The organism is Streptococcus halichoeri, from assembly GCF_009870755.1.
In the GTDB taxonomy this organism is placed as follows: Bacteria; Bacillota; Bacilli; order Lactobacillales; family Streptococcaceae; genus Streptococcus; species Streptococcus halichoeri.
The window spans coordinates 1-57,671 of record NZ_WLZU01000008.1; the positions used below are offsets into that span (position 1 = coordinate 1).

Consider the following 57,671-nt stretch of genomic DNA (forward strand, 5'->3'; position numbering starts at 1 on the left):
AATGCCATAACTATAGTATAGCATACATTGCCGTTCACAACAATAAATAGAGATAAAAAATCAAAAGAAATACCGCTGTTATCGCAAAAACAACCCCTGCGAAGTCAATTAACTGATAAACTCGGGAAATAGGATGGCAGTGCCTTTTTTAACATTTTTTAGGTTTTCTAAAAATCAACCAGCTTCTTTTTGGCTGAGCGTTAGCTTTAGCAGGATAAGCATTGCATTTTATATGATAAAATGAGTATAATGAATAGGAAGCTATTATGGCAATGACATCCATTGTCCTAAGGACTGATGTCATAAAATGAATAATTAAAGAGGTTATATGGTAACGATTAAAGATGTCGCAAAGGAAGCGGGTGTTAATCCCTCTACGGTTAGCCGCGTTTTAAAAGATAATCATTCTATTTCTCAAAAAACAAAAGATAAAGTTAAAAAGGCAATGCGTGATTTAGGCTATGTCCCTAATGTGGCTGCACAAATGCTTGCCAGTGGTTTAACGCATAATATTGGATTGGTATTTCCTCCTATTACACTTAATGATCGTCTGAGCGAGCCCTTTTTCATGCAGATTCTAACGACCATTACCAATGAAGCCAAGCAGCACCACTTTACTGTTTCTACGGCAACGGCCATGACAGTTGAAGATTTGTTAGCTCAGGTTACCTTGATGCACATGCAAAAAAGAGCCGATGGTTTTATCGTTTTGTACTCTGAAGAGCATGATCCGATTCGACGGTATCTGATGGATAATCATATTCCCTTTGTGATAGTTGGGGCGCCAGAGGGTGATGAAAATCAAATGACCTATATTGATAATGATAATCAGCTAATGGCCAAAACTGCTGTGAATTACCTATATGACAAGGGTCATCGCAATATTTTATTTATTACAGATGAGCTAGATTCTGAAGTGGCTTCTGAACGTTATTTTGGTTACTTAAAAGGCTGTCTCAAAAAAGGCGTGCCTTCGCATGAGATGCTTTTGTTTGACCGCAAGGATCCTTTACGAATCGAGGCCTTGATGCAAACGATTCGGGATCAAAAAGCAACGGCTTTGGTGGTGATTGGGGATATTTTATGTGTCCGTTTAATCCAACTACTATCTTTTTATGCTATTAAAGTTCCAGATGATATGTCCATTATTACCTTTAACAACTCGATCTACTCTAAATTAATTCATCCTTATCTGACAACATTTGATATTAATGTGGAAAACATTGGCCAAACCAGCTTCAAGCAATTGCTAGAATTGATTAATGCCAAAGACGGGCAGCTCAGCCAAAAAATCGTCGTTCCCTTCACCCTCATCCCCCGCGAAAGTGTCCGAGACATCCGTGATCAGAACCAGACAGAACCAGACCGCCTTAGTGCGCACTAAGCAGGCGCAATCTTTAGATGTAGCCAATAGAAAAAGCAGCAGCTGAAAAGGGAGTGCTTTCAACCCTGGCTGCTTTTTTGCTGTCTAGCTCAGGAATGGTTGAAATCCTTTTATAAAGGGGGCATTTGATTAGCAAAACGCACAGCACGGCGCGCCTAGGCTCCTATGGCCCAGAGCTTAAAAGCAGTAAGAGGCCAAATATAACCTCCGACATGACTGCTCACGGGAACTGCCTACGCAGCGCAATTATCTAAGAATGACAAACGAATGATTGATGTTTTGAAAAAGAACAGTTATCACGTCATTCGTTTTTTTAGGTGAGGCGTTTTTGGAAGATAATTACTAAAAGTCTATTTTTAGATTCTCGCTATTTTTGAGCCAGCTAGTTCTTTATACCAAGGGCTAGTTTAAAGCGAGCGGAACATTTTGGCAGTCTTTTTTTTAATATGCCTTGACTTACGCAACCGCTTGCGCTATAATTTGCTCATAACCTAAATGTCAAGGAGAAACGTATGAGTAAACGAGCAAGCGGAGTTTTGATGCATATCAGCTCCCTACCGGGAAAATTTGGGATAGGTTCCTTTGGCCAGTCTGCCTATGATTTTGTGGATTTTTTAGTTGCTGCCAAACAAACCTATTGGCAAATTTTGCCTTTAACCACAACGAGTTTTGGTGACTCTCCTTATCAATCCTTTTCGGCGGTTGCTGGCAATCCCCATTTTATTGACCTGGATCTGCTAGCTGAGCAAGGCTTATTAGAACCAGCTGACTATGCGGATGTTGATTTTGGCCAGGACTTAGAGGCGGTTGACTATGCTTTGATCTACCAACAGCGTCGTCCCCTCTTACAAAAAGCTGTCACTACTTTTTTGGCGTCTATGCAAAATCGCCGAGCATTGCAGCAGTTTGAGCAAGAGGCATCATGGGTCAATGATTATGCCGAGTTCATGGCGATCAAGGAACATTTTGGCAACAAGGCCCTGCAAGCATGGGACGATATGGCCATTATTAAGCGGGAGGAGGCTGCGCTAGCCCATTATCGAAAAGAACTGACAGATGGTATTGCTTACCATAAAGTTTGCCAATATTTCTTCTTTAACCAATGGTTGGCCTTGAAGGCTTATGCTAATGAGCATGGTATTGAGATTATTGGGGATATGCCGATTTATGTTTCAGCAGATAGTGTCGAAGTTTGGACCATGCCTGAGCTCTTTAAGGTAGATCAGGAGAAAAAACCGCTATATATTGCCGGTGTTCCGGCAGATGACTTTAGTGACGATGGGCAATTATGGGGCAATCCGATCTATAACTGGTTAGAGCATCAAAACACACATTTTGCCTGGTGGGTCTACCGCATTCAAGAAAGCTGCAAGATTTACGACAAGGTTCGCATTGATCATTTCAAGGGCTTTTCTGATTTTTGGGAAATTCCTGCCGGGGACCAAACTGCAAAAAATGGTCATTGGGAGGCAGCGCCTGGTTTGGAATTATTTAAGACTGTGCGTGAACAACTAGGTCAGTTGCCTATTATTGCAGAGAATCTGGGTTATATTGACGAAAAAGCCGAACACTTATTGGCCTCAACGGGCTTTCCCGGGATGAAAATTCTGGAGTTTGGTTTGTATGATGAAACTAGCCAAAGCATGGAATTACCTCATCACCATGAGCGTAACTGCATCGTCTACACGGGGACGCATGATAATGAGGTCGTCAATGGCTGGTATGAAAATCTAACCGTTAAACAAGCCCGATTTGTGCGCCGCTACCTTCACATGCATGAGGGTGAGCCGATTACCAAAGCGATGCTACGGACCATTTTTGCATCGGTTGGCGATACAGCCATCTTTTGCATGCAAGATTTGCTAGATAAGGATGCATCCAGCCGGATGAATAGGCCAAACACCGTTGGTGGAAACTGGCAATGGCGGATGCGGGCTTGTGAGCTGACCCAGGACCATATTGATTACCTGGTGGAACTAACCGAATTGTATGGACGTGCTTAAGCACACTAAAATTTTGAATTGAGGAAAAGAGAATCTAATGAACACATTTACAGTATTTGCCGAAAAACGTACAGGGCATACCCTGAGTCAATTGTCTAATAAAGAACTCTATCTGAGTCTATTAGAGTATGTCAAAGAACAAGCAGCTAAGAAGCCTAAAAATACGACTAAGCGTAAAGTTTACTATATTTCGGCTGAATTTTTAATTGGTAAGCTATTATCCAATAACCTGATTAATTTAGGACTCTATCAAACCATCAAAGAAGAGCTCGCACAAGCTGGTAAATCCATTGCAGAGATTGAAGATGTGGAACTAGAGCCGTCATTAGGAAATGGTGGCTTAGGGCGTCTTGCTTCATGTTTTATTGATTCCATGGCAACACTTGGAATTAACGGTGAAGGTGTTGGCTTGAACTACCATTGTGGCCTATTTAAACAGGTTTTTCGTCACAATCAGCAAGAAGCAGAACCTAATTATTGGATTGAAGACCAGTCTTGGTTAGTTCCTACAGAGGTTTCGTATGATGTGCCATTTCGTCATTTCACCTTGAAATCACGTCTTGATCGCATTGATGTTTTAGGTTACCAACGTGACACTAAAAATTATTTGAACCTATTTGACATTGAGGCTGTGGATTATGGCTTGATTAAACAAGGCATCAGTTTTGATAAAACGGAAATCAAAAAGAACCTAACCCTCTTTTTATACCCTGATGATTCAGATAAAAATGGTGAATTGCTGCGCATTTACCAACAATACTTCATGGTCTCTAATGCCGCTCAGCTCTTGATTGATGAGGCCCTAGAACGTGGCTCTAATTTGTACGATCTTCCTGACTATGCTTATGTCCAAATCAACGATACCCACCCATCAATGGTCATTCCTGAGTTGGTTCGTTTATTAACACAAAAGCATGGCATGACTTTTGAAGAAGCGGTAGCTATTGTTAGACAAATGGTAGGGTATACCAACCATACGATTTTATCAGAAGCCTTAGAAAAATGGCCAATCGATTACTTGCGTGAAGTTGTGCCTCACTTGGTTACCATTATTGAGCAACTAGACCAATTGATTGCGACAGAAGTTGACAATCCTGCTTTACAAATTATTGATAAAGATGGACGAGTTCATATGGCGCACATGGATATTCATTTTGCTACCAGCGTCAATGGGGTTGCTGCCCTTCATACGGAAATTCTTAAGACTAGCGAATTAAAAGAATTTTATCAACTTTATCCTGAAAAATTCAATAATAAAACCAATGGTATTACCTTCCGTCGCTGGTTAGAGTTTGCTAACCAAGATTTAGCTGCTTATTTGAAAGAATTAATCGGTGATGACTATCTTACAGATGGCACCAAATTAGAAAAATTATTGGCCTTTGTAGATGACCCTGCTGTGCATCAACGCTTAGCAGATATTAAGGCTAACAACAAGCTGGCCTTGAAGCGTTACCTCAAAGAGAACAAAGGCATTGATTTGGATGAAAACTCGATTATTGATACACAAATCAAGCGCTTCCATGAATACAAACGCCAACAAATGAATGCGCTATATGTCATCCACAAATACTTAGAAATCAAAAATGGCAAGTTACCTAAACGCAAACTGACAGTGATTTTTGGCGGCAAAGCAGCACCAGCCTACGTGATTGCTCAAGACATTATTCACTTGATCCTTTGCCTGTCCGAATTAATCAATAATGACCCAGAGGTAAGCCCATACCTCAACGTTCACTTGGTGGAAAACTATAATGTCACAGTAGCTGAACACTTGATCCCAGCATCTGATATTTCTGAACAAATTTCCTTAGCTTCAAAAGAGGCCTCAGGCACAGGTAATATGAAATTTATGCTCAACGGGGCCTTGACCTTAGGGACTATGGACGGTGCTAATGTAGAAATTGCAGAGCTGGCAGGTATGGACAATATCTATACTTTTGGTCAAGATTCTGATACCATTATTCGTTTGTATGCTGAAGGTGGCTATGTATCTAAACATTACTATGATAGCCATCCAGCAATCAAAGCAGCGGTTAATTTTATCATTAGCCCTGACATGTTGAAAATTGGTAATGAGCAACGTTTAGAGCGGCTTTACTTGGAATTAATCAACAAAGACTGGTTTATGACTTTGATTGATTTGGAAGATTATATCCAGACAAAAGAACGGATGTTGGCTGATTATGAAGACCAAGATCTTTGGATGACAAAGGTTGTGCATAATATTGCCAAAGCAGGTTTCTTCTCATCTGATCGCACTATCGAACAATACAATCAAGACATTTGGCAATCTTATTAAGCAATAATCAAAAATAGCCAGCTTAGGGTGACCTGTGAGAGGTCTACCTTGGCTGGTTTTTGCGAGTTGGTATTGTGATAAAATGTACAAGCTAATTTGTTGCTTGTCTGGCTTTTGGCAGGTTATAATAAAAGATAAAGCAAAAGAATAAAAGAATTGGAGATAACTTAACTGTGTCTGAAAACATTCGTGTTTTACTCTATTACAAATACGTTCCTATTGAAAATGCTAAAGAATATGCTGCGCAGCACTTGGAATTTTGTAAATCCATTGGTCTTAAGGGCCGGATTTTAATTGCTGACGAAGGCATTAACGGTACCGTCTCTGGTGATTATGAAACCACCCAAAAATACATGGATTGGGTGCACAGTGATGAGCGTTTTGCTGATCTTTGGTTCAAAATTGACGAAGAAAAAGAACAAGCTTTTCGGAAAATGTTTGTGCGTTACAAAAAAGAAATTGTTCATCTAGGCTTAGAAGACAATGACTTTGATCAGGATATTAACCCTCTAGAAACCACGGGAGCCTATTTAAATCCCCAAGAGTTCAAAGAAGCCTTGCTAGATGAAAATACTGTTGTCCTTGATACGCGCAATGACTATGAATATGATTTAGGTCATTTCCGTGGGGCTATTCGTCCTGATATTCGTAATTTCCGTGAATTACCCCAATGGGTACGTGATCATAAAGAACAATTTATGGAAAAACGGGTAGTTGTTTATTGTACCGGTGGTGTGCGGTGTGAAAAATTCTCAGGTTGGATGGTTCGTGAGGGCTTCAAGGATGTTGGGCAATTACACGGCGGCATCGCTACCTACGGTAAGGATCCAAAGGTGCAAGGAGAACTATGGGACGGTGCTATGTATGTCTTTGATGAGCGCATTTCGGTGCCTATTAACCATGTTGACCCTACCATTATCGGTAAGGACCATTTTGATGGTTCGCCTTGTGAACGCTATGTGAATTGTGCCAACCCATTTTGCAATAAGCAAATTTTTGCTTCTGAAGCAAATGAAGCCAAATACTTGCGCGGCTGCTCACCAGAATGCCGAGCTCATGAACGTAATCGCTACGTGCAAGAACATGGCTTAACGCGCACGCAATGGGCTGAGCGCTTAGCTGTTCTTGGGGAAGTCTTGCCTGAGGCAGTAACCGCCTAAGCTTGGCTACCTAACAGATAGGTTTTAACCTCAACTATCAGCGTAAAGAAAAACCTTTTGGTTCATTGGCAATGATAGCGAGTGACTGATACGATAACTAAGTAGGAGAGCAGCTAAAAAGCAGCTTTCCTTTTGTGCTTCTATAAGACCTGCGGTGCTATTATCTGCGACAAAATTGCTAGCGCTTTTTGCAAGCCAATAAAAAAAGAAACTGGGGAAGTCTCCAGTTCTTTTGTTGCTGCTTAACGGGATACACGACGACGTGCTGCCTTTTTGCGGTTTTCTTCGATGAATGCTTCTTTTTCTTCTTCGGGTTCAATAATCGTTTTTTTGATGGTCAAGAGCGCGCCAGCTACTGTAGCAGTAGTGGCAAGGACACCTGTAATGAGACCTTTGGCAAATGGGTATTTTTTCATAACGCTATTCTCCTGTAACATTTATTCTAACCTTTAGAGTGGTAACATCTATGGTATAATATATGTTAGCGAAAAAAGACCGAAATAGCAAGTGAAAGGGTATGCTTTGAAGATTTGACATGACAATAAAAGAACCAAGAAAAAAACTAATTGCAGTGGTCGGACCAACTGCCGTGGGAAAGACAGCTCTAGGGATTGAGTTGGCTAAGATGTTTAATGGCGAGATCATCTCTGGTGATAGCCAACAAGTCTATAAGGGGCTAGATATTGGTACCGCCAAAGCCAGTGCTAGGGAGCAAGCGCTGGTGAAACACCATTTAATAGATATTCGAGAGCCCTGGGAAAATTATTCTGTTTATGATTTCGTCCAGGATGCGACCAGGGCGCTAGATGACATTATGGCCGCTGGTAAGTTGCCGATTATTGTTGGGGGAACGGGCCTTTACATCCAAAGTTTGATTGAAGGTTATCACCTTGGTGGAGAGGTTGATCAGGCGGCTCTCTTAGCCTACCGCGCAGCCTTATCGAAACTGACAAACCAGCAACTCTATCAGCAAGTCAAAAAGGCCAGGCTTGCCATTAATGAGCCCAATCGCCGCCGAGCTATCCGGGCTTTGGAGCGCCATCGTTTTGCCACTAAGCAGCAAAATAAGCCTTTTCCCTATGAGGTCTTGCTCCTTGGGCTGACTGATGAAAGAGCCTCCTTATATGAGCGTATCAATCAGCGTGTTGATGGGATGGTGGAGCAAGGACTGTTAGCAGAAGCTGAGGACCTCTTCACGCATTTTCCTCATGCCCAAGCCAGCCGGGCGATTGGTTATAAAGAATTATTCCCTTATTTTGCCGGCGAAGCTAGTCTAGATGCGGCCCTAGCTCAGCTCAAACAAAATTCCAGACGATTTGCAAAGCGGCAATTGACCTGGTTTAGAAATAGGATGGCAGTGCCTTTTTACCAGATTTCTGAGCCGACCTACCCAGCTGAACTGGTGGCGGACGCGCAAGCCTTCTTGACTAAGAATCCAGCCGATTAGCTGGTAATACCTAAGCTTTGCTTAGATTTATGGTATAATAAATGTTACGGTATTTGGAGGTTTGGACATGAGCTTAATTGAGACACAAAACGCACAAGAACGCGTTGTTCTGGTTGGTGTGGCCTTACCAGATACACAACAATTTGAAATGTCAATGATTGAACTTGCTAGCCTTGCCCAAACAGCTGGCGCAGAAGTGGTTGCTAGCTATGAGCAAAAACGTAAAAAGTATGACAGCAAGACCTTAGTGGGCGCTGGAAAATTAAGCGAGATAAGCGCCCGAGTGGCAGCTGATGCAATTGACATGGTTATTGTCAATAACCGGCTCACGCCACGTCAAAATAGCCATTTAGAAGCTGAGCTTGGCGTAAAAGTGATTGATCGCATGCAATTAATTTTAGATATTTTTGCCATGCGGGCGCATAGCCATGAAGGCAAATTGCAAGTGCATCTGGCTCAATTGAAATACCTCTTGCCCCGCTTGATGGGGCAAGGAATTCTGCTTAGCCGTCAAGCTGGTGGTATTGGTAGCCGAGGACCTGGTGAGAGTCAGCTAGAGCTAAATCGCCGCTCAATTCGGCAGCAGATCGCAGATATTGAGCACAAGCTCAAGCAAGTCGAACAGAATCGCCAAATTACTCGTGAAAAGCGTTTGACTTCAGAGCCTTTTCGGATTGGTCTCATTGGTTATACCAATGCTGGCAAGTCAACGATCATGAATCTCATGACCGATCATGACCACTATGAGGCTGATGAATTGTTTGCGACTCTGGATGCTACGACCAAACAGTTATATCTACGAGACCACTTTCAGGCGACTCTAACTGATACAGTTGGTTTTATCCAAGATTTGCCAACAGAGCTTGTTGCTGCCTTTAAATCAACCTTGGAAGAAAGCCGTCATCTGGATTTGCTCTTACATGTCATTGATGCCAGTGACCCGCACCAGCTAGAGCAAGAGCAGGTCGTGTTAGAGATTCTTCGTGATTTAGGGATGCAACACATTCCTCGCTTGACCATTTATAATAAAATGGATTTAGCTCAAGCCTTTACAGTGTCAGCTTTTCCCAATATACAATTGAGCGCGCATGATCACTCTAGTCGAAAACGCTTACGTACATGGCTAGTTGAGCAGATTTGTGAATTGTTTATACCTTTTTCCATAAGTGTCGATCAGGCTGATTTTTATAAGCTATATGAGCTGCAAAAGGTTGCCTTCTTAGATGACTATCACTTCGAACAAAGAAAAGAAAACATCAAAGGCTATATCGCCTCAAAGAATAAATGGAGATTAGAAGGATTTTATGACTGATTATATTTCTTTGGCAATGCAATATGGGGGCTATACCTCAATGGATCAACAATACTTAACCACCATTATGCAGGGGGTGTCAGATCAAGAAAAGAAGCGGCTGATTACCCCTCCACCTAGTGTTTTAAATGCTTATTTTGCAGAAATATATCAAAAGCAGTCCCCTAAGGCAGCTACAGATTACTATTATCAGATGTCAAAAGCTTTGGGGCTATGCCAAGCTAATCCTAGTTTTTTTAAAGAATCTCTTCCTTTTGTACGTTTAAATGTCTCAGGCAAAGCTTATGGATATGTCTACCAAGAAGCAGAACAAGAAGAAGCCTTGGTTTTTTCTGAGGTGAGTGAGCCAGTGACTGAGGCACTCTTATTTGAACTGGCGATGATTTTTCCGCATTATCTGGTTTATCAAGAAGCAAACCAGATTAAAATGTGTCTCAATGGCTTTACTGAGCAAAAGCGGCATAAAGAAGCGTTAGCCGATCACCTTTTGTCGCAAAAGTATCTCTTTGAGGATGGGACAGTTTTGCTGACTTCCTATAATCAAGAGGAGCTAATAGCTCTGGCTAAGTCCTACTCTGGTCAAAGATGCTATGGCTTTCACCAGCGGCAATACCAATTCTATATCAGCAATTAGAAAGTATAAGTTAATTTAATAATGGAAATACAGTTTTTAGGGACAGGTGCTGGCCAGCCGGCTAAGCAGCGAAATGTTTCGAGTCTAGTTTTAAAATTGCTAGATGAAATCAATGAAGTGTGGATGTTTGATTGTGGTGAAGGAACCCAGCGCCAAATTTTAGAGACGCACATTAAGCCTCGTAAAATTAAAAAAATCTTTATCACACATTTACATGGGGACCATATTTTTGGCCTGCCGGGTTTTTTAGCCAGCCGGGCTTTTCAAGCAAGTGAAGAGCAAACCGACATTGAGATTTATGGACCTGTTGGCATCAAGTCCTTTGTGATGACCAGCCTCAAGGTTTCTGGTTCAAGACTACCTTATCGCATCCATTTCAAAGAATTCACCGAAAATGATCTAGGTCTATTGATGGAGACTGATAAATTTTTGGTTTATGGAGAACAATTAGCGCATACGATTTTTTGTATTGGTTACCGTATTGTCCAAAAAGACTTAGAGGGAACCTTAAATGCTGAAGCTTTAAAAGCAGCTGGCGTGCCCTTTGGTCCTTTGTTTGGCCAGGTAAAAAATGGCCAAGATGTCGTCTTAGAAGATGGTAGGCTAATTAGAGCTAGTGATTTTATCTCTGCTCCGAAAAAAGGGAAAATCATTACGATTATCGGTGATACCCGCAAAACCCCAGCCAGCGTTCGGCTGGCCAGAGATGCGGATGTTTTAGTTCATGAATCAACCTATGGTAGAGGTGATGACCGGATGGCTCGTAACCATGGCCATTCTACCAATATGCAGGCCGCTGAGATTGCCAAAGAAGCAAAAGCTAAACGTCTCTTGTTAAATCACGTTTCTGCTCGGTTTTTGGGCCGCGCTTGTCGTCAACTGGAAAAAGATGCCGCAACGATTTTTGAACCCGTTAAGGTTGTCAAAGATTTAGAGGAAGTGAGTATTTAATGGCAAAACGAACTTTTTTGATTACAGGAGCTAGTGGTGGCTTAGCGCAAGCTATTATTCATCAATTGTCCACTGATGATTTCATTATTTTAGTTGGCCGAGATGCCCAAAAGCTGGCAACCTTATATGCTGAGATTCCTCATAAGGCCATTTATGCGATTGATATTAAAGATAGTCAGGCTATTGCTCTTTTAGTGGAAGAGATTGCGCAAAAGCATGGCCAAGTTGATGTATTGATTAACAATGCAGGCTTTGGTGCTTTTAAAAGCTATGATGCCTTTGACAGTGCAGAAATTGCCGAAATGTTTGCCGTCAATACTCTGGCAAGCATTACTTTTGCGCGTTTGATTGGCCATCAGATGGCTAGCAGAGGTCGGGGGCACATTATCAATATTGTGTCCATGGCTGGCCTGATTGCTTCTAGCAAATCAACAGTCTATTCTGCGACCAAATTTGCCATGATTGGCTATTCAAATGCCCTACGTTTAGAACTAGCTGATCAGGGTGTCTTTGTGACTACGGTCAATCCAGGGCCAATTGCGACAGGCTTTTTTGATCAGGCTGATCCGTCTGGTCAGTACTTGGCTAGCGTGAGCCGTTTTACCTTACAGCCCCAGCAAGTTGCAAAGCGGATTGTCGCGGTTCTTGATCGGCCTAAGCGCGAACTCAATCTTCCCTTCTTATTGGCAGCGGCCAACACCTTTTATGCCCTCTTTCCACGGCTCTCAGATTTTTTTGCACGAAAGGTCTTTAATTATAAATGATCACAGCTACTTATCAATGGGCCCTAGCTAAGGAAAAGCCAGATGCTGGCTTTTTTAAGCTTGCTAAGAACCAGGGACTTAGCCAGGCAGCGGCCCAGTTAGTTTATCAAAGGGGCATCCGCACAGCAGAAGATTTAACAGCTTTTTTGACCGCTGATTTAGCTGATTTGCATGATCCCTATTTACTTCATGATATGGCAAAAGCAGTGCCGCGCATTCGCCGGGCGATTGAGCAGGCAGAAACGATTTTAGTGTACGGCGATTACGATGCCGATGGAATGACGTCTGCCTCAATTGTTCAAGAAACACTAGAGATGCTAGGAGCCCAAGTGCGGACTTATTTGCCTAATCGTTTTAGTGATGGCTACGGGCCAAATCAAAGTGTCTACAAATATTTCATAGAACAAGAAGACGTCTCCTTGATTATCACTGTTGATAATGGCGTGGCTGGCCATGAGGCGATTGCTTACGCGCAAGCCCAGGGAGTTGATGTCATTGTCACCGACCACCATAGTTTACCTGAGGCTTTGCCAAAAGCTTTCGCGATTATCCATCCAGAACATCCAGATGCCGATTACCCTTTTCACTATTTAGCGGGCTGTGGCGTTGCTTTCAAATTGGCTTGTGCCCTTTTAGAGAGTATTCCCACAGAGTTTTTAGATTTGGTAGCCATTGGCACCATTGCTGATATGGTGAGCTTGACCGGTGAGAATCGCATTTTGGTTAAAAATGGACTAGCCGTCTTACGCCAAACCGAGCGAATTGGTCTGCAAGAGTTGATGCAGCTCGCTGATGTTAAGCCTGGTGACTGTGACGAGGAAACCATCGGCTTTCAAATTGCGCCTGCCTTAAATGCACTTGGCCGACTGGATGATCCAAATCCTGCTTTGGAATTACTGACAGGTTTTGATGAGGAAGAAACCCATCAAATAGCCCTGATGATTCATGCCAAAAATCAAGAGCGTAAGGAGCTTGTCCAAGCTATTTATCAGGAAGCTTTAGAGATGGTGGACTTGGCCCAGCCTATTCAGGTTTTAGCCAAAAAAGGCTGGCATCCAGGCGTACTAGGGATTGTTGCTGGCCGCATCATGGAAGAAATCGGTCGTCCAGTTATTGTTTTGGGAATTTCTGATGATGAGCTGGCTAAGGGCTCAGCACGCAGTCCAGAAAGGATTAATATTTACCAGGCTCTAGCTGCGGCCAAAGAACATCTGCTCGCCTTTGGTGGACATGCTGGAGCTGCTGGTATGACCATTGATGCGGCTGAATTGCCCCTCTTGCGTCAGGCCTTGGCTGATTATGTGGCCAACAAGCACTTAGCGATTGATCAAAAGAGTCAACTCAGCTTAGATGACGAATTAGACCTCAAGCAGCTCAGTTTAGCAACCCTTAAGGAATTGAGTGTTCTAGCGCCTTTTGGGATGGATAATAAAAAGCCTCTTTTTTGGTTACGGGATTTTCAGGTCTTACAAGCTCGCAGCATGGGGCAAAATAATCGCCATTTGAAATTAAAAATTGCCAAAGATGGTGTCGAAATTGACGTGGTTGCCTTTCAAAAAGGTTCCTTTTGGCAAGAATTTCAGCAGGCTCGCGGTCTGGAGTTGGCTGTGACCCTCAGTGTGAACCAATGGAATGGTCACACTAGTATCCAATTATTTTTGGTTGATGCACGAGTATCTGGGATTCAATTGATCGATGTCCGTAAGCGTAATGCGGTAATTCCTAAGCATTTGCCTAGCTTAGCTGAAGCTAAAGATGGGCAAGCTGCCTTACTTGAACTTATCCCTGATGAGCCCAATCAGCTGCGCCAGCAATTTGCCCAAAAACACCTAACGGCTATTTACTTTAAAAATAAGATTGAGCAACCTCTATACTTGTCTGGTTATGGCAGTAAGGAGCAGTTTGCTAAACTATATAAAACTCTCTACCAATTTCCAGAGTTTGACATCCGCTATAAATTGCTTGATTTGGCCAGCTATTTGAACCTTGATCAGCAGCTTTTAACAAAAATGATTCAAATTTTTGAAGAGCTTGGTTTTGTAAACATTGCCGATGGAGTAATGACGGTGATTAAGGATGCACCAAAGAAGGATTTAACTGAGAGTTTGATTTATCAAAACTTAAAAGCCAAGGTGGCTTATCAAGAATTAATGGCTCTAGGCAGCCCGCAGGCTATTTATGATTGGCTAAGAGCAGCAGATGAGCCAAATAGTAGGTTTGGGGATAAATAAGTTTTACGAAACAAGGCTTTCATGGTATAATGAAGAGTATTTTATGTTGACCGAAAGTCGCTAGAAAGAAAGTATTATGGATTTAACAAATTATATTGCAACCATTGAAAATTATCCCAAAGAAGGCATCACTTTTCGAGACATCTCTCCTTTGATGGCAGATGGCAAAGCTTATAGTTATGCGATTCGGGAAATTGCCCAATACGCTTGCGATAAGGACATTGATATGATTGTCGGCCCAGAAGCACGGGGCTTTATCATTGGCTGTCCGGTCGCTGTTGAATTGGGAATTGGTTTTGCACCTGTTCGTAAACCAGGGAAATTACCACGTGAGGTGGTTTCAGCTGATTATGAAAAAGAATATGGTTTAGACACCTTAACCATGCATGCCGATGCTATTAAACCTGGACAACGTGTCTTGATTGTTGATGACTTATTAGCAACCGGTGGAACCGTTAAAGCAACGATCGAAATGGTTCAGCAATTAGGTGGTGTTGTTGCAGGATGTGCCTTTCTTATCGAACTCGATGGCTTAAATGGCCGCCATGCTATTGGTGATATTGATGTTAAAGTTTTGATGAACTTCCCAGGCTAAGGTCAGTTGCTTGACTGACTCAATACCTAACTACTAATGACTAGTGAGAATGGGGGATTATGAGTTATTTAGAGCACTATAAATCAGGCAACTTGGTTTTTCCAAGTGCCTTGCTTTTTCATTATAAGGATCTTTTTAATAATCCAGATGATTTTTTGGTGTGGCAGTTTTTTTACCTGCAAAATACCACAAGCAAAGAGGAGATTGTTCCCAGTCAAATTGCTAAGGCGCTGGGAAAAACAGTAGCTGACATCAATAAAGCCATTGCTAGTTTAAGCCAGCAGCAGCTTTTAGATATGAAAACCATTGAGTTGGCCGGCGAGATTGAAACCATTTTTGATGCAACCCCTGCCTTGGCTAAATTAGATGAAGTCATTGCAAAGGCTAAACAACCCCATGCAACTGATACCGACGTTGCTACACCAATCAATCCCCTGCGCAGCCTGGTGACCGATTTTGAACAAGAATTAGGGCGTTTACTTAGTCCCTTTGAGTTAGAAGACTTGCAAAAAACTGTCAGTGAGGATAAGGTTGACCCTGATTTGATCCGCGAAGCCCTTCGCGAAGCTGTTTTTAATGGCAAAACCAATTGGAAATACATCCAAGCAATCCTGCGCAATTGGCGCAAGGAGGGCATTACTAATTTGCGGCAAGTCAAAGAAAAGCAGCAAGAACGTGAGACAAAAAACCAGCAGGTGGCCGTTTCAGATGACTTTTTAGCGGCGATGAATTTATGGAGTGATGATGAGTAATGCGCATCGGTAAAGAACGGTTACGTAAAGTTTTAGCAATTATTGCGGAGATGTTTCCAGAGGCAAAGGGCGAACTAACTTGGCAACCTGATCGCCCCTATCAGTTATTGATTGCTGTCATCTTGTCAGCCCAAACAACGGATAAGGCCGTAAATAAGGTAACACCAGTTTTATGGGCTAAATATCCAGATTTGGCTGATTTGGCGGCAGCTGAGCTTTCTGATGTTGAAACCTGTCTGCGTACCATTGGCCTTTACAAAAACAAGGCCAAAAACATTATCAGAACAGCGCAATTACTACTAGAGGAGTTTGACGGGCAAGTCCCTAAAACGTACGCCCAACTCGAAAGCCTGCCAGGAGTTGGTCGCAAAACAGCAAATGTGGTACTAGGTGAAGTTTATAATATTCCAGGGATAGCTGTTGATACTCATGTCGCGCGCGTGGCCAAGCGGCTCAACATCTCAGCCCCTGATGCTTCTGTTACCCAAATCGAAACGGATCTAATGGCAAAAATTCCTAAACGAGACTGGGTCAAGACCCACCACCGCTTGATTTTCTTTGGGCGATATCATTGCCTGGCTAAGAATCCCAAATGTCAGGAATGTCCCGTCCAAAGCTACTGCCATTATTACAAACAATTGCAGAAAAAAAGTCTGAGTTGACCTGCATTCCAAAAGCTAGCCAAATTTTCCAAAACCTTTGCGAGTCTTAAGAAGGTAATACAGTAAATAAATGAGTGATTACTCTTAGAAATGTTGATATGACAGACTTCTAAGAGTTTTTCATTTTCAGTGATAAAGCCCCCTGATGCCAACAGCCGCAAGCCCGTTGAGCTGCTCGCTGATATAGTCACTAACACGCCATCTTTACAAGGCGAGCAGCATCCTTTCTTACCAACACAGCAGTGAGATGGGCGAGCGCAGCAAATTTTGCTATAATGGTAAAAAGGTTGCACGCCTTAGGCTCAAAGGGCTTGTGCTTGATGTTGAAGGCACTACCTTCCACCAAGTAGCCGTGCCAGTTGCCTTAGCCGCTGCGAAAACACGAAGCAACCTAAAGCCAGAAGAAGAGAAAGTCTAAAAACCATGGAACACTTATCAAAACGTCTCAGCCTTGTTGCTGAAAAAATTCCTCCCGGTAGCCGTTTGTTAGATGTAGGAAGTGATCATGCTTACTTACCCATCTATCTAGCGTCCCAAGGCCTTATCGATAGAGCGGTAGCTGGAGAAGTTGTCAAAGGCCCGTACGAATCTGCTTGTCGTAATGTCGCTGCGCATGGCCTGCAACAAGTCATTTCGGTTCGCCTGGCCAATGGCTTAGCCGCCATGCAAGCTGAAGATGGCATCACAGCTGTGAGCATCTGTGGCATGGGTGGCCGTTTGATTGCTGATATTCTTGGAGCAGGCCAGGCCCAGTTAGCGACAGTAAAAACCCTGGTGCTCCAACCCAATAATCGTGAAGATGAATTACGCCAGTGGTTAGTGGCCCATCAATTTGCCATTGTTGCTGAAACCATTCTTATGGAAAATGATAAATATTATGAGATTATAGTGGCCCAGCCCGGCCACCAAATGCTTGATGCTAAATCTTATCGCTTTGGGCCATTTTTGTCCCAGGCCAAGACAGCTGTCTTTAAGGCCAAGTGGCACAGAGAATATGTTAAATTAGCCGAGGCACTTGCTTGTGTGCCCCACGCCCGCACCAAAGACCGCGCAGCCATTACCCAAAAAATGGCTGCTATTAAGGAGATGATTGAAGATGAAGGCAAGTGATATTATTGAACGCTACGAAGCATTTTGCCCGCCAGACTTATCCCTTGAGGGAGACAGTGTTGGGCTACAAGTTGGGCGGTTGACTAAGGATGTTGAGCGGGTCATGGTGACCTTGGATATTCGGGAACAAACAGTCGCAGAAGCCATCGCGTGTGGTGTGGATCTGATCATCACAAAACACGCCCCTATTCATAAAGGCTTGAAGGACTTGGTTGCTTCTCCCCAGCGTGATATTGTCTTAAGCCTCGTTAAGCATGATATTGCAGTCTATGTCAGTCACACCAATATTGATGTGGTTCCTGGTGGATTGAATGACTGGTTTTGCCAAGAATTGGGAATTGAAGAGCCGCGCCCGCTGGCTGAGACAAAAAATGGCTTTGGCCTTGGCCGCATTGGCCATATTCAGCCCCAAAGCTTAGAAGCCTTCGCGCATAAAATCAAGACTGTCTTTGGATTAGACAGCATCCGCCTGGTGCGCTACGGAAAGGCCAATCCGCTGATAGAGACAGTGGCCATCTGTGGTGGCTCTGGCGATAAATTTTATCCGCAGGCCCGAGACAAGGGAGCGGATGTTTATGTGACCGGCGATATTTATTATCATACTGCCCATGAGATGTTAACCGATGGCCTGGTGGCCATTGATCCTGGTCACCACATTGAAGTTCTCTTTATTGATGGTGTTTTGCGAAAATTAGAAGAATGGAAAAAACAAGAAGGCTGGTCAGTCAGCTTTCTAGCCAGTCAGCGCTCCACTAATCCCTTTAGCCACTTATCCTAGGAGCAGGCCGCAAGACACACCCCAGACTCAGGCGGGTTAGCAACGGATTAGATATAAGGCCCTATCAGGGAAGTCATAATGATTAAACCATAAAAAGCAAAAACCTCAAGTCTGCTTGCCTTAACAAGATAGGACAAAGCATTAGCCAGTGTTTTTAGCTTACCCATACCAGGAGGAAAGATGCGCATTGCAATTATTGGAGCGGGCATTGTCGGCTCTACCGCAGCCTACTATTTATCCCGTCTCGGACAAGCAGAAGTAGTCCTATTTGATGAAGGTCTTGGCCAAGCTACCAAGGCTGCAGCGGGCATTATTTGCCCTTGGTTTTCCAAGCGTCGCAATAAAGCCTGGTATCAGTTAGCCGATGCGGGGGCCAAGTTTTACCCACGCCTCATACAAGACTTGCTGGCTGATGGCTATCCTAATACTTCTTACCAGCAGACTGGAGTTTATGTTTTAAAAAAAGATTCCAGCAAGCTAGAGGAGCTCTATCACATCGCTTTGCAGCGTCAGCACTCCTCTCCTATTATTGGACAGCTATCACTGCAAGATTATGCCCAAGCTAGCGGTGCTTTTCCAGAATTAAAGGGCTATGAACGCACCCTGGTTGCCCAGGGTGCTGCCCGTGTTGATGGGCATGACCTTTGCCGATTATTGCAAACAGCAGCAGGTTACCCTCTTTATCAGCAAAAGGTCAGCCTTAGGCAAAAAGGCCAGGGCTATGAGATTGCAGGACACTATTTTGATCGGGTGATCCTAGCGTGTGGCGCCTGGCTTGGTCAGTTGCTAGAACCTTTGGGTTACCACGTAGATGTCCGGCCGCAAAAAGGACAATTATTGGATTATCACCTACCGAATCAAGCAAGCGACCAGTGGCCGGTAGTCATGCCAGAAGGAGAAATTGATATTATTCCTTTTACACAGGGAAAAGTAGTGGTCGGTGCCAGCCATGAAAATGACCAGGGCTTTGATATTAGTCCAGATCAAGACATTCTTGATAGCTTAGCTGCTCAAGCAAGTCCCTTTTTACCAGCCTTAGCTACTGCGCCTCTACCTACCAGTCGAGTAGGCATTCGGGCTTATACTCGAGACTTTTTACCTTTTTTTGGGTCAGTACCCAACAAACCCAGACTATATGTCGCAAGTGGTTTAGGCTCAACCGGCTTAACAGTAGGGCCAATCATCGGACAGCAATTGGCCAAGTTGGCACTTGATCAAGAGCTAGATATGGCGATTGAAGCTTATAATCCTGCTGCCTATCTAACGCTTCTAGCCTAAGAACTAAAGCTGGCTTTTGCCTCTTGTGAGGGACAACCAAGCTCTTAAGGTCAAGGTGATCAGTATTTGTGTTACGTGCTAGGATTGTTTGTTGGTCATCTGCACAGGCTTACAGTAAAACATGACACTGCTTCTAAAAAATGGTAGAATGGTAACGATATAGAAACTGAAGGAGACCTATTATGAAAGGTATAATACTGGCTGGCGGATCAGGAACACGTTTGTATCCGTTGACACGGGCGGCATCTAAGCAATTGATGCCCATCTATGATAAACCAATGATTTATTATCCCTTGTCAACCTTAATGTTAGCTGGCATTAAGGACATCCTCATTATTTCCACGCCACAAGATTTACCGCGTTTTGAAGAATTGCTTGGTGATGGTTCAGAGTTTGGCATTTCCTTGTCTTATGCTGAGCAACCTAGTCCAGATGGCTTGGCGCAAGCCTTTATCATTGGCGAAGAGTTTATTGGGAATGATCATGTAGCCTTGATCCTTGGCGATAATATTTACCATGGTAATGGCCTGACTAAGCTCCTTCAGAAAGCTGCGGCTAAAGACAAGGGAGCTACTGTCTTTGGCTACCAGGTCAAAGATCCCGAGCGTTTTGGTGTGGTTGCATTTGATGATGATATGAATGCTATCTCCATTGAGGAAAAACCGGCAGAGCCAAAATCCAACTACGCAGTAACCGGCTTGTATTTTTATGATAATGATGTCGTTGATATTGCTAAAAGCATCAAACCCAGCCCGCGCGGCGAGTTGGAAATTACAGATGTGAACAAAGCCTATTTGGAACGCGGCGACCTCTCGGTCGAATTAATGGGACGTGGTTTTGCCTGGCTTGATACAGGAACCCATGAAAGCTTACTTGAGGCAGCTCAATACATCGAAACCGTTCAACGCTTGCAAAATGCCCAGGTCGCAAACTTAGAAGAGATTGCCTACCGTATGGGCTACATTACTAAAGAACAAGTCTTGCAGCTAGCTCAGCCATTAAAGAAAAACGAATACGGTCAATATCTACTTCGTTTGATTGGAGAAATGTAATGTCAGAACAATTTTTTGAAAAGCCACTAGCCGCGCGACCCGTCAGCGGAATCCCTGGCATGCTCGAATTTGATATTCCAGTTCATGGAGATAGCCGTGGCTGGTTTAAAGAAAACTTTCAAAAGGAAAAAATGCTACCTCTGGGCTTTCCAGAAAGTTTTTTTGCGGCCGGCAAGCTGCAAAATAACATTAGCTTTTCACATAAAAATGTCCTACGGGGCTTGCATGCAGAACCATGGGACAAGTACATTTCAGTAGCTGACGGAGGCAAAGTATTAGGAGCTTGGGTTGACTTACGCCAAGGCGAGAGTTTTGGTAATACCTATCAAGCAATCATTGATGCCTCAAAAGGTATCTTTGTCCCGCGCGGTGTGGCCAATGGCTTTCAAGTGTTGACAGATACGGTGTCTTACAGCTATTTGGTCAATGATTATTGGGCTCTTGAACTCAAACCCAAATACGCCTTTGTGAATTACGCGGACCCAAGCCTCGGGATTGAGTGGCAAAATCTGTCAGCTGCTGAAGTCTCAGCGGCAGATAAAAAACATCCCTTTTTACAGGATGTAAAACCGCTCATTATAACCGCACGCTAGCCTTCTTTACTTGCTAGTAACAAGCACACAGTGGTGGGCTGTTAGGCTGTGAAATAGCTAGCGCGACCACCAGTTGGTCTAAAAGCCACTAACCTGCAGCACTCGCTTTGATGAAAAGCAACAGCTCTGCCAAGCTTATTTTTAGAGCAAAACATATGGTAGCAAAAAGCCTAATAGCTTTGTAACCCAAGCTTTCTCACGCAGCTAACCTTAGGAAAGCTTGACGTGTCAGGACAAGTGTTGTCGTATGGCTTTTGCTTCTAAAAACCAAGTGCTTTGATTTGCTTTTTGGGGTGTTTGAACCAGCATCTAGAAAGTAAGGCATTAAAAAATATTGTTAAGGAAATAACTATGTCAGACTATAAAAAGATTATCGTTACAGGGGGGGCTGGTTTTATCGGCTCTAACTTTGTGCATTATCTCTATAATAACCACCCTGATGTCCAAGTGACCGTTCTGGATAAATTAACCTACGCTGGAAATCGCGCCAACATTGAAGCCATTCTTGGTGATCGGGTCAAACTTGTTGTAGGCGATATTGCTGATGCAGAATTGGTCAATAAGCTTGCAGCTGATGCGGATGCTATTGTTCACTACGCAGCTGAGAGTCATAATGATAATTCCCTTAAAGACCCAAGCCCCTTTATTCATACGAACTTTATCGGGACCTACACCTTGTTAGAAGCAGCCCGCAAATTTGATTTGCGTTTTCATCATGTGTCAACAGATGAAGTTTATGGTGATCTGCCGCTGCGCGAAGATTTACCTGGACACGGAGAAGGTCCAGGGGAAAAATTCACTGCCAAAACCAATTACAATCCCTCATCGCCTTATTCTTCCACCAAAGCGGCATCTGACTTGATTGTAAAAGCTTGGGTGCGTTCTTTTGGTGTCAAAGCGACCATTTCCAATTGCTCAAACAATTACGGCCCTTACCAGCATATTGAAAAATTCATTCCCCGCCAAATTACGAATATCTTATCAGGTATCAAACCAAAACTTTATGGGGAAGGAAAGAATGTCCGTGACTGGATCCATACCAATGACCATTCAACTGGAGTGTGGGCAATCTTGACAAAAGGAGTCATTGGCCAAACTTATCTGATTGGTGCAGATGGTGAGAAAAGCAATAAAGAAGTCTTAGAACTCATCCTTGAGAAAATGGGGCAGCCCAAAGACGCTTATGATCACGTGACAGACCGAGCTGGCCATGATTTGCGCTATGCTATTGATGCCACTAAGCTACGTGAAGAGCTGGGCTGGCAACCAGAATTTACCAATTTTGAACAAGGCTTAGAAGAAACCATCAAATGGTATCGTGACCATCAAGCATGGTGGCAAGCAGAAAAAGCTGAGGTCGAAGCTAACTATGCTAAAACCCAAGAGATACTAAAGTGAGGCTTGATGTGTTTCATAATGATTACTCACTAAACAAAGAACATGACAAAAAAGTAGCAGCGCCTTTTGCTCTACTCTTTTTGTATACAGTTGTCATCATCGCTTGTTCCTACCAAGTCATCACTAGGCAGGATTCTGACCTTGCCTTTCATATGGCCCGCATTGCAGGGCTCGCCCAGTCCTTGCGCCATGGCGATTTCCTTCCTAATTTGAATTTTCTTTTTGGTAATGGTGTGGGCTATGCTGTTCCGATGTTCTATGGCCAATGGCTGCTCTATCTACCGGCCGGTCTCTTTCTTTTGACCAAGTCCATCACCTTTGCTTATGTTGGTTATGCTTTCTTTTTGACCTTGGTTAGTGTCTATGGGACTTTTATCGTCTTTAGGACCATCAGTCACAACCAAAGCTTGGCCTTTGTACTAGCCTTGTACCCTCCCTTGGTCTATGCCAATTTTGGCTATGGCATGACAGCTGTCACTCCCTTGATTCCTTTTTTGATTCTGGCTATTTATCAGATTGTCTTTGAAAATCGCCAAGCAGCGCTCTTATTAGGCATTGTGATTGCTTTATTGATCCAAACGCACATTATCTCAACCCTGGTTCTAGCAATCATGTCCCTCTTTTTCTTGGCACTAAATTATCAGTATTTAAACTGGCAAAAGCTACTCGAATGTGTTAAAGGTGGCCTACTTGGCCTGGTATTAAGCATTGGGTTTTGGCTACAATTGCTGGAGCAAACGCATAGCCAAGTCTTTTATGCCAATTGGACCACCCGGCCCTTCATGGGGATGTCTGGCGCTGCACGGAGTTTTTATGAAATCCTGCAGATGTTCTTTGATAGTAATTCAAGTGGCATCAGTATTGCCTACCATTCTCCTTTGATTATCTTTGTGACCTTGCTGCTTTCGAGCCAATTGGTCAAATGGCCAAGGCTGAGCGTGCAAAGTAAAAGGCTAGCTGCTCTGATTTTAGGCTTACTACTTATGGCTTCTTCTGTTTTCCCCTGGAATCAATTGAAATACAGCCCACTTGGTGTCTTTCAATGGCCGGGACGCCTGTTGACCTTTATTCCTAGCTTGGCTCTTTTAATATTCGCCATTGACAATCGTTCCCTAAAAAGAGCCATCCAATACTTTCTCATTGGCTTTGCCATGTATATGTCCATGGTGGTTCTGAGAAACCAAGGAGCAGCAGTTGCTTATAATCACTCAATGGAAAGTCAAATGAAACAGGCCTATGCTGGTGCTAATAACATTGATGGCTTTTCAGGGATGGAGTATTTGACAGTAGATGTGGACCACCACAAGGCCAATCAAAAAGCAGCTTTGAGCCAATTTCAGCGGCAGGGTCGCAACTATCACCTATCCAAGCTCAAAACGGCCTATAACCAGCTTGATTTTGACATTAGCCTGGATCACGCTCCTGCCACAGTGCAGCTTCCGCGCATCTGGTACAAAGGCTATCGGGCCACCTATTCTCAAGGCGCCAAAGGAAGTCAGCCGGCCTTAGCAACTGTGCCCCTATCAAAAAACGAAATTTCAAAAAGAGCTAAAAACCACCAGCCGCACCACCAGCAAAAGGTCCTAAATAATGGCTTAGCTCAAATCCATGTCCAAAGAAGTGGTCATGTCCACATTAGTTATCAAAAAACGCCCCTGCAAAAATTGAGCTTTGGTTTGGAGTTCTTGAGCTGGCTCTTGGTTATCCTTTGGGGATTTAAAAAAAGTAAGGACTAATCACCCCGTGTACACTCTGTCTTAACCCCTCTAGCTTAGCAAGCTAAGCTAGCAACCTTCTTATTGCGATCTGTTGTCAAAGAAAGTGGTGGACAGCTAACAAAGTAAAAATAGGGCAAAGCAAAGAGGAATCTACCTAAGTAGGAGATAGATTCCTCTTTTTTCATTTTGGTTGAACTGTAGAACTCACTTTTTCAGTGGCCTTCCAAAAATGTTTCCTCTTTTGTGATTTTTAGAGCGATTAAGAGGAGTTTACAAAACCCTGGCGTGACCTTAGCGACTCCAGAAATGGCAGAGCCCTTCTTATAAGGAGCTTTTTTGCTGGCTGTTAACACTTTGCTTTTTATGGATAAGAGCATCAGGCTACCATTTCTTGTCATGCTTTTTCAATAAATCATTCGCAATCTGAGTAGAGATTGGTATAATAGTAGAAAAGTAAATAGAAAGAGATGAGGCAAGAGATGACCAAATTAGCAACAATTTGCTACATTGATAATGGAACGTCTTTATTATTGTTGCATCGCAATAAAAAAGAAAATGATGTGCATGCTGGTAAATGGATCTCTGTTGGTGGCAAATTAGAAGCAGGGGAGACACCTGATGCCTGTGCCATTCGAGAAATCTATGAAGAAACGCACCTGCAGGTCAAAGACATGTCCTTTCGCGGCGTGATTACCTTTCCCAATTTTACCCCAAACGAAGATTGGTATACCTATGTTTTTAAGGTAACGGATTTTGAAGGGGAATTGATTGCTGATAGTGACTCTCGCGAAGGCACACTAGAGTGGGTCCCCTATGAGCAAGTCTTAGAAAAACCTACTTGGCAAGGAGACTATGAGATTTTAACATGGATTCTAGAAGATCGCCCCTTTTTTTCTGCTAAATTTTGCTATGATCAAGACAATCATTTGCTAGACAAAGAAGTAAGCTTTTATGGCAGGGGCACCCATGCAAGCACTAATGAGAAAGGAGTATTGTAGCTATGCAATTTTTAAATGACCAAGATCCCAAAGAGACTTGGTTTTATAAATGGGTTTTAAATAATAAGGCAGCTAATGCCCTCATTGTTTTATTGCTCTTATTTTTGACCATCTTGGTCTTTACAAAAATTTCTTTTCTCTTTTCTAAGGCTTCATCTTTTATCGCTGTCTTAATCTTACCCTTGGTCATTTCTACCATTCTCTATTACCTGACCAAACCCTTGGTTGATCTGATTGAAAAACTAGGTCCCAGCCGAACAGTGTCCATTTTTATTGTGTTTGGTTTGATTGTTCTTCTTTTAATCTGGGGCTTTGCTGGATTGATCCCGATGATTGGAGAGCAGATGACGACTTTTTTCCGTGATTTGCCTAACTATATCACAACCGTCAATCGGGAAATCAATCATTTACTTGAAAGCAAGTGGTTGGTCAACTACCACGCGCAGCTCCAGGATATGCTGACTAGTATTGGCCAAAAGGCCATTGGCTATGCCGAAGCCATTTCTAAAAACGCCCTTAATTGGGCAGGTTCCTTAGCAGGGACTATCGCGCGTATTACGGTATCCATTATCATTTCACCTTTTATTCTCTTTTATTTCTTGCGTGATAGCAGCAAGATGAAAGATGGCTTGGTAGATGTTTTGCCAACTGGCTTACGATTACCCGTCGGCCGCATTTTGGGTGATATTAATAAACAGTTATCCGGTTACGTGCAGGGGCAGGTTATGGTTGCGGTCACTGTTGGTATTATGTTTTCCATTATGTTTAGTGTTATTGGCTTACGCTATTCGATTACCTTTGGGATTATGGCCGGCTTTTTGAACATGATTCCCTATCTGGGTAGCTTTCTTGCGATGATCCCAGTTGTCATCATGGGTTTAGTACAAGGTCCACTTATGCTGGTCAAAGTTTTGGTGGTCTTTACCATCGAACAGACCATTGAGGGCCGCTTTGTGACCCCACTGGTTATTGGCAATAAATTAAGTATCCATCCGATTACGATTATGTTTTTATTGCTAGGCGCAGGAGCGATGTTTGGTGTTTGGGGCGTCTTCTTAATCATTCCGATATATGCTTCAATCAAAGTCATTGTAAAAGAACTGTTTGAATGGTATAAGGGGGTCAGCAACTTATATGTGGATAAAAAGATTATTGTAGAGGAGAAGGCAGATCATGTTGAATAGTGAAAAAATGCTTGCCTCCTTAGATCGGCATGATTTTGCTCGAGCAGCCAAATATTTTGAGCGGGCTTTAGCATCAGACCCCTCAGACAGTCTCTTGGCTCTCGCCGAGTATTTGCAAGGAATGGGGTATTTAGATGATGCCAAGCGTGCCTTTGAAAAGGTTCGCACTGATTATCCCGAAGCAAATATCAACTTAGCACAGATTCTGGCAGAAGACGGTGACATGGACCAGGCCTTTTTCTATTTGGATGCACTGCCCCAGGATGATCCTAACTATCCCACGGCCCTCATGGTCATGGCTGACCTGTATGATATGGAAGGCTTGGCCGATGTTGCCCATGAAAAACTCCTCTTAGCTAGTCACTATAGCCAGGACCCGCTGATTTTATTGGGTTTAGCAGAGTTAGAAATGGAGCTTGAGCGCTACCAAGAGGCTATCACCCATTATGCTGCACTTGATAATCGTGAGATTTTGGCCCAGACAGGGCTTTCGACTTATGAGCGAATTGGCAAAGCCTATGCCCATTTGGGGAAATTTGAAGCGGCCATTGAATTTTTAGAAAAAGCGCTGTCCATTGAGTATGAAGATAGCACAGCTTTGGCATTAGCGACTCTTTATTTTGAGCAAGAAGAATACCAAAAAGCCAATCTCTATTTTAAGCAAGTTGATACCATTAACCCTGCTTATCCTGGTTATGAGTGGCTCTATGCCCAAAGCCTGCACCATGACCTAAAGCCAGAAGAGGCCTTACGTGTCGTTCAACAAGGTTTACGCAAAAATGCCTTTGATAGTCAACTTTTACTTTTAGGTTCACAACTGGCTTTTGAAACCCATGATCCTCAATTAGCCGAGGACTATTTGCTAAAAGCTAAAGAAGTTGCTGATGATTTAGAAGAAATTGAGCTGCGCTTATCGTCACTCTATCTTGATCAAGAACGCTATGAGGATTTAATTGCCCTAGATCACGACCAGCTGGACCAGGTCTTAACCAAATGGAATATCGCTAAGGCCTATCATGAACTAGACCAGGAGCAAGCCCTTTTTGCCTACCAAGCGCTAGCTCCTGATTTGCAGACCAATCCGGAATTTTTACAGGAGTATGCCTATATTTTACGGGAATTTGGCCACTTGCAAGATGCAGCCCAGGTTGTAAGTGCCTATTTGGCTCTTGTGCCTGATGACATTAATATGCAGGCCTTGCGTGATCAACTAGAGTGAGTGAAAAATAGCTGAAAACGTGATGAAAAAATTCACAAATAAATGAAAAGAAGTTTGATAACAATAGTGTTATAATAGATAATATATTGTGAAATAAGGAGTAAGCGAATGACTGAATCAGAAAAAATGTATGGTGCTGACCTTGTGGTTGACAGCCTGATTAATCATGATGTCAAATACGTGTTTGGGATTCCTGGTGCCAAGATTGACCGGATTTTTGACACCTTAGAGGACAAGGGTCCAGAATTGATCGTCTCTAGACATGAGCAAAATGCTACTTTCATGGCCCAAGGTATTGGTCGGATCACCGGAGAACCAGGTGTCGTCATTGCCACCAGTGGACCAGGAATCTCTAACCTTGCGACGGGTCTAGTGACGGCAACAGCTGAAGGGGATGCCGTCTTAGCCATTGGTGGTCAGGTGAAGCGTGGGGATTTGTTAAAACGTTCCCATCAATCCATGAAAAACGTAGCCATGCTTGAGCCGATTACCAAATATTCTGTGGAAGTCCATGATTCCAATACCTTATCAGAGACTGTTGCCAATGCTTACCGCATTGCCAAAGCCGGTAAACCAGGGGCTAGCTTTATCTCTATTCCACAGGATGTCACAGACAGCCCTGTTTCTGTCAAAGCGATTAAACCTCTGACAGCGCCACAACTTGGTTCTGCTTCGGTGGCAGATATTAATTACTTAGCGCAAGCTATTCGCAACGCTGTCTTACCAGTGCTCTTGCTTGGTAATGGTGCCTCTTCTGAAAAAGTCACCGCCTCGATTCGCCGCTTGTTGGAAGCTGTTAAATTACCCGTTGTTGAAACCTTCCAGGGTGCTGGGATTGTCTCGCGTGACTTAGAAGAAGAGACCTTCTTTGGCCGTGTTGGCTTATTTCGCAACCAACCAGGAGATATGTTGCTGAAAAAAGCTGATCTTGTCATTGCTATTGGCTATGACCCGATTGAATATGAGGCCCGCAACTGGAATGCTGAATTTTCAGCTCGCACCATTGTTATTGATGTGGCTCAGGCAGAAATTGACACCTATTTCCAACCTGAGCGTGAGTTGATTGGGAGCATTGAAGATACCTTGGATCAATTGTTACCAGCCATTCGCGGCTACCAATTGCCAGAAGGCTCAGTCGAATACTTGCAAAATCTCAAAAAAAATCTGGATGGGGATTTGAAGTTTGACCGCAAGTCCAAGGATGGTTTGATTCATCCACTGGATGTGATGGAAGTGATGCAAGAGCAAACCAAGGATGATATGACTGTCACTGTTGATGTTGGTAGTCATTACATTTGGATGGCCCGTTATTTCAAATCCTATGAAGCCCGTCACCTGCTTTTCTCAAATGGAATGCAAACCCTTGGTGTGGCCCTCCCCTGGGCGATTGCAGCAGCCTTGGTTCGTCCCAACACCACTATTTTGTCTGTCTCAGGTGATGGTGGCTTCCTCTTTTCTGCGCAAGAACTCGAAGTGGCAGTTCGCCGCAAGCTGCCAATTGTCCACATGATCTGGAATGATGGCCGCTACAACATGGTGGAATTCCAAGAAGTGATGAAATATAATCGTTCTTCTGGTGTTCAATTGGGCGCCGTTGACTTTGTCAAGTATGCCGAAGCATTTGGTGCCAAAGGCTACCGCGTCAAGAGCAAAGAAGAATTCAAAGAAACGCTTGCTAAAGCCATTCAGGAATCCCAAGATGGCCCCATCTTGATTGATATTCCAATCGATTATAAGGATAATGGCCAATTAGGCGAGACAATCTTACCAGATGAGTTTTATTAAGAAGGTGCCCTATGTCAGATAAAAACACTTTATTTCAACATAATACCCTAGCTGCACTTATGGCCGGCTTGTATGAAGGGACACTTTCGCTTGAGCAATTGCTAGCGCACGGAGATTTTGGGATCGGGACGCTTGATAGCATTGATGGCGAATTGATTATTTATCAGGGCAAAGCCTACCAAGCCATCGGCACAGGCTCACAGGCAGAGGTTCTGGCCCTAAATGGGACAGAAATGGTCCCCTATGCCGCTGTTGCAAAGCATCGGGCGGACAAGGCTTTTTATCAAGCTACGCCTGTGACAGATAGTGACTTAAAAGAAAAGTTAGAAACTGCTTTTCCCAGTCGCAATCTTTTTTACAGTATCCAGATTAAAGGGACGTTTCAGCACATGCATGTGCGCATGATACCCAAAACGGCACCAGGGACCCGCTTTTCCCAAGTGGCCAGCCAGCAACCTGAGTTTCAGCAGACAGCAGTTGAAGGGGTCCTAGTAGGCTTTTGGACGCCAGAACTGTTTCATGGCGTGAGTGTTGCTGGTTACCACTTGCATTTCTTATCCAAGGATCACAGCTTTGGCGGCCACGTCATGGATTTTGTTCTGGAGGAAGGGCAGGTAGAAATTGGTATTCTTGATTCCTTGGAACAAGATTTTCCTCGCCAGAATCAAGCCTTTTTAGATCGGCGATTTGATGTTGACAGTTTGCGTGAGGACATTACGCAATCCGAATAGGCCACGCCTTACATGATTGAGGTAGTATGTGTCAGCTGAAATGATTTAAAGTAAGGACAATATTATAAAAAAAGCTAGATAAACTCTAGAATAGCAGGCTTTAGTTAAAAAAACTAAAGTTTAGCGATTCCAGGGTTTCTAGCTTTTTTGCTGTTTTCCTAGTGCGAAAGAGCCTAAGCAATGCCGCCAGGCTCTAATTCAGTAGTGTTTGCTCACATAAAGCCCAATTGCTGAGTGGGGGCTCTTGTGAGCACTAGGGCTGCTTAGGTAGGGCTGATGTGGCTTGTTAATTGCAGCTCCAGCTCTGCCAGTCAGCCGCCTACCTTTGGTCCTTGTTAATGGCCATAGCTTTGATTTTTTCGGCTACCGGTGTGACTCGGAGTGTCTTTTGGCCGGTGTAAGTCACAAAACCTGGCTTTGCACCACTTGGCTTATGTAGTTTTTTAGCTTCAATCATATCAACCGGAACCAAGTTAGACAGCCTTGCCTTAGAAAAGTAAGCTGCTAATTCGGCGGCGTCTGTTTTAACCTCATCACTAGGATCTAAATTATCCTTGATAATGACGTGACTACCAGGAATGTCTTTGGCGTGGAACCAGAGTTCGCCTTTTTTAGCCATTTTAAAGGTTAAGGCATCATTTTGCAGATTATTGCGGCCAACCAAGATAAGGGTTTGACCGTCTGAAGCTAGGTAAGTTTCTGGTTTTTTACGTTTTTGCCGTTTATCACGTGTGCGCTGTTTGAGTAAGCCAGCTTCGACCAATTCTTCGCGGATATCTTCAATTTCATCCATGCCTGCTTGGGAGAGATTGTAGTCTACACTCTCTAAGTAGGCAATGCTTTGCTTGGTGTCTTGGATGAGGCCCTTGAGATGTTTAACGGCTTCTTTGAGTTTTTGATAACGTTTAAAATAGCGCTGGGCGTTTTGACTGGGCGTTAATGCCTTATCAAGAGCAATGGTCAATCTCGTATTGGTATAGTAGTTGGGTAAATCAACCTGGTCTTTATTGTTTGGAACTTGGTGTAAGAAGGTTGTGAGGAGTTCGCCCTTTTGCCGGTAGCTCTCAGCATCTTCGGTCGCTTTTAATTCGTCTTCTTGTTTTTTTAATTTTTTGATATTCTTATCCAACTCAGCTTGCACGCGATGCAGCAGGTCACTGGCTTGCTGTTGGATGCGGTCTTTTTCTGCCTTATCCTGGTAATAATGATCAAGCAGCTCAGATAGACTTGAGAAATCCTGCCGGGCATCAGGCAGCTGGATGGGGGCAAAGCCTTTTTCAGTCAAACAAGGGCTGGTCTGACGGGCAAAGAAAGCCCGAAATGCTTTCAATCGCTCGCTGGCTAATACCTGACTCAAGGCCTCTGCTGTATCTAGGCCCAACCCTTGGAAATGCTGCTGCAAGTTCTTTGGCGTAAGAGACTCAGTCTGTAAGATTTCAAACAAAGCTTGGTCGGAAATGCTAAAGGGGTTTTGCCCCTTGGTTGGTGGCGGGGCAATGTAGTCAGAGCCTGGTAAGATGGTTCGGTAGGTATTTTGACTAAATCCGACATGCTTGATTGATTCAATAATCTTGCCACTGGCGCGGTCCAATAAAATAATATTGCTATGCTTGCCCATGATTTCGACAATCAGTCTTGCTTGGACAGCATCACCAATCTCATCCTTATTAGAAAGCCCAATCTCTAAGATCCGATCGTTGTCAACCTGATTGATGGATTCAATTAAGGCGCCTTGTAAATACTTGCGCATTAACATCGTAAAGGTATTAGGAACAGCCGGATTATTGAAATCAGCCTTGGTGACTTGGACACGGCCAAAAACCGGATGGGCAGAGAGCAGCAACTTATAATTTTGTCTATGATTACGGATAGTTAGGACCAGCTCACGCTCAAAGGGCTGATTGACTTTTTGAATACGACCAAAAAGCAGTTGATTCTTTAATTCCTTGGTTAAATGATGTAAGAAAAAGCCGTCAAAGGACATGATTTCTCCCTTTCTGAATTCTAATTCCTTCATTATACCACATTTTTAACAGCTTCTTGCTCAAAGGCAGCAGTCCGACTTGCAATTTATCGTATTTACGTTATAATTGAAAAAAACGAGTAAGGATGAAAGCACCGATGAACACACTTTTAAAACATTTTTGGCAAAGCTGGCATAGATAGGTTGTGTTTATGAGTTCATAGATACAACTTTTAGTGTACCTCTAACTGTTGTCTCTATGCGCTAGCTATTCAAATAACAAGAGAGCGCCTAGTAGTAAACTACTAAGCGCTTTTTCGCTAAGTTTTCGTGATTGTGAGGATTTTTGATGAAAAATAAACCCCTAATATTAACGCTTTTTGCCCTAGTTTGTCTGGTTCTTGGGGCTATCTGGTATCAGCCCAAGCCCACGGTGAAAGACTTGCAGCATCAATCCGTCATTCGGGTTGGGATCTTGCAATTAGTGACGCATGAGGCCTTGGATCAGATTTGTGCTGGGACCATCGCAGAGCTAAAAGCCGACCTGCCCAAGGGCAAGCAGATTCATGTAGAGGTGCTTAATGCCGAAGGTGATCAAAATAAATTGCAAACCATGAGTAAGCAATTGGTCAGCAAAAACGATCTTGTCATTGGTATTGCAACGCCAGCAGCCCAAGCGCTAGCCCATGCCACCAAAGAAAAACCAGTCTTTATGTCGGCTGTTTCTGATCCTGTTGGGGCGAAATTGGTCACGAACTTGGGGCAGCCAAGGAGTAATGTGACGGGGCTTGCCACTCAGCTTCCGATAACCAAAACGCTTGACCTGATGCAGTCCTTGCTGCCTCAGCTAAAGACTATTGGTGTGCTCTATGCCAGTAGCGAAGATAATTCGGCATCACAAGTGGCTGCTTTTACCCAAAAAGCCGAAGCTAGAGGCTACCATGTCAAGCCCTATGCGGTCCCTTCAACCAACGAGATCGCAACGACAATGACAGTCCTTGCTCAATCTGTTGATGCGCTTTTTATCCCGCAAGACAATACCATCGCCTCAGCATTTCCTCTTGTTGTCAAGATAGCTCAGGCGCAGCAATTACCGGTTTTCCCTAGTGTGGACACCATGGTCAAAGCAGGGGGCTTGGCTTGTGTTTTTCAAAATCAATATCAGTTAGGGGTCAAATCGGCTAAGCAGGTCAAGCAATTGATTGCTGGCAAAAAGCTAAAGGATATTCCCATTGAGGTGGTCGATGATGGCCAAGCCTTGGTCAATAGCCAAGTCGCTGAAGCATTGAAGATCCCTCTACCGGAATCAACGAACTATCAACGTCTGCCAACTGTAACACATTAAGAAAGGTGTTTTAATGATTATATCTTCTGTTTCGCAAGGCCTGGTCTGGGGTGTTTTAGGACTTGGTATTTTCTTAACGTTTCGCATTTTGAATTTTCCTGATATGACAGCAGAAGGCGCCTTTCCATTGGGTGGCGCAGTTGTGGTCACTAGTTTGAATGCTGGTCTGTCTCCTTTTTTAGCCATGCTGCTTGCAGCTCTAGCTGGGGGAGCAACTGGCCTAATCACTGGTCTTTTATATACCAAGGGTAAAATCCCCACCCTCCTTGCTGGGATTTTAGTGATGACATCTTGTCATTCCATTATGTTAATGATAATGGGCCGAGCCAATCTGGGCCTACATCAAGTGACCCGTTTACAAGACTATCTGCCTTTTTCTGATCAGCTTAATGGTCTCATCATGGGCTTAGCTCTGGTCATACTACTGATTGCGGGCTTAATCTACTTTTTGTACACGGATCTGGGTCAGGCTTACATCGCAACGGGTGATAACCCTGAGATGGCCAGAAGTTTTGGCATTGCCACTAATCGGATGGAAATTCTTGGATTAACGGTTTCCAACATGCTGATTGCTATCTCTGGAGCCTTAGTGAGTCAGCAAGACGGTTATGCCGATGTTTCAAAGGGCATTGGTGTTATCGTCATTGGTCTAGCCAGTCTAATCATTGGTGAGGTGGTTTATTCTGTAGAATTAACCTTGCTAGAACGCTTAATCGCGATTATTGTGGGTGCCATTTTCTATCAATTTTTAATTGCTAGCGTCATAGCACTTGGTTTTAACACTAACTATTTAAAATTGTTCAGTGCCTTGATATTGGCTAGCTGTTTGATGGTCCCTAGATTAAAAGCGGCAATTTTTAAAGGAGTGAAGTTGACCCGATGAAAGAAATAGTAGTAGAACTAAAAGATGCCACCGTCCGTGTGCACAATGGTCTAAGTGATCCTAAAGTAATCTTAAATCATGTCAACCTCACCATCTATGAGCATGATTTTATAACTGTCTTAGGGGGTAATGGAGCTGGTAAGTCAACTCTTTTTAATGTCATTGCAGGCACTCTGGCGTTAACAAGCGGTCGTATTTTGATCAAGGGAGAAGATGTCACGTCTTTGTCTGCGCAGCAGCGAGCCAAGTATTTGGCCCGTGTCTTTCAAGACCCTAAGATGGGAACAGCCCCGCGTATGACAGTGCTTGAAAACCTACACATCGCGAGTCAGCGCGGTGCTAAACGGCGCTTGATCAGGCGTTCTTTAGGCCAACATCACACCCAGTATCAGCAATTGCTGGCTAAGACAGGTAATGGCTTAGAGCACCACTTAGAGACCGCCACCGGTCTCTTATCGGGTGGTCAGCGTCAGGCCTTAAGCTTATTAATGGCTACGCTCAAACGCCCACAATTGCTGCTACTTGATGAACATACAGCAGCTCTTGACCCCAAAACTAGCCGTTCTTTGATGCAATTGACCGAGGACTTCGTTCAAAAAGACCAGCTGACCGCACTGATGATTACCCATCATCTCGAAGATGCTCTTGCCTATGGCAATCGTGTCTTGGTCATGCGCAATGGGCAAATCGTTCAAGACCTTTATCAATCTGAAAAAGCTGAGCTGCATTTGCAGGACTACTTTCAATTTTTTGAGTAATCTGTGCTACTTCTTGCTGTTTTTGCTAGGCCTTTTTCAAAAAAACGAGTGATTTATGATATAATTAAGGAGATTGTAGTGCAAACTACGAAGCAGTAATTCGACTTATCATTTTAAATAACCCTAAAATCATAAGGACCGTTTGTAATAATAATTTATCAAATAAAGGAGTATCATGAGTGATATAAAAATAATCCCCTTGGGGGGAGTTCGTGAATATGGTAAGAATTTTTACCTAGTAGAAATCAATGAATCGTTGTTTATCTTGGATGCCGGGCTAAAGTACCCCGAAAATGAACAGCTTGGGGTCGATGTTGTTATCCCAAATCTAGATTACCTCGTAGAAAACAAAGATAAGGTGCAGGGGATTTTCTTAACCCATGGTCATGCAGATGCCATTGGTGCTCTGCCCTATCTGATTCAGGAAGTACCCGTGCCAGTCTTTGGTTCAGAACTAACCATTGAATTGGCTAAACTGTTTGTTAAAAGCAACAATAACGTTAAGAAATTCAAAAATTTCCATGTGGTTGATGCCGACACAGAGATCGAATTTCAAGATGCCCTGGTCTCCTTTTTCAAGACGACCCACTCTATTCCAGAAAGTTTAGGTATTATTCTTGGAACCCCAGAAGGCGCAATTGTCTATACGGGAGACTTTAAATTTGACCAGACAGCACGTAAGTATTATCAAACGGATCTAGCGCGTCTTGCAGACCTCGGCAAAGAAGGCGTACTCGCTTTGCTTTCTGACTCTGCCAATGCTACCAGCAATGTCCAAATTGCCAGCGAATCAGAAGTGGGCGATGAGATGGATAGTGTGATTGGTGATGTGCAAGGACGAGTCATCATCGCTGCTGTCGCTTCCAACTTAGTGCGTATCCAGCAAGTACTCGATTCAGCCGCTAGCCATGGACGCCGAGTTGTTTTAACCGGTTCGGATGTGGAAAATATTATCCGCACAGCTATTCGCCTCAAAAAATTAACCCTTGTGGATGAAAAATTATTAATCAAACCCAAGGACATGCAAAAATACGAGGACCATGAGCTGATTATTCTAGAAGCTGGTCGCATGGGTGAACCTCTCAATAATCTGCAAAAAATGGCGATTGGCCGTCATCGTTATGTGCAAATCAAAGAAGGGGATTTGGTCTATATCGTTACCACTCCTAATGTTTCAAAAGAAGCCATGGTGGCGCGTGTGGAAAACCTCATTTACAAGGCTGGCGGTAGCGTCCAATTAATTTCACAAAATCTCAGAGTCTCAGGACATGCCAATGGCCGCGACCTGCAGTTATTGATCAATCTAACCCGTCCTAAATATCTCTTTCCCATTCAGGGGGAATACCGTGATTTAGCGGCCCATGCAGCACTAGCCGAAGAAGTTGGCATGTTACCTGAAAACATCTATCTCATGAAACGTGGGGACATTATGTCTCTAAATGAGGATGGTTTCTTACATGAAGGGAGTGTTCCAGCTAGTGATGTGATGATTGATGGAAATGCTATCGGGGATGTGGGCAATATCGTGTTGCGTGATCGCAAAGTTCTCTCAGAAGATGGCATCTTTATCGTAGCGATCACAGTCAATAAACGTGAAAAACGGATTGTCTCCAAGGCCAAAATCAATACCCGCGGTTTTGTCTATGTCAAAAAGAGCCGAGACATTTTGCGTGAGAGTGCAGAGTTAGTGAATACTACAGTGGATAATTACCTGCAACGTGAGAATTTTGATTGGGGGGAACTAAAAGGGGCTGTCCGCGACGAATTATCAAAATACTTATTTGATCAAACCAAACGGCGCCCAGCGATTTTACCAGTCGTTATGGAAGTGCGCTAGTCAAGAGCTGATGGAAGAAGCAAAGGCTGTGCTAGGCGCATGACCCTTGCCTTCAAACACTCATCACTTAAGGGAGGTTAGCTATGGCTACAATTAAGATTGAATACCGATCAGAAGTGCTGGATATGGAGCGTCAGGTCAATGTGATCTATCCTGATCAGTCCGAACTAAGAGAAGCAGACCGTGGTGATACGGATATTCCCGTCTTGTATTTATTACATGGCATGTCTGGCAATGAAAATTCTTGGCAAAAACGAACCAATATTGAACGCTTGTTGCGGCATACCAATATGATTGTGGTGATGCCCTCAACGGATCTAGGCTGGTATACTGATACCCAGTACGGGATGCATTACTACCAGGCTATTGCCCATGAATTGCCCCAGGTTTTAGCGGGCTTTTTCCCCAACATGACCAAACAGCGAGCCAAAACCTTTATAGCAGGTCTATCGATGGGTGGCTATGGCGCCTATAAATTAGCTTTGACCACCAATCGTTTTGCCTGTGCTGGCTCCTTTTCAGGGGCACTTGGTAAGCCTGATAGGCTCTTGCAGCAGCTCAGTGAGCAGGAGAAACGCTATTTTCAAGGCGTTTTTGGCCCCTTAACACCAGAAAATCTTGAGCAGCATTCTTTGCTTCATTTGGCACAAGCAAGTGATGGCAAGACAAAATTCTATGCTTGGTGCGGCTATGAAGATTTTCTATTTGCCGGCAATGAACAAGCAGTAGCAGATCTGCGAAAGGCTGGCCTTGCGATTGATTATCACACAGACCACGGCAAGCACGAATGGTATTATTGGAATCAACAGCTAGAAGCCTTTTTAGACTGGTTGCCCATTGATTATGTCAAAGAAGAGCGTCTGTCTTAATTAAAGGGGAAAGCTAGCAATGAAAACAGTGATCCGTTTGATTTTGGGGCTACCTATGGCCATCATAGGTCTGGTTTGGCGCCTTGTATGGCGCCTGGTCGAGACCTTCCTCGTCCTAGCAATTGTTTGTTTTGGACTGATTTACTACACCAATCACAGTGATTCGGCCTTGGCCAATCGCCTGGCTGCTGTGACCGACCAACTGGTCACATTTTATAAGGTAGTGACTAGTGGCCAAGACCAATAACAGTGCTTCTTGGTTTGCTAGCTGGTAAAAGACATTAACTAGACACGATAAGGCGCTTGCGCAAGAAAGTGAACCATCTGCTTACGCAGTGGTCCCATTTAGTTTCAAAAAGCAAGGCTACAGCTTGCTTGCGCCTAGCACCCAGCAGAAAAAAATACCCCAAGGAGGGTATTTTTTGTTAGAATAGAAGCATGATTATTTTACAAGCAAATAAATTGGAACGCTCTTTTGCAGGGGACGTTTTGTTTGAGAACATTTCTTTACAAATAAATGAACAGGATCGGATGGCCTTGGTCGGTCCAAATGGTGCAGGAAAGTCAACGCTCTTGAAGATATTAGTCGGTGAGGAGAGTCCGACTGCAGGAGACATTAACAGGAAAAAGGATGTGCGCCTGTCTTATCTTGCGCAAAATAGTCGTTTTGCCTCAGATAAGACCATTTATGATGAGATGCTGTCGGTGTTTAGTGCTTTACGACAAGATGAAGCGCAACTGCGTCACATGGAAAGCCAGATGGGGCTGCTAGCCGGTCAAGAGTTAGAGCAGTTAATGCATCGTTACGATCAGCTCCTAGAAAGTTTTCGCCAGCGTAATGGTTTTGCCTATGAGGCAGAGATTAAAGCCATTTTGAATGGCTTTAAATTTGATGCGTCCATGTGGCACATGCCAATTGCTGAGCTGTCTGGTGGGCAAAATACCCGCCTGGCCTTAGCCAAGATGCTCTTGGAAAAACCAGATTTACTGGTGCTTGATGAGCCAACCAACCACCTGGATATGGAAACCATCGCCTGGTTAGAGAATTACCTGGTTAATTACCAAGGTGCGCTCTTGATTGTTAGCCATGACCGCTATTTCTTGGACAAGGTGGCGACCATTACCTTGGACTTAAACCGAGGCCAGCTTGATCGCTACCAAGCCAATTATTCTCAGTTTGTGGACTTAAAGGCAGAAAAATTAGCTTTAGAGGCTAAACATTATGATAAGCAGCAAAAAGAAATTGCTAAGCTAGAAGACTTTGTTCAAAAGAATTTGGTGCGAGCTTCTACCACCAAGCGGGCCCAATCGCGGCGCAAGCAATTAGCCAAAATCGAACGCCTTGACAAACCTAGCCAAGACAGCAAGCCAGCTCATATGAACTTTGAGATTGCTAAACCCTCTGGCAATGTGGTCTTAAAAGTGCAGGACTTGGCAGTTGGCTATGCAGGCGACATTCTGGCCAGTCCTATTAACCTTGAGGTTAACAAGCAAGACGCCATTGCTGTCGTTGGTCCTAACGGCATTGGAAAATCTACCCTCATCAAGACCATCATGGGCCACTTGCAGCCGATTGCAGGTGCAATCAGCTATGGAGCCAATGTTGAGATGGGCTATTATGACCAGGGGCAAAGCCGTCTGACGCCCAGCAATACGGTTTTAGAAGAGTTATGGCAAGCTTTTGCTACCACACCAGAAGTGGCCATTCGTAACCGCCTGGGAGCTTTCTTGTTTAGCGGTGACGATGTTAAAAAATCAGTCAGCATGCTCTCGGGTGGCGAGAAGGCCCGGTTATTATTAGCCAAGCTCTCTATGGAAAAGGATAACTTTCTGTTGCTAGATGAGCCAACCAATCATTTGGATATTGAAAGCAGAGAAGTCTTAGAAGATGCAATGATTACCTATCAAGGGACACTGCTATTTGTCAGTCACGATCGCTATTTTATCAACCGAATTGCCACAAAAGTCCTAGAACTCAGCAAAGCAGGCGCCACTCTCTATTTAGGTGATTATGATTACTATCTGGAGAAAAAAGCAGAGCTGGCAGAGTTGGCCCAGCTTAAGGCCATGGACCAGCCACAAACAGCAGAGCCAGAGCAAGCCCCAACAGATTATCATTTGCAAAAAGAAAAACAAAAAGAAGAACGAAAGCGGCAGCGGCAAATGCTGGAACTTGAACAGCAACTAGAAGTCATTGAAACAGAACTATTAGCTCTTAATCAAGCTATGCTGGCGACCAATAATACAGCCGAGCTTATAGCTGCGCAGGAACAATTAACACAGTTGACACAAAAACAAGATCAGCTCATGGAAGAGTGGGCCAATCTAGATACCAGTACCAGCTAAGAACAACAGCAGCAAGACCAGTAATTAAAGCGGATCTTATAAGCTGATTTCCCTGGGACGATGAGGCTAGGACAAGTGTTTCTAGCCTTTGTGCTTTGTCGTAGCTAAGCCTCTTAGCAAGTAGTTATTGCTCAGTCATGCCGGCTTGCTCCAGCTACTGGCGCCATTTTTCTAGCTCAGTCATGCTTGCCTTAATTTCTCTTAGTAGGCTGGCTCCCTTCTTCTTTGTAATTTGCTGCGCTTTTTCTTTTTGCTATTTTTGAGCAACTGTTATAGTTTTGCTAATCTGTACTAGTACAAATAAGTTTGTAACATAACAAACTATGAAAAGCAAAGGAATCCCGATTTTATAGGAAAGAAAGCGATTCAATTTCTTGCTTAATGTGAAAAAAAGCGTTACTATGAAAGAGTAATATAATATTTTGGAGGCCAAAATGGTAACAGTTTCAAAAGAAAAACATTTGGATATGTTCTTGAAAATGGAACGTATTCGTGAATTTGACTCACGTATTAATAAACTTGTCCGTCGGGGATTTGTCCAAGGGATGACCCATTTTTCTGTCGGAGAAGAAGCTGCCAGTGTCGGTGCTGTAGCCCATCTTGGCTATGATGACATCATTTTTTCTAACCACCGTGGTCATGGCCAATCAATTGCCAAAGATATGGATTTAAATAAAATGATGGCCGAGCTAGCAGGGAAAGCAACCGGTGTTTCCAAAGGTCGTGGTGGCTCTATGCACTTGGCCGACTTTGAAAAGGGCAACTACGGGACCAATGGTATCGTTGGTGGTGGTTATGCCTTAGCTGTCGGAGCAGCCTTAACCCAACAATACAAAGGCACAGACAAGATTGTTGTAGCCTTTTCTGGCGACGGGGCAACCAATGAAGGCTCCTTCCACGAGTCTGTCAATATGGCTGCCACCTGGAAATTGCCTGTTATCTTTTTCATCATTAATAACAAATACGGTATTTCCATGAGCATCAAAAATGCTACCAATACACCGCACCTTTATACGCGGGCCGAAGCCTATGGCATTCCAGGCTTTTACTGTGAAGATGGCAATGATGTGATGGCAGTTTATGAGACCATGGGCCAAGCCGTTGAGCATGTACGTGGTGGCAAGGGCCCAGCCATTGTCGAAGTTGAATCCTACCGTTGGTTTGGTCATTCTACTGCTGACGCTGGTAAATACCGCTCCAAAGAAGAAGTGGCAGCTTGGAAAGAAAAAGACCCAATGATCAAATATAGACAGTACCTCACTAAAGAAGGCATTGCTACTGACCAAGAACTAGATGACATCCAAGCTCAAGTCAAACAAGAAATTGATGACGCTTATGAATATGCCCAAAATAGTCCGGATCCAGACTTATCTGTAGCGTTTGAAGACGTTTGGGTAGACTAGGAAACGAAAACGTAAAACACCTATCTCTCACAAGGCTAAGCCCGCCTTGGAAGGAACAGGCAATGAGTGTGTGGGCCTAGATGGCTCATAAGGATCTCATGACTATTATGGATAACAATTAGGAGAACGATTAATGAGTGAAACAAAAGTAATGGCTTTACGCGAAGCGGTCAATCTTGCCATGACTGAAGAAATGCGCAAGGACGAAAACATCTTCTTAATGGGTGAAGATGTTGGTATTTATGGAGGCGACTTTGGGACTTCAGTTGGCATGTTTGAAGAATTCGGAGCAAAACGTGTCAAAGACACTCCGATTTCTGAGGCTGCCATTTCCGGTGCGGCGATTGGTGCAGCAATCACAGGTCTTCGACCAATTGTCGATGTCACCTTTATGGATTTCTTGACCATCATGATGGATGCTATTGTTAACAATGGTGCCAAAAACAACTACATGTTTGGTGGTGGCCTAAAGACACCGGTGACCTTTCGTGTAGCTTCTGGCTCAGGTATTGGCTCAGCGGCTCAGCACTCCCAGTCTTTGGAAGCCTGGATGACTCATATTCCAGGGATTAAGGTTGTAGCACCAGGTACTGTCAACGAAGCAAAAGGCCTCTTGAAATCAGCTATACAAGATAATAACATTGTTGTGTTTATGGAACCAAAAGCCTTATATGGTAAAAAAGAAGAGGTCAATCAAGACCCCGATTTCTATATCCCACTAGGCAAAGGCGACATTAAACGCCAAGGTTCCGACCTAACCATTGTGACTTATGGTCGGATGTTAGAGCGCGTGATGCAGGCTGCAACAGAAATTGCAGAAGAAGGCATTGATGTTGAGGTCGTAGACCCTAGGACCCTAGTACCTTTAGATAAAGAACTCATCATTAATTCTGTTAAAAAAACAGGCAAGGTTATGCTGGTCAACGATGCTTACAAGACCGGTGGTTATCTAGCAGAAATGGCCACCATGATCACTGAAAGTGAAGCCTTTGATTACCTCGATCACCCAATTGTCCGTCTTGCCAGCGAAGATGTTCCAGTGCCATATGCGCGTGTACTTGAACAAGCTATCTTACCAGATGTGGAAAAAATCAAAGAAGCTATCCGCAAAATGGCCAATAATGGCAATTAATATCCCTTGAATGAAGTCTCACCCTGAGGCTTCCTTCACTGTTTATTGCTCAGCCATTATTTTTGCATGATTTGAAAATAATGTGACAAAGATATAGGAAAGGAAACATATGGCTGCTGAAATCATAATGCCAAAACTCGGTGTTGATATGCAAGAAGGCGAGATCATCGAGTGGAAAAAACAAGAAGGCGACACCGTCAATGAAGGTGATGTCCTCCTTGAAATCATGTCTGATAAGACCAACATGGAAATCGAAGCCGAAGATGCGGGTGTCCTCTTAAAAATTGTCCACCAAGCTGGAGATACTGTCCCTGTTACAGAGGTTATCGGCTACATTGGCGCCCAAGGCGAATCAATCGCCACCCCAGCCTCTAGTGAACAGACCAGTGAGGTACCTGCTGCAAACTCCGCCGATGCTGCTCCAAGTCAGGCACCAAAAGAAGAGGTCAAACGTCCAGAACCAGCAGTTGCACAAACAGCAGCGGCAGATGCAAGTACTGATCATGTCCGGGCTACGCCGGCCGCCCGCAAGGCAGCAAATGAACTCTCAATTGAATTAGGCCAAATCAAAGGTAGCGGTCCTAAAGGACGGATCCACAAAGTAGACGTTGAAAACTACAAGGGCGCTCTGCCAAAAGCTTCGCCACTAGCTCAGAAGATGGCAGAAGAAAACGGCCTTGACCTAGCAACTATCACAGGCTCTGGTTTTAATGGTAAAATAATGAAAGAAGACATTCTTGCTGTCATCAATGCCAACCAGCCAGCTCAACCAGCCAGTCCACAAGCGGCCAAAGACCAAGCAAAAGCCCCAGCAGACCAAACGGATCTCCCAGAAGGGGTCGAAGTTATCAAGATGTCCGCTATGCGTAAGGCTATTGCTAAGGGCATGACTAATTCTTACCTGACTGCCCCAAGCTTTACGCTTAATTATGATATTGACATGACTGAGATGATTGCTTTGCGTAAGCAATTAATCGATCCTATCATGGAAAAAACGGGCCTCAAAGTCAGCTTTACAGATTTGATTGGTATGGCTGTGGTTAAAACCTTGATGAAACCAGAACATCGTTACCTCAATGCCTCATTGATCAACGACGCCCAAGACATTGAGCTCCACCAGTTTGTCAATATTGGTATTGCAGTTGGGCTAGATGATGGTCTCATCGTCCCTGTCGTCCATAATGCCGACAAGATGTCTCTGGCTGAATTTGTCACTGCCTCAAAGGATGTTATTAAAAAGACGCAAGCAGGTAAGCTGAAGGCCGCAGAAATGTCTGGCTCAACCTTCTCTATTACCAACCTAGGGATGTTTGGAACCAAGACCTTTAACCCTATCATCAACCAACCAAACTCAGCTATCCTAGGAGTAGGTGCAACCATTCCAACACCAACCGTTATTGATGGTGAGATTGTTGCCCGACCAATCATGGCCTTATGCCTAACCATTGATCACCGAATTGTCGATGGCATGAATGGTGCTAAGTTCATGGTTGATCTTAAAAACTTAATGGAAAATCCATTAAGCATGTTAATCTAATCAGGTTTTCAAATAATGGTTCCTAGGATGCAAAACCAGTCTAGGAAAAGACTAACTCATTGTGCGTTTGAAAAGATAAAAGGAGAAATGAATGGCTGCTGAAATCATAATGCCAAAACTCGGTGTGGATATGCAAGAAGGCGAAATCATCGAGTGGAAAAAACAAGAAGGTGACACTGTCAATGAAGGAGACATCCTCCTTGAAATCATGTCTGATAAGACCAACATGGAAATCGAAGCCGAAGATGCAGGTGTCCTCTTAAAGATTGTCCATAAAGATGGAGATACTGTCCCTGTTACAGAGGTTATCGGCTACATTGGCGCTGAAGGCGAAAGCATCGAGGGCGCTGCCACAAGCGGTTCTACAGATACTGCTCAAGCTGACAAAAAAGCTACCGCAGACTTAGAAGCTGCCGGCCTCGAAGTGCCAAAAGCACCAGCTAAAACTGCTGCTCAAGCTACCGCTACCAATAAAGAGCCGTTGGCTGAGGACGAATATGATGTGATTGTCGTAGGTGGTGGACCGGCTGGTTACTATGGTGCCATTCGTGCGGCACAATTAGGCGGAAAAGTTGCCATCATTGAAAAAAATGAGTTTGGTGGAACCTGCCTTAACGTTGGCTGTATCCCAACAAAAACCTACCTCAAAAATGCTGAAATCCTTGATGGCTTGAAGATTGCAGCTGGTCGTGGTATTAACCTCGCCTCCACCAACTACACCATTGATATGGATAAGACGGTTGATTTTAAAAACTCTGTCGTTAAAACCTTAACGGGCGGGGTTAAAGGCTTACTAAAATCTAACAAAGTTACACTCTACAATGGCTTAGGCCAAGTCAACCCAGACAAAACGGTGACTATTGGCTCTGAAACGATTAAAGGCCGCAGCATTATCCTCGCTACCGGTTCGAAGGTTTCACGGATTAATATCCCAGGGATAGATTCCAAACTCGTCATGACCTCTGATGACATTCTTGATTTACGGGAAATGCCGAAGTCGCTTGCTGTCATGGGGGGTGGTGTTGTCGGTGTTGAACTTGGTCTTGTCTGGGCTTCCTACGGTGTTGAGGTCACTGTGATCGAAATGGCTGATCGCATCATCCCAGCCATGGATAAGGATGTTTCACTTGAACTGCAAAAAGTCCTCAGCAAAAAAGGCATGACCTTCAAAACCTCTGTTGGCGTGTCTGAAATTGTCGAAGCCAACAATCTCTTGACCTTAAAATTAAACAACGGTGAAGAAGTTGTCGCTGAAAAAGCCTTGCTGTCCATCGGTCGTGTTCCACAAATGAAGGGTCTGGAAAATCTTGACCTCGCGATGGACCGTAACCGGATTAAAGTCAATGACTATCAAGAAACCTCCATCCCAGGTATCTATGCGCCTGGTGATGTCAATGGTACCAAGATGCTAGCCCATGCTGCCTTTCGTATGGGTGAGGTCGCTGCTGAAAATGCTATACGTGGCAACACGCGTAAGGCCAAGTTAGACTTTACTCCAGCAGCCGTCTACACTCATCCAGAAGTTGCCATGGTCGGCCTGACCGAAGAAGACGCGCGCGCCAAACATGGTGACATCTTAATCGGTCGCAACAGCTTTACGGGAAATGGCCGTGCCCTTGCTTCTAACGAAGCCCAAGGCTTTGTCAAGGTCATTGCAGATGCTAAATACCATGAAATCCTTGGTGTCCATATCATTGGCCCAGCTGCTGCAGAAATGATTAACGAAGCTGCAACCATCATGGAAGCAGAACTCACTGTTGATGAGCTCTTACTTTCCATCCATGGCCACCCAACCTTCTCAGAAGTCATGTATGAAGCCTTTGCTGATGTCCTTGGCGAAGCCATCCATAATCCACCTAAGAAGAAAAAATAAGGCCTGACCTTTAAAAAGCCTTACCTAAGTCCACAAAGTCTTATTTAGGAAAGTCAAGCCCTAAAAACAAAAAGAAAGCCCACTTTACAAAGAGAACCTGATGCGAACAGTCAGTTGCTAAGCTGCATGCTGTTTTGCATCAGGTTTTCTTTTACGCCGGGCTTTTGTGCTTTTCGTGAGGGAATGGCTAAAAAGGTAATGACAAGTTTCAGAGGTGCTTTTCAGCCAGGTTTTCAGCTGCTTCGCTGAAAGAGCTTTCAACAAGGCCAGACCTGAGCCTTAAGCTTGTTTTTTGATGTGATTTACATTAAAATAATAATAGACGAAAGACAGCGTCACAAGAGGAGAGAAAAATGAAATATATTGTTAACAATAGTCACAATCCTGCCTATAATGTAGCCCTAGAAGCCTACGCTTTTCGGGAATTAGTTGACGAAGACGAACTCTTCATTCTCTGGATTAATGAACCGGCTATTATCATTGGTAAGCACCAAAACACCATTCAAGAAATTAACAAAGAATATATCGAAGAACACGGCATCCATGTGGTGCGTCGCCTCTCTGGTGGAGGAGCTGTTTACCATGACCTGAATAACCTCAACTACACGATTATTTCGAATAAGTCTGAAGAGGGAGCTTTTGATTTTAAGACCTTCTCCCAACCCGTGATTGCGACCCTGGCTGATTTGGGTGTTAAAGCCGAGTTTACCGGCCGTAACGACCTAGAGATCAATGGCAAGAAATTCTGTGGAAATGCGCAAGCCTATTATAAAGGCCGGATGATGCACCATGGCTGCCTTCTCTTTGATGTCGACATGACCGTGCTGGGCGATGCCTTAAAAGTCAGCAAAGATAAAATCGAATCCAAAGGGATCAAGTCCGTGCGCTCCCGGGTGACCAACATCCTAGACGAACTCCCTGAGAAAATCACGGTTGAGGAATTCTCCGATCGGCTCCTTGCCAAGATGAAGGAAACCTATCCTGATATGGAAGAGTATGTCCTTTCTGATGCTGAACTAGCCAAGGTTCAAGCTTCTGCCGAGCAGCAATTTGGTAACTGGGACTGGACCTATGGTCAGGCACCCGAGTATACCATTGAGCGCAATGTCCGCTACGCTGCTGGTAAGATCACGACTTTTGCCAATGTCCAACAATCCCTCATCAAAAACATCAAGATTTACGGTGACTTTTTTGGGATCAAGGATGTCAAGGACATCGAAGAGCTCTTGGTGGGCTGCAAGTACAACTACCAGGATGTCTTAGAACGCCTCAAAACCATTGACACGACCAAATACTTCTCCCGGATGACCGTTGAAGAAGTGGCCAAGGCCATCGTTGCCTAATCCTAAGCAGAGAACAGGCAGTTGCTATAGGAGTGGTCTGGTCCTTAGCCTCTGGACCTGCTCCTTTGAGCAAGCTGCTGCCTCTTGTAGTTGGCTTACTTGGACCTAGCCTTTCTTTTTTCTCTGTTACAGTCATCAAGCACACTCTAGAAGCACAAATAAAAAACTCCCGTTATCAACAAGTCTCCCTCCTTCATCCTTAGCCAGTAGGTCTAAGGATGAAAGAGCAGGGCAACTCTGGTTTCAGGGAGTTTTTTGGTTGTGCTGCTGTGCTGCTGTGCTCAGCAGCAAAAGCTTAAGTGATGTCTTTGATCGGGCTTTGTTGGAATTGCTTTGGCGATAGGCCAACGACCTCCTTAAAGGTCCGGGAAAAATGCGCAGCATCCGCATAGCCCAGGTTATTGCTCACCTCCGTCACGGTAGCGCCGTTTTTTAGCATAATCTTGGCTTCCTCGATTTTCTTTTGCCGGATATACTGCTGGATCGAACAGGACATTTCCTTGCGAAAGAGCTTGCGGATACTTGGTTCACTAAAGTTAAACTGCTTGGCAATAGTCTCAATCAGGAGCTTTTGTGAGAGATTTTTATGAATATAGGCTAAAATCCGCGCCATCGTGTAGGAGTGTGTATTCATCCGTCCGATTTTCTGAGTAAATAAGAGAATGGCGGATTCTCTTAGTGCGAGTACGTCTTGGACGGTCGCACACTGCTCACATTTCTTAATATAATAATCACGGATATGGTGGGCATAGTGGCTAGCTACTCCCATGCTAATCGCCAACTGGGAGAGCTTTTCAAAGATCAAAATCGAGTAGTTCTTCTCTGCTCGCGCGTTTTTTACCTGTTGTGGCCAAGGCAGGGTTTGGCGCAAAAAGGCCTGCACTTCCTTAGGGTCGCCTTTTTTAACACACTCAAGGAGCTGACACTCATAGTCAAACTGCTCTTCCTCCTCATGATAGGGGCTAAAGAGCCTCTCACTGAGTTCTTTTCGCATCTCGCTGACCATATCAGTCTCAAGCACGGCCTGCTTGCCGGCTAAACCGTACGCGTGACCGGTAAAGAAATAGTGGATGAGATGGAGCAGGTGGGAAAGATCCTGGACATAGGTCAGACATAGGCTGTCTGGTAGTATCAGGCGCTCTTGCGTCAGGTAGTAGACCCTTGCCAAAGGCCTGAGGTCGTCTAGGGGACAGGGTGTGGTAAAAGGCCCGAAGATAAAAAAATAGCTTTGCAAGGGGTAGACAGCAAGGATGCAGTCACCACCTAGGACGAGTAGTTTAAATTGGGGGGGTGAAATATACCTCTGACAGCTACTTTGATCCAATTCTTGTTTCAACTGACTACTTAGGCAATAGCTGATATTAAAAGGATAAGCCTTTAAGGGTTTAAAGGACTCATCCAAAACTAGAATCGGTACTTGTAAGCAAGTCTGTAGAGATTCGAGTAAGGGGTGTCTATACATGACGCTCTTTGGTTATCCTTTATGTTTGATGTCACTAAACGATCAGCCAACCATTAGGCGCTCTTTTGCTGGGTGTTTTGCGTCACGCAACCCAGCAAGCAGCAAAAAAGCCCGCACGGCTAGCCTAGCTGGCCTCATCAGACGGTGCCTGAGTTACGCCCTAGTCGCTGGTCGGCTTTTCTAGTTACCCAGTATAGCAAAGGCCCAAGGCAAACCCTAATCACTAATTTTAAATCCTGCTCCAAAAAATGACTATGGTAAAAAGGTATCTCTAAAAGCTGTATTTTTTACCGATTTATTCAAAAAAATAGCGGATTCCTCATGTCTAACGCTGATCATCATGGCATTATAAGTGATGGTTATTGGCTGGGAAAAAGGCGGCCTGACACTCAGGTCCCTTCTGTTCTTGCAAAAGACCGCTTTGGCCATAACTAATACAGCAAATAGACACCCCCTCATCCTAGCGGAGGGGGAAGTCTTGAAAAAAGGAGATAACATGGCGAACACGAATGAAAACGTTGTCAAAAAACAACGTTCACGCTTTCGCAGAAATAGTTTTACAGCAGCATCAGTCATCCTAGGTGCCGCCTTTGCCCTTAGCCTACAAGGAACCACAGCGGAAGCGTATTCTGGATATCCAACTATGACTTGGCCTTATCCGGGAGGACCTGCATATCCACCAATGGTTTCAGTTCCAGGTCCCCCAGGTCCAGAGGGTCCTGTAGGTCCTGTAGGTCCGCGGGGTAATCCAGGACCCCAAGGTTCACGAGGCCCAGAAGGGGAACGCGGCCCACAAGGCCCACAGGGTGCACGAGGTCAAGTAGGATTGCCGGGACTGCCAGGTAAAGATGGCCGTGATGGCCGTGATGGTCAACCGGGCCGTGATGGTCGTGATGGTCAACGAGGATTTACTGGTTTGAATGGTCGTGATGGTCGTGCCGGAACTCCAGGTCGTGATGGCCGTGATGGCCGTCAAGGTGACCCAGGTAAAAATGGTCAAAATGGTCAAACCGGTGCTAAAGGAGCTGACGGTCTCAATGGTTTAGATGGAAAACCGGGTGATCCAGGCCAAAATGGTAAAAACGGTCAAACTGGCGCCAAGGGTCAAGATGGCCGTGACGGCGTTAACGGTCGTGATGGGAAAGATGGTGCCAAAGGTCAAGATGGTCAACGTGGTCAAAACGGTCGCAATGGCGCTAAAGGTCAAGACGGTCGTGACGGTGCTAAAGGCCGTGATGGTAAGAACGGTTCCAAGGGTCAAGATGGCCAAAATGGTACTGACGGTGCGGATGGCCGCGCTGGTACCGATGGGCGTAATGGCCGTGATGGTCGCGATGGGCGTAATGGTCTAGACGGTGTGGATGGTCGTGACGGCCTCTCACCAGTGATTAAAGCTACCAGCCATTCAGATGGTACCCACACTGTCTTCTTCCTCAACCCAGACGGTACCAAGTTTGAAATCCTCTTGCGTGATGGTAAGAACGGTCAAGACGGCCGTGATGGTAAAGATGGTAAAGATGGTAAAGATGGTAAAGACGGTATGGATGGCCGCAATGGTCGTGACGGTAAAGACGGCCATGATGGTCGCAACGGTCGCGATGGCCACAATGGTCGTGATGGTCATAATGGCCGCGACGGTCGCCCAGGTCAAAACGGCCAAAATGGCAGCCACTACCCTGGTAACGGCGCTGCTGGTTACGGTTCTGGTGCAAAAATCACACCACCACTACCAATGTTGATGCCATCTGGCTCAGGTTCAGGTTCAGCTCCAGCCGCAGCAGGCAATGGCAACACCCTTCCTGCAACCGGTGAGCGCATGGGTGCCTTCTTCACCGCAGCAGCTCTAGCTGTGATTGCAAGTGCAGGTGTCCTAACCTTGTCTGCCAAACGCAAAGACTAAAAAACGACTTTTTTAAGAGAATACTTCTTTAAACGTAAAGACTAAAACACATTTTAACCCTACATTTCTTTAACTTTAAACATAAAAAAGTCTCTGAGGCATCTACCTCAGAGGCTTTTTTAAGGATTTTGCGAACACCTCCTCGTAAGCACAGGTTCTTACTCTGTAAAGGCGGCCTTGCTTTTGACGTCAGCGTACTCCTCAGAGACTTCTTGGCCTAGAATCTCGTGGTAGCTTTTAAGGGCGATGTCTGGGCCGTATTTCTGGCGGAGAGCAGTTGTGACGAGCCGGTAGGCGAGATGCGCATTGCGAGATAAGATTGGCCCGTGGAAATAAGAGCCATAGACATTTTTGTAGTGGACGCCTTCGGTTTGGTCTTTGTCATTGTTACCATTGCCGTAGATCAAGCGGCCCAGCGGCTTTTCGTCCTCAGCGAGAAAGGTCCGCCCCTGATGATTTTCAAAACCATAGTAGGTTTCGTTAAATTCGTCATTGTGAATTTTAATATCGCCAATAAAACGGTTGTTTTTTTGGTTGAGGGTATAGTGGCCCATCACCCCAATCCCATCAATCTTGACGCCATTAGCCTGGATGTAGTAGCGGCCCAAAAGCTGAAAGCCACCACAGATAGCGAGGATAACCTTGTCTTGCTCAATAAAATCAGCAATGGCTGCTTTTTTGCTGGGTAAATCCCGCGCCACGATACTTTGCTCGTAATCCTGGCCGCCACCAAAAAAAATCATCTCATAGGCATCAGGGTCAAAGTCATCCTCCAAGGACACAATGGCCACACTGACCCCAGCTCCCAGTTTTTCAGCTACGTATTTGAGCATAAGGACATTGCCATTATCGCCATAGGTATTGAGTAGATTGCCATAGAGATGCGCGATCCTAAGGCTATAGGGGTAATCATGCGCATCCTTGGTTTCTAAGGATATATAGGTCATCTTAGTGTCGCTCCTTTTCAACGAGTTGGCGATTGGCTAGTAGGTCACGAAATGCTAGCATGGCTGTATAGGTAGCTAGGATATAGGCGTGTGCACTGTCTTGGGCCTCAATCGCTCTTAGGACTTCCTCAAGGCTGGTTTGCTCTGCGATTTTTTGGCTATCGTAGCCTGCAACTCGCAGGCGCCGAGCCATCTCAGAATGCCGGACGCCGCCAGCATTGATGGCCGTAATCGGCATCTCGGTGATGCGCTCAAAGTCAGCATCCCATATCCAGGAGGTATCAATCCCATCAGCGTAGTTGGCGTTGAGGAGGACTGAGAGGCTAAAGGGATAGTCCGCAAGCGCCATCATCTCAAGTGCCTGGCTGGCACCAACAGGGTTTTTGATGAGCACTAAAGTACAGCTCTTGTCACCAATCTTGAAGGTTTCTTGCCGGCCAAAGACAGCCCGGCTTTTCTCAAAGCCAGCACTAATCACCGCAGGAGCTAGTCCCAGGTGCTCAGCTACGGCCACAGCGGCTAGGGCATTATAGATGTTATACAGGCCACCGACATTGATCTTATAGGCCTGACCATCAATAGTGAACTCGGCTGCTAGGTTGGTGATCTTAGTGAGCTGGGTGAGGCGGTAATCGAGGTGTGGCCGCTCAAAACCACAGTTAAGACAGAGATAATCGCCGAGATTGGCATAGGTGTTGAGCCGGTAGTGCAAGATATGCTCACACCTTGGGCAGACAATGCCTTCGGTATTGTAGTGCGCTAAGCGCGGCTCATGCTTTTCAGTGTCAAAGCCATAGAACTTGATGGGATTGACTTGGTCTTTTGCGGCAAAGATCGGACTATCCCCGTTAGCAAGGATGGTTGCTTTTGGCGCATTCGTTGCACCATCACTAATCATCTGATAGGTGGTGTAGATCTCACCATAGCGGTCCATTTGGTCGCGAAAGATATTGGTAAAGACAATCAAGCTTGGCGTGATAAAGCGTGTGATGCGTGGCAAGCTCGCTTCATCAATTTCCAAAACAGCAAACTTTTTGCCACTCCGGTTGCTTTTAGCAGATAAAAAAGTGGAAACAATCCCTGTAATCATATTGGCGCCGCTAGGATTAGTGACAACCTGGCCGTAGGCTTCTTGCAAGATCCCAACGGTCAAAGCAGTGGTTAGGGTTTTGCCGTTGGTCCCTGTCACCACGACAATCTCATAGTCTTTAGCAATGGTATCTAAAATAGCAGGGTCAAAGCTTAAGGCTAGCTTGCCCGGGTAGGTGGACCCACGGCCCATTTTGTTTAGGAGGAATTGGGCTGCGCGTCCAGCCGCAATGCTCATCATCGTCTTTACTTTCATGGTTCTATTTTATCACAAGTTTGTGGCATTTGAATACAGAAAAACTTGGCCAAAAATGATATACTATGAATGATCTGTATTTTGAATAGAAAGAGAGTCCTATGGGAAGTTTATTTAATGTTGATACAAAGTTTTTCCTAAATCTAGTCAGTGATCCGTGGATGTTAATGATTCACCTCTTAGACATCTTGATAGTTGCCTATGTCATTTACCGCTTTGTCAGGGCCTTGGCCGGTACGAAAATCATGTCACTGGTGCAAGGGGTTATTCTCTTTATTCTCTTGCGCTTTTTAGCTGAATGGATTGGTTTGATGACCATATCCTTTTTGATGAACCAGGTGATTACCTATGGGGTCATTGCAGGGGTGGTGATTTTTGCGCCAGAAATTCGCACTGGTCTGGAAAAGTTTGGCCGGACCACGCAAGTCTTTATGCAAAAAGAACGCATGAGTGATGAAGAGCGGTTGATTGATGCTATCCTCAAATCAGTTGCCTACATGAGCCCACGCAAGATTGGAGCTTTGATCGCCATTGAACAAACTCAAACCTTGCAAGAATACATTGCAACTGGGATCCCCTTAAATGCGGAAATTTCCAGTCAACTCTTGATTAATATTTTTATTCCTAATACACCACTTCATGATGGCGCTGTGATTATTTCTGATAACAAAGTTGCCACAGCGTCGTCTTATTTGCCGCTTTCTGAATCAATGTCCATTTCAAAAGAATTCGGCACACGGCACAGAGCGGCCATTGGCTTGTCTGAAAACTCTGATGCCTTAACCATTGTGGTTTCTGAGGAAACAGGTGGTATTTCCATTACACATAAGGGACAATTTACCCATGATATTTCCCGTGAAGACTTTGAAACGGTTCTTCGCTCCTATCTCATTGAAGATAAGGCTGTGCGGGTCTCATGGTATAAAAAAGTCTTTGGAGGTAAAAACAAGTGAAAAAATTTCTAAACAGTCGGTTATGGCTTGGCCTTGTTTCCATCTTCTTTGCTGTTTTATTATTTCTAACGGCTGTCTCTAGCAATCAGGCCAATTCAGCCAATCCCACTTACGGACCGGTTGAGACTTACACTCATAGCTTATCTGATGTGCCCATTGACATGAAGTATGACAGTGACAAATACTTTATCAGTGAGTATTCCTATGGAGCCCAGGTCTATCTGAGCTCTACCAATCGGGTCAAGTTAGACTCAGAAGTCAACACAGACACCCGCAAATTCAAGATTGTGGCGGATTTGTCAAAGAGCAAGCCCGGCAAGGTTAGTGTTCCTCTGAGTGTGACCAATCTCCCCTCAGGTGTGGTTGCTAAGGTGACACCAGATAAGATTTCTGTAACTATTGGTAAACGCAGAACCAAGACCTTCTCTGTTACCCCAAGCATTGATCCTAAGCAAATCCAACCTGGTTACGAAGTTGGCAAGATTGAAGTCGGGGATTCCAAGGTCAAGGTCACTAGCAATGAATCAACGATTGACACCATCGACCATGTTGTTGCTAAGCTACCTGAAAACCAAAAATTATCAGCTGACTACCATGGCTCTGTCACCCTACAAGCTGTCTCGGCTGATGGTACGATTCTTGCTAGCACGATTAGTCCAGCTACGACTGAGTTGTCTGTCTCTGTTAAGAAAATTACTAAGACCGTGCCTATCCGGGTCAATCTCTTTGGCCAGATGGATAGCAGCCTAGCCTCAATTGTCCCTAAACTTTCCAATGAAACGGCAACCATTTCTGCTAGCCAGGAGGTGCTAGATACGATTGACGAAGTCATCGTGGATGTGCCGATTTCTGGCGTCACAAAATCAACCATCAAAACGGTCAAAGTCAGCGCTGGTGACCTGGTGTCTGTTGAGCCAAAGGTGGTCTCTGTGCAGTTGACAACCAAAAAGAAATAAAGGATAATAACATGGAATATCAAATGGAGGGAGCGCTCGGCGCTTAAGAAGTTATGGGAAAATATTTTGGAACAGATGGCGTTCGTGGTGAAGCAAACGTCGAACTCACACCAGAATTGGCATTTAAATTAGGCCGTTTTGGTGGTTATGTCCTAAGCCAACACGAGACAGAGCGCCCACGCGTTTTTGTCGCACGTGACACACGCATCTCTGGAGAAATGTTAGAGTCTGCTCTAATTGCTGGCTTACTCTCAGTGGGAATTGAAGTTTATAAACTGGGAGTCTTGGCCACCCCGGGTGTTTCGTACCTGGTTCGTACGGAAAATGCTAGCGCAGGCGTGATGATTTCTGCTAGTCATAACCCAGCTTTGGATAATGGCATCAAGTTTTTTGGCAGCGACGGCTTCAAATTAGCAGACGAGCAAGAAGAGGAGATTGAAGCCTTACTAGAAGAAGGAGTTGACCTTCTGCCAAGACCAAGTGCCAAAGGCCTAGGGACACTAGTGGACTATCCAGAAGGCCTACGCAAATATGAAAAGTTCCTGGTATCCACAGGGATTGATCTAGACGGGATGAAGATTTCCTTAGATACGGCAAATGGGGCTGCTTCGACAACAGCGCGTGATGTTTTCTTAGATTTAAATGCAGATATTAATGTCATCGGGGAAAAACCAGATGGTCTTAACATTAATGACGGGATTGGCTCAACGCATCCTGAAGCATTACAGGATTTGGTCACGACAATGGGCTCAGAAGTTGGTCTGGCCTTTGATGGTGATAGTGACAGACTCATTGCCGTTGATGAGACGGGCGCGATTGTCGATGGTGATAAGATTATGTTCATTATTGGCCGCTACCTTGCTGAAAAAGGTCTCTTAGCCAAAAACACCATTGTGACTACCGTGATGTCAAATCTGGGTTTTCATCAAGCCCTGGATCAGGCCGGTATCAAAAAAGCCATCACAGCCGTTGGTGACCGTTATGTCGTTGAAGAAATGCGCAAGTCAGGCTATAATCTAGGCGGCGAACAATCGGGCCATGTGATTATCATGGATTACAACACGACAGGTGATGGTCAGTTGACCGCCATCCAGTTAGTGAAGGTCATGAAAGAAACAGGCAAAAAACTGTCAGAATTGGCTGCTCAGGTCACCATTTACCCACAAAAATTAGTCAATATTCGTGTTGACAACAGCATGAAAGATAAGGCAATGGCTATTCCGGCAATTGCTGATGTCATTGAGCAGATGGAGACGCAAATGGCAGGTAAAGGCCGCATTTTAGTCCGCCCGAGCGGGACAGAGCCCTTGCTGCGCGTCATGGCTGAGGCCCCTACAGATGAGGCGGTTGAAGCCTGTGTGACGACCATTGCTGATGTTATTCGTAGAGAAATTGGCAGTGACTAATCTATCAAAAAAAGAGGAGGACAAGCTAGCAAGGGGACAGCTTTTGCTGGCTTGACCTCCTCTTTTTAGCTAGCTGCACCAGCACTTGGTGGATTCTTAGCCGCGTCAGATACTAAGCTAGCTCTTTAGGTCAAAATCTTCTTTAGCCAGGCGTCACGCCGCCTGACCAAGCGCAAGCGATGGCCTTTTGGACAACAAAAAAGGGTAATGGCTGCGCTTTTAGCAGAGTGGGCGAATGCTGTGAAGCTTATCTGGACCGCGTCAGGCTAAAGGTCGCCAGGGCTTTAGCTAGTCGCAGTTGCAAACCTTGGTTTTGTTTGGGAAAGTCAGGAGCGAAACGTGCGCTTTTGACCGGAACATGGTAAAATAAGTCTATGACAAAAAAACCTAGTTCGGCTTACATTCATATTCCTTTTTGTACGCAAATTTGTTATTATTGTGATTTTTCAAAAGTGTTTATCCAAAATCAGCCTGTGGATGCCTATCTTCAGGCTCTTATTAGTGAGATTAAGTCCTACCAGATGGGGCCGCTAAAAACGCTTTATATTGGGGGTGGAACGCCCAGTGCCTTGTCTGCTCAGCAGCTGAGTTACTTGCTGACAGAACTGGAGCGGACTTTGGATTTGAGCCAATTAGAGGAGTATACGATTGAAGCCAATCCTGGTGATTTGACACCAGACAAGATTGCGGTCTTTCAGTCTTCTTCGCTGAATCGGGTTTCCCTGGGGGTGCAGACCTTTGATGACCGTCATCTCAAGCAGATTGGTCGCAGTCATAATCAGGCGCAAATTTATCAAACGATTGCTGCTTTAAAGGCGGCGCATTTTGACAATATTTCCATTGATTTGATTTATGCCCTGCCGGGTCAAACATTGGATCAGGTCAAAGAGAATGTCAAGAAAGCTTTAGCCCTTGACATTCCACACCTTAGCCTTTACAGTTTGATTTTAGAACACCATACGGTTTTTATGAATAAGATGCGTAGAGGCAAGCTCAATCTGCCAACAGAAGACCTAGAAGCAGAAATGTTTGAGTACATTATCGGGCAAATGGAAGCTCATGGCTTTGAGCATTATGAGATTTCCAATTTTACCAAGCCAGGCTTTGAGAGCCGCCATAATCTGATGTACTGGGACAATGTGGAATACTATGGCTGTGGTGCAGGTGCCTCAGGCTATCTTGATGGTGTGCGCTACCAGAATCGTGTGCCCATCCAGCACTACCTCAAGGCAGTGGCAAATGGCAATGCCAGGCTAAATGAAGAAGTGCTAACCAAGCAAGAAATGATGGAAGAGGAGCTTTTTTTGGGCCTGCGCAAGAAATCAGGCGTCTCGATTGAGCGCTTTGAAAGTAAATTTCAGACTTCCTTTGC

Annotated in this window: 47 protein-coding genes (1 of these 47 running past the window's edge); 42 read left to right on the forward strand and 5 right to left on the reverse strand. The window is 44.5% G+C overall.

All coding sequences use genetic code 11. The features are described 5' to 3' along the window. Window positions 1-328: 328 nt before the first annotated feature. The 4 genes from GWD08_RS03225 to trhO all read left to right on the forward strand — a co-directional run bounded on the left by GWD08_RS03225 (window position 329) and on the right by trhO (window position 6,849). Window positions 329-1,384, forward strand: a complete 1,056-nt coding sequence (locus GWD08_RS03225) for a LacI family DNA-binding transcriptional regulator (protein ID WP_159544920.1) — start codon at window positions 329-331, stop codon at window positions 1,382-1,384. 512 nt (window positions 1,385-1,896) lie between these two features. Next, entirely contained in the window at window positions 1,897-3,387 is a 1,491-nt protein-coding gene (malQ, locus tag GWD08_RS03230; protein WP_159544918.1) for a 4-alpha-glucanotransferase, read from the forward strand. Window positions 3,388-3,424: 37 nt separating this feature from the next. Then, window positions 3,425-5,689 carry a glycogen/starch/alpha-glucan family phosphorylase gene (gene glgP, locus GWD08_RS03235; protein ID WP_159564207.1) on the forward strand — a complete coding sequence of 755 codons (2,265 nt, stop codon included), beginning with the start codon at window positions 3,425-3,427 and terminating at the stop codon, window positions 5,687-5,689. Between the two features lie 173 nt (window positions 5,690-5,862). Beyond that, window positions 5,863-6,849 (forward strand): oxygen-dependent tRNA uridine(34) hydroxylase TrhO, encoded by a 987-nt coding sequence (gene trhO / locus GWD08_RS03240; RefSeq protein WP_159564209.1) that lies wholly within the window; start codon window positions 5,863-5,865, stop codon window positions 6,847-6,849. A gap of 242 nt (window positions 6,850-7,091) precedes the next feature. On the opposite strand, the gene GWD08_RS03245 is transcribed toward trhO, so the two are convergent. Next, a complete protein-coding gene (locus GWD08_RS03245) occupies window positions 7,092-7,286 on the reverse strand; it encodes a DUF3042 family protein (RefSeq protein WP_159544912.1) in 195 nt (64 codons plus the stop codon). Window positions 7,287-7,384: 98 nt separating this feature from the next. On the opposite strand from GWD08_RS03245, the gene miaA reads away from it, so the two are divergent. The 21 genes from miaA (at window position 7,385) to budA (ending at window position 30,041) form a co-directional block, all read left to right on the forward strand. Then, window positions 7,385-8,296 (forward strand): tRNA (adenosine(37)-N6)-dimethylallyltransferase MiaA, encoded by a 912-nt coding sequence (gene miaA / locus GWD08_RS03250; protein ID WP_159564211.1) that lies wholly within the window; start codon window positions 7,385-7,387, stop codon window positions 8,294-8,296. Window positions 8,297-8,363: 67 nt separating this feature from the next. After that, window positions 8,364-9,608 (forward strand): GTPase HflX, encoded by a 1,245-nt coding sequence (gene hflX / locus GWD08_RS03255; protein ID WP_159564213.1) that lies wholly within the window; start codon window positions 8,364-8,366, stop codon window positions 9,606-9,608. Next, window positions 9,601-10,242, forward strand: a complete 642-nt coding sequence (locus tag GWD08_RS03260; RefSeq protein WP_159564215.1) for a cystathionine beta-lyase — start codon at window positions 9,601-9,603, stop codon at window positions 10,240-10,242. The genes hflX and GWD08_RS03260 overlap by 8 nt, the downstream gene beginning before the upstream one ends. 21 nt (window positions 10,243-10,263) lie before the next feature. Then, entirely contained in the window at window positions 10,264-11,193 is a 930-nt protein-coding gene (gene rnz, locus GWD08_RS03265) for a ribonuclease Z (protein WP_159544904.1), read from the forward strand. After that, complete coding sequence (locus tag GWD08_RS03270; RefSeq protein WP_159544902.1) at window positions 11,193-11,957, forward strand: SDR family NAD(P)-dependent oxidoreductase; 765 nt, start codon at window positions 11,193-11,195, stop codon at window positions 11,955-11,957. Before rnz ends, GWD08_RS03270 begins: the two co-directional genes overlap by 1 nt. Next, window positions 11,954-14,188 (forward strand): single-stranded-DNA-specific exonuclease RecJ, encoded by a 2,235-nt coding sequence (recJ, locus tag GWD08_RS03275; protein ID WP_159564217.1) that lies wholly within the window; start codon window positions 11,954-11,956, stop codon window positions 14,186-14,188. The genes GWD08_RS03270 and recJ overlap by 4 nt, the downstream gene beginning before the upstream one ends. A 76-nt stretch (window positions 14,189-14,264) precedes the next feature. Continuing rightward, entirely contained in the window at window positions 14,265-14,783 is a 519-nt protein-coding gene (locus GWD08_RS03280) for an adenine phosphoribosyltransferase (protein WP_159548701.1), read from the forward strand. A gap of 59 nt (window positions 14,784-14,842) precedes the next feature. Continuing rightward, window positions 14,843-15,535 (forward strand): DnaD domain-containing protein, encoded by a 693-nt coding sequence (locus GWD08_RS03285; protein WP_159564219.1) that lies wholly within the window; start codon window positions 14,843-14,845, stop codon window positions 15,533-15,535. Next, complete coding sequence (gene nth / locus GWD08_RS03290; protein WP_159564221.1) at window positions 15,535-16,197, forward strand: endonuclease III; 663 nt, start codon at window positions 15,535-15,537, stop codon at window positions 16,195-16,197. The genes GWD08_RS03285 and nth overlap by 1 nt, the downstream gene beginning before the upstream one ends. Window positions 16,198-16,620: 423 nt before the next feature. Further along, window positions 16,621-17,307, forward strand: a complete 687-nt coding sequence (locus GWD08_RS03295; RefSeq protein ID WP_159564223.1) for a tRNA (adenine(22)-N(1))-methyltransferase — start codon at window positions 16,621-16,623, stop codon at window positions 17,305-17,307. Further along, window positions 17,294-18,085, forward strand: a complete 792-nt coding sequence (locus GWD08_RS03300) for a Nif3-like dinuclear metal center hexameric protein (protein ID WP_159544890.1) — start codon at window positions 17,294-17,296, stop codon at window positions 18,083-18,085. The genes GWD08_RS03295 and GWD08_RS03300 overlap by 14 nt, the downstream gene beginning before the upstream one ends. Window positions 18,086-18,265: 180 nt before the next feature. Next, window positions 18,266-19,363, forward strand: a complete 1,098-nt coding sequence (locus GWD08_RS03305; protein ID WP_159544888.1) for an NAD(P)/FAD-dependent oxidoreductase — start codon at window positions 18,266-18,268, stop codon at window positions 19,361-19,363. Window positions 19,364-19,545: 182 nt separating this feature from the next. Next, the gene (gene rfbA, locus GWD08_RS03310) at window positions 19,546-20,415 is read left to right on the forward strand and encodes a glucose-1-phosphate thymidylyltransferase RfbA (protein WP_159544886.1); all 870 of its coding nucleotides are present in this window, start codon (window positions 19,546-19,548) and stop codon (window positions 20,413-20,415) included. After that, window positions 20,415-21,008, forward strand: a complete 594-nt coding sequence (locus GWD08_RS03315) for a dTDP-4-dehydrorhamnose 3,5-epimerase family protein (protein ID WP_159564225.1) — start codon at window positions 20,415-20,417, stop codon at window positions 21,006-21,008. Before rfbA ends, GWD08_RS03315 begins: the two co-directional genes overlap by 1 nt. Window positions 21,009-21,359: 351 nt before the next feature. After that, complete coding sequence (rfbB, locus tag GWD08_RS03320) at window positions 21,360-22,406, forward strand: dTDP-glucose 4,6-dehydratase (RefSeq protein ID WP_159564227.1); 1,047 nt, start codon at window positions 21,360-21,362, stop codon at window positions 22,404-22,406. After that, the gene (locus GWD08_RS03325; RefSeq protein WP_244295474.1) at window positions 22,403-24,142 is read left to right on the forward strand and encodes a glycosyltransferase family protein; all 1,740 of its coding nucleotides are present in this window, start codon (window positions 22,403-22,405) and stop codon (window positions 24,140-24,142) included. Before rfbB ends, GWD08_RS03325 begins: the two co-directional genes overlap by 4 nt. 461 nt (window positions 24,143-24,603) lie before the next feature. After that, window positions 24,604-25,122: an NUDIX hydrolase gene (locus tag GWD08_RS03330; protein WP_159544880.1), complete on the forward strand. Its 519-nt coding sequence runs from the start codon at window positions 24,604-24,606 to the stop codon at window positions 25,120-25,122. Window positions 25,123-25,124: 2 nt separating this feature from the next. Beyond that, window positions 25,125-26,306 carry an AI-2E family transporter gene (locus tag GWD08_RS03335; RefSeq protein ID WP_159544878.1) on the forward strand — a complete coding sequence of 394 codons (1,182 nt, stop codon included), beginning with the start codon at window positions 25,125-25,127 and terminating at the stop codon, window positions 26,304-26,306. Continuing rightward, window positions 26,296-27,525 (forward strand): tetratricopeptide repeat protein, encoded by a 1,230-nt coding sequence (locus GWD08_RS03340; RefSeq protein ID WP_159564229.1) that lies wholly within the window; start codon window positions 26,296-26,298, stop codon window positions 27,523-27,525. Before GWD08_RS03335 ends, GWD08_RS03340 begins: the two co-directional genes overlap by 11 nt. 108 nt (window positions 27,526-27,633) lie before the next feature. Beyond that, complete coding sequence (gene alsS, locus GWD08_RS03345) at window positions 27,634-29,310, forward strand: acetolactate synthase AlsS (RefSeq protein ID WP_159544874.1); 1,677 nt, start codon at window positions 27,634-27,636, stop codon at window positions 29,308-29,310. Window positions 29,311-29,321: 11 nt separating this feature from the next. Next, the gene (gene budA / locus GWD08_RS03350) at window positions 29,322-30,041 is read left to right on the forward strand and encodes an acetolactate decarboxylase (protein WP_159564231.1); all 720 of its coding nucleotides are present in this window, start codon (window positions 29,322-29,324) and stop codon (window positions 30,039-30,041) included. A gap of 319 nt (window positions 30,042-30,360) precedes the next feature. Here budA and GWD08_RS03355 read toward each other — a convergent pair whose 3' ends face one another. After that, window positions 30,361-32,025, reverse strand: coding sequence for an Rqc2 family fibronectin-binding protein (locus tag GWD08_RS03355; RefSeq protein WP_159548792.1), 1,665 nt, complete (start codon window positions 32,023-32,025; stop codon window positions 30,361-30,363). A 328-nt stretch (window positions 32,026-32,353) separates the two neighbouring features. Here GWD08_RS03355 and trpX point away from each other — a divergent pair, with 328 nt between their 5' ends. From trpX to lplA, 12 genes are all read left to right on the forward strand, one after another. Further along, on the forward strand, window positions 32,354-33,349 hold the full coding sequence (gene trpX / locus GWD08_RS03360) for a tryptophan ABC transporter substrate-binding protein (RefSeq protein WP_159564233.1): 996 nt from the start codon (window positions 32,354-32,356) through the stop codon (window positions 33,347-33,349). Window positions 33,350-33,362: 13 nt separating this feature from the next. After that, window positions 33,363-34,232, forward strand: a complete 870-nt coding sequence (locus tag GWD08_RS03365; RefSeq protein ID WP_159548654.1) for an ABC transporter permease — start codon at window positions 33,363-33,365, stop codon at window positions 34,230-34,232. Next, window positions 34,229-34,990 (forward strand): ABC transporter ATP-binding protein, encoded by a 762-nt coding sequence (locus GWD08_RS03370; protein ID WP_159544866.1) that lies wholly within the window; start codon window positions 34,229-34,231, stop codon window positions 34,988-34,990. Before GWD08_RS03365 ends, GWD08_RS03370 begins: the two co-directional genes overlap by 4 nt. 175 nt (window positions 34,991-35,165) lie before the next feature. Continuing rightward, window positions 35,166-36,827, forward strand: a complete 1,662-nt coding sequence (locus GWD08_RS03375) for a ribonuclease J (RefSeq protein WP_159548650.1) — start codon at window positions 35,166-35,168, stop codon at window positions 36,825-36,827. Window positions 36,828-36,910: 83 nt separating this feature from the next. Then, entirely contained in the window at window positions 36,911-37,696 is a 786-nt protein-coding gene (locus tag GWD08_RS03380; RefSeq protein ID WP_159548647.1) for an alpha/beta hydrolase, read from the forward strand. A 19-nt stretch (window positions 37,697-37,715) separates the two neighbouring features. Further along, a complete protein-coding gene (locus GWD08_RS03385; RefSeq protein ID WP_159544861.1) occupies window positions 37,716-37,943 on the forward strand; it encodes a hypothetical protein in 228 nt (75 codons plus the stop codon). 191 nt (window positions 37,944-38,134) lie between these two features. After that, a complete protein-coding gene (locus GWD08_RS03390; protein WP_159548644.1) occupies window positions 38,135-40,042 on the forward strand; it encodes an ABC-F family ATP-binding cassette domain-containing protein in 1,908 nt (635 codons plus the stop codon). Between the two features lie 434 nt (window positions 40,043-40,476). Continuing rightward, on the forward strand, window positions 40,477-41,445 hold the full coding sequence (locus GWD08_RS03395; RefSeq protein WP_159544857.1) for a thiamine pyrophosphate-dependent dehydrogenase E1 component subunit alpha: 969 nt from the start codon (window positions 40,477-40,479) through the stop codon (window positions 41,443-41,445). A gap of 133 nt (window positions 41,446-41,578) precedes the next feature. Further along, a complete protein-coding gene (locus GWD08_RS03400) occupies window positions 41,579-42,577 on the forward strand; it encodes an alpha-ketoacid dehydrogenase subunit beta (protein ID WP_159544855.1) in 999 nt (332 codons plus the stop codon). Between the two features lie 109 nt (window positions 42,578-42,686). After that, on the forward strand, window positions 42,687-44,114 hold the full coding sequence (locus GWD08_RS03405) for a dihydrolipoamide acetyltransferase (protein ID WP_159548641.1): 1,428 nt from the start codon (window positions 42,687-42,689) through the stop codon (window positions 44,112-44,114). Between the two features lie 91 nt (window positions 44,115-44,205). Further along, a complete protein-coding gene (lpdA, locus tag GWD08_RS03410) occupies window positions 44,206-45,987 on the forward strand; it encodes a dihydrolipoyl dehydrogenase (protein ID WP_159548638.1) in 1,782 nt (593 codons plus the stop codon). A gap of 353 nt (window positions 45,988-46,340) precedes the next feature. After that, window positions 46,341-47,330 (forward strand): lipoate--protein ligase, encoded by a 990-nt coding sequence (gene lplA, locus GWD08_RS03415; protein ID WP_159548635.1) that lies wholly within the window; start codon window positions 46,341-46,343, stop codon window positions 47,328-47,330. A 295-nt stretch (window positions 47,331-47,625) separates the two neighbouring features. On the opposite strand, the gene GWD08_RS03420 is transcribed toward lplA, so the two are convergent. Further along, the gene (locus GWD08_RS03420; RefSeq protein ID WP_159548632.1) at window positions 47,626-48,792 is read right to left on the reverse strand and encodes a YSIRK-targeted surface antigen transcriptional regulator; all 1,167 of its coding nucleotides are present in this window, start codon (window positions 48,790-48,792) and stop codon (window positions 47,626-47,628) included. A 496-nt stretch (window positions 48,793-49,288) separates the two neighbouring features. On the opposite strand from GWD08_RS03420, the gene GWD08_RS08835 reads away from it, so the two are divergent. Beyond that, a complete protein-coding gene (locus GWD08_RS08835; RefSeq protein WP_159564235.1) occupies window positions 49,289-50,692 on the forward strand; it encodes a collagen-flanked surface repeat-containing protein in 1,404 nt (467 codons plus the stop codon). 158 nt (window positions 50,693-50,850) lie between these two features. Here the strand turns inward: GWD08_RS08835 and gatD are convergent, their stop codons facing one another. Further along, window positions 50,851-51,639, reverse strand: coding sequence for a lipid II isoglutaminyl synthase subunit GatD (gatD, locus tag GWD08_RS03430; RefSeq protein ID WP_159544839.1), 789 nt, complete (start codon window positions 51,637-51,639; stop codon window positions 50,851-50,853). A gap of 1 nt (window position 51,640) precedes the next feature. Beyond that, a complete protein-coding gene (gene murT, locus GWD08_RS03435) occupies window positions 51,641-52,984 on the reverse strand; it encodes a lipid II isoglutaminyl synthase subunit MurT (RefSeq protein WP_159548623.1) in 1,344 nt (447 codons plus the stop codon). A 101-nt stretch (window positions 52,985-53,085) separates the two neighbouring features. On the opposite strand from murT, the gene cdaA reads away from it, so the two are divergent. From cdaA to hemW, 4 genes are all read left to right on the forward strand, one after another. Then, window positions 53,086-53,937: a diadenylate cyclase CdaA gene (gene cdaA, locus GWD08_RS03440; RefSeq protein WP_159548620.1), complete on the forward strand. Its 852-nt coding sequence runs from the start codon at window positions 53,086-53,088 to the stop codon at window positions 53,935-53,937. Next, complete coding sequence (locus GWD08_RS03445) at window positions 53,934-54,893, forward strand: CdaR family protein (RefSeq protein ID WP_159548617.1); 960 nt, start codon at window positions 53,934-53,936, stop codon at window positions 54,891-54,893. The genes cdaA and GWD08_RS03445 overlap by 4 nt, the downstream gene beginning before the upstream one ends. A gap of 53 nt (window positions 54,894-54,946) precedes the next feature. Continuing rightward, complete coding sequence (glmM, locus tag GWD08_RS03450; RefSeq protein ID WP_159548614.1) at window positions 54,947-56,299, forward strand: phosphoglucosamine mutase; 1,353 nt, start codon at window positions 54,947-54,949, stop codon at window positions 56,297-56,299. Between the two features lie 374 nt (window positions 56,300-56,673). Further along, on the forward strand, window positions 56,674-57,671 hold the 5' portion of the coding sequence (gene hemW / locus GWD08_RS03455; RefSeq protein ID WP_159544829.1) for a radical SAM family heme chaperone HemW. It continues 133 nt past the right edge of the window; only the first 998 of its 1,131 coding nucleotides appear in the window; it begins with the start codon at window positions 56,674-56,676; its stop codon lies beyond the right edge, outside the window.

Excerpts from the sequence above, each read along its gene's own strand:
- GWD08_RS03225 (WP_159544920.1), top strand. The coding sequence starts at position 329 with ATGGTAACGATTAAAGATGTCGCAAAGGAAGCGGGTGTTAATCCCTCT.
- malQ (WP_159544918.1), top strand. The coding sequence starts at position 1,897 with ATGAGTAAACGAGCAAGCGGAGTTTTGATGCATATCAGCTCCCTACCG.
- glgP (WP_159564207.1), top strand. The coding sequence starts at position 3,425 with ATGAACACATTTACAGTATTTGCCGAAAAACGTACAGGGCATACCCTG.
- GWD08_RS03245 (WP_159544912.1), bottom strand. The coding sequence starts at position 7,286 with ATGTTACAGGAGAATAGCGTTATGAAAAAATACCCATTTGCCAAAGGT.
- miaA (WP_159564211.1), top strand. The coding sequence starts at position 7,385 with ATGACAATAAAAGAACCAAGAAAAAAACTAATTGCAGTGGTCGGACCA.
- hflX (WP_159564213.1), top strand. The coding sequence starts at position 8,364 with ATGAGCTTAATTGAGACACAAAACGCACAAGAACGCGTTGTTCTGGTT.
- GWD08_RS03260 (WP_159564215.1), top strand. The coding sequence starts at position 9,601 with ATGACTGATTATATTTCTTTGGCAATGCAATATGGGGGCTATACCTCA.
- rnz (WP_159544904.1), top strand. The coding sequence starts at position 10,264 with ATGGAAATACAGTTTTTAGGGACAGGTGCTGGCCAGCCGGCTAAGCAG.
- GWD08_RS03270 (WP_159544902.1), top strand. The coding sequence starts at position 11,193 with ATGGCAAAACGAACTTTTTTGATTACAGGAGCTAGTGGTGGCTTAGCG.
- recJ (WP_159564217.1), top strand. The coding sequence starts at position 11,954 with ATGATCACAGCTACTTATCAATGGGCCCTAGCTAAGGAAAAGCCAGAT.
- GWD08_RS03280 (WP_159548701.1), top strand. The coding sequence starts at position 14,265 with ATGGATTTAACAAATTATATTGCAACCATTGAAAATTATCCCAAAGAA.
- GWD08_RS03285 (WP_159564219.1), top strand. The coding sequence starts at position 14,843 with ATGAGTTATTTAGAGCACTATAAATCAGGCAACTTGGTTTTTCCAAGT.
- nth (WP_159564221.1), top strand. The coding sequence starts at position 15,535 with ATGCGCATCGGTAAAGAACGGTTACGTAAAGTTTTAGCAATTATTGCG.
- GWD08_RS03295 (WP_159564223.1), top strand. The coding sequence starts at position 16,621 with ATGGAACACTTATCAAAACGTCTCAGCCTTGTTGCTGAAAAAATTCCT.
- GWD08_RS03300 (WP_159544890.1), top strand. The coding sequence starts at position 17,294 with ATGAAGGCAAGTGATATTATTGAACGCTACGAAGCATTTTGCCCGCCA.
- GWD08_RS03305 (WP_159544888.1), top strand. The coding sequence starts at position 18,266 with ATGCGCATTGCAATTATTGGAGCGGGCATTGTCGGCTCTACCGCAGCC.
- rfbA (WP_159544886.1), top strand. The coding sequence starts at position 19,546 with ATGAAAGGTATAATACTGGCTGGCGGATCAGGAACACGTTTGTATCCG.
- GWD08_RS03315 (WP_159564225.1), top strand. The coding sequence starts at position 20,415 with ATGTCAGAACAATTTTTTGAAAAGCCACTAGCCGCGCGACCCGTCAGC.
- rfbB (WP_159564227.1), top strand. The coding sequence starts at position 21,360 with ATGTCAGACTATAAAAAGATTATCGTTACAGGGGGGGCTGGTTTTATC.
- GWD08_RS03330 (WP_159544880.1), top strand. The coding sequence starts at position 24,604 with ATGACCAAATTAGCAACAATTTGCTACATTGATAATGGAACGTCTTTA.
- GWD08_RS03335 (WP_159544878.1), top strand. The coding sequence starts at position 25,125 with ATGCAATTTTTAAATGACCAAGATCCCAAAGAGACTTGGTTTTATAAA.
- GWD08_RS03340 (WP_159564229.1), top strand. The coding sequence starts at position 26,296 with ATGTTGAATAGTGAAAAAATGCTTGCCTCCTTAGATCGGCATGATTTT.
- alsS (WP_159544874.1), top strand. The coding sequence starts at position 27,634 with ATGACTGAATCAGAAAAAATGTATGGTGCTGACCTTGTGGTTGACAGC.
- budA (WP_159564231.1), top strand. The coding sequence starts at position 29,322 with ATGTCAGATAAAAACACTTTATTTCAACATAATACCCTAGCTGCACTT.
- GWD08_RS03355 (WP_159548792.1), bottom strand. The coding sequence starts at position 32,025 with ATGTCCTTTGACGGCTTTTTCTTACATCATTTAACCAAGGAATTAAAG.
- trpX (WP_159564233.1), top strand. The coding sequence starts at position 32,354 with ATGAAAAATAAACCCCTAATATTAACGCTTTTTGCCCTAGTTTGTCTG.
- GWD08_RS03365 (WP_159548654.1), top strand. The coding sequence starts at position 33,363 with ATGATTATATCTTCTGTTTCGCAAGGCCTGGTCTGGGGTGTTTTAGGA.
- GWD08_RS03370 (WP_159544866.1), top strand. The coding sequence starts at position 34,229 with ATGAAAGAAATAGTAGTAGAACTAAAAGATGCCACCGTCCGTGTGCAC.
- GWD08_RS03375 (WP_159548650.1), top strand. The coding sequence starts at position 35,166 with ATGAGTGATATAAAAATAATCCCCTTGGGGGGAGTTCGTGAATATGGT.
- GWD08_RS03380 (WP_159548647.1), top strand. The coding sequence starts at position 36,911 with ATGGCTACAATTAAGATTGAATACCGATCAGAAGTGCTGGATATGGAG.
- GWD08_RS03385 (WP_159544861.1), top strand. The coding sequence starts at position 37,716 with ATGAAAACAGTGATCCGTTTGATTTTGGGGCTACCTATGGCCATCATA.
- GWD08_RS03390 (WP_159548644.1), top strand. The coding sequence starts at position 38,135 with ATGATTATTTTACAAGCAAATAAATTGGAACGCTCTTTTGCAGGGGAC.
- GWD08_RS03395 (WP_159544857.1), top strand. The coding sequence starts at position 40,477 with ATGGTAACAGTTTCAAAAGAAAAACATTTGGATATGTTCTTGAAAATG.
- GWD08_RS03400 (WP_159544855.1), top strand. The coding sequence starts at position 41,579 with ATGAGTGAAACAAAAGTAATGGCTTTACGCGAAGCGGTCAATCTTGCC.
- GWD08_RS03405 (WP_159548641.1), top strand. The coding sequence starts at position 42,687 with ATGGCTGCTGAAATCATAATGCCAAAACTCGGTGTTGATATGCAAGAA.
- lpdA (WP_159548638.1), top strand. The coding sequence starts at position 44,206 with ATGGCTGCTGAAATCATAATGCCAAAACTCGGTGTGGATATGCAAGAA.
- lplA (WP_159548635.1), top strand. The coding sequence starts at position 46,341 with ATGAAATATATTGTTAACAATAGTCACAATCCTGCCTATAATGTAGCC.
- GWD08_RS03420 (WP_159548632.1), bottom strand. The coding sequence starts at position 48,792 with ATGTATAGACACCCCTTACTCGAATCTCTACAGACTTGCTTACAAGTA.
- GWD08_RS08835 (WP_159564235.1), top strand. The coding sequence starts at position 49,289 with ATGGCGAACACGAATGAAAACGTTGTCAAAAAACAACGTTCACGCTTT.
- gatD (WP_159544839.1), bottom strand. The coding sequence starts at position 51,639 with ATGACCTATATATCCTTAGAAACCAAGGATGCGCATGATTACCCCTAT.
- murT (WP_159548623.1), bottom strand. The coding sequence starts at position 52,984 with ATGAAAGTAAAGACGATGATGAGCATTGCGGCTGGACGCGCAGCCCAA.
- cdaA (WP_159548620.1), top strand. The coding sequence starts at position 53,086 with ATGGGAAGTTTATTTAATGTTGATACAAAGTTTTTCCTAAATCTAGTC.
- glmM (WP_159548614.1), top strand. The coding sequence starts at position 54,947 with ATGGGAAAATATTTTGGAACAGATGGCGTTCGTGGTGAAGCAAACGTC.